The following is a 56633-nucleotide window of genomic DNA, read 5'->3' on the forward strand; positions in this document are numbered from 1 at the left end:
CGAGCGCGAGCGCCACCAGGTCCGCGGCGAGGTTGCAGACGACGTAGACCACGGCGCTGAGGAGCGCGATCGCCTCGATCGTCGGCAGGTCCCGGTTGAAGACGGACTCGAGCATGAGCTTGCCCATCCCCGGGTAGTTGAAGACGTTCTCCACGACCACCACGCCGCCGAGCAGCCACGCGACGTTGAGCGCGACGACGGTGAGCGTCGGGAGCAGCGCGCTCGGCACGGCGTGCTTCCACACCACCCGGCGCATGGTCAGGCCCTTGAGCTCAGCGGTCGTCACGAACTCGGACGCCATCACGTCGATGGTCGAGGACCGGGCGGTGCGCACGATGTAGGCCGCCATCGCCAGGGTGAGCACGATGATCGGCAGCCAGATCGTCGGCAGCAGCTCCCCCACGGTGGCGTCGCTGCCGCGCAGGACCACGGCCGGGAACAGCGGGATGCCGATCGCGAACAACAGCACGAGCACCGTCGCGACCATGAACTCGGGGACGCTCATCACGACCAGGCTGACGATCGAGACGACCCGGTCGGTCGGACGCCCGCGGCGCACGCCGGCGAGGACCCCGAGCGTGAGCGAGACCGTCACGCCGACGAGCATCGCGGGCACGGCGATGAGCATGCTGTTGCGGAACGCGGTGAAGAGCGTCGGTCCGACGGGCTCCCCGCCGACGAGGGAGGTGCCGAAGTCACCGTGCACCGCACCGACGAGCCACTGGCCGTAGCGGAGCCACACGTTCTGGTCGAGCCCGAGCGTCTGGCGGAGCTGCTTGACGGCCTCAGGGGTGGCGTTCTGCCCGAGGAGCTGCTGGGCCACGTCGCCGGGCAGGGCCTGCACGGCGAGGAACACGAACAGGGACGCCAGGACCACCGTCAGCAGGGCGATGCCGATACGCCGGAGCACGGGGAGGAGGACGTTCATCGGGCCAGTCCGATCTTCAGGTAGTCGAACTCGAAGCCGAACTCCGCGTAGTTGACGACGTCCCGGGACAGCCCGACCAGGCGGTCGCCGAACATCGGGGTCATGTCCGCCCCGTCCCGGACGACGAGCCGCTGCGCGTCCTGGTAGAGCGTCAGCCGCTTGGCGTCGTCCATCTCGGCACGGGCGTCGTCGAGCAGGGCGTCGAACGTCGGGTTCGACCACGCGCTCTCGTTGTACGACGAGCCGGAGCGGAAGATCTGGTTGAGCAGCTGGTCGATCGGCCGCCCGGTGAAGAAGTAGCTCACCATGAGGGGCTTCTGCATCCAGATCTGCGTGTAGTAGGAGTCCGCCGACGCGTTCTTGACGGTCAGGTCGATGCCGGCGGCCTTGACCTGGTCGCGGTAGGCGACGGCCAGGGGCGTGAAGACCGACTCGTAGGCCGACGTGTGGATGGCAGCCTGGAACCGCTCGTGGCCGGCCCGCTTGAGCAGGCTCCTGGCCTTGTCCGGGTCGACCTCGCGCGGTTCGTCGAGGAACGCGGCAAGCTGCGGCGGGACCGGGTTGTCCCAGCCGGGCGCCCCCGTGCCCTGGACGGCGGTGTCGACGATCTTCCTCGGGTCGTACGCCAGCTTCATGGCTTGTCGCACCAGCGGGTCGGAGAACTCGTCGCTCGTCGCGAGCATCGGCATCGTGTACCACTGCGCGTTCACGACCCGGGCGACGGTGGCACGCTGGGATGCGGCGACGACCCGGGCGGTCGCGAAGTCGAGGTTCGTCTGCGAGATCAGGTCGATCTGGCCCGCGAGCAGGGCGTTCACCCGCGCGGTGGTGTCCTGGATCGAGAAGAAGTCGATGCCGTCGAGGGCCGGGCGGCCGGCGAAGTGGTCGTCGAACGCCTCGATGCTGCCGGCACCCGCCGGTGTGAAGGACGAGAGCTGGAATGGTCCCGTGCCGATGCCGGTGCGACCGATCGTCTCGATGGCCGCCGCCGGCACGATGTAGCACTGGTACGCCGTCAGGAGCGACGGGAACTCGGCGTTCGGTTTCGTCAGTTCGAAGCGCAGCGTGTACGGGTCGACCGCACGCATGGACTTCGAGTCCATCACCTCGCCGAGCACCCCGGCCTGCGGTGACGCGGTCGTCTCGTCGAGGATGTGGAGGATGCTCGCGATGGCGTCGTCCGCGGTGAAGCGGGAGCCGTCGTGGAACCGGACCCCGCGGCGCAGGTGGAACGTCCAGACGGTGCCGTCGGCGTTGCCCGACCACTCGTGGGCCAGGTCGGGGACGGTCTGGCCGGACTCGTCGAGCTTGACCAGGCGGTTGTAGAGCGCGCCGAGGTACTCGTAGGCGGAGAGGGAGCTCGCGGAGTCGAGGGTCTCGGCAGCCGAAGCGGCAGGCCGCGCGATGCGCAGGCGGCCGCCGCGACGGGCGACGCCGGTCGCCGCCTGCTCCGGGATGGTGGTGGCACCCGCGCCGGAACTGCACCCGGTGAGCGTGAGCAGGCCGAGGCCGGCGAGCCCTGCGGCGCCGGCGAGGACGGTCCGTCGGCTGGGCCCCTGGTGAGCGGCCTCGGGGCGGCCGCGGTCTGATCGGACGATGGTCTGCATTCGGGGTGACCCCTCCTGTAATCGTTCCGGTGAACGATAGGGGGCATCCCAGCCGACCGCCAGTCCGACGGTTCGGAACCAGCACGCTCGTCACACGACCGTCACACGCGGGAGGCCCGCTCGGGCCAAGATGGGAGGCGACACCGACGAGGAGTGACATGGCCACCTTCACCCGCGGGTTCGGCGGACGCCGCCGCGACGCCGACGACAGCAAGATCCCGCCCGGGCAGACCCTGGTGCACGACTGGCCCGTGCTCTCCGCCGGCGCCACACCCGAGATCGAGCCCTCCGAGTGGAGCTTCTCGATCCGCACCGAGTCCGGCCTGCACTCGTGGACGTGGGACGAGGTCCGAGCACTCGGGCTGGAGGACATCACCGTCGACATCCACTGCGTCACGCACTGGACGAAGCTCGGCATGGCCTGGCGCGGGGTACCCCTCGACAAGCTGTTCGCCGACATCGAGACGTCGCTCGACTTCTGCATGGTGCACAGCTTCGGCGGCTACACCACGAACGTGCCGCTCGACGAGCTGCTCGAGGGGCAGGCATGGATCGCGTTCGAGGCGGACGGCGAACCCCTCACCCCCGAGCACGGCGGCCCCGCACGGCTGCTCGTCCCGCACCTGTACTTCTGGAAGAGCGCGAAGTGGGTCCGCGGCATCGTGATGCACGCCGAGGACGAGCCCGGGTTCTGGGAGAACGCCGGCTACAACATGCACGGCGACCCGTGGAAGGAAGAGCGGTACTGGTGAGCCTCTCCACCGCCGACGGTACCCCCGGCCTGGAGGCCCGTCCCCCGTCCGCCCGGCCGGACCGGCCCGGTGCCGCACCGGCCGGGCCCGGTGTCGCCCCCGTCCGCCCGCTCCGGCGTCCCGCCTGGCACGCCGCCACGGTGGCGTCGGTGTCCCCGGAGACGCCGAACGCCCGACGCCTGGTGCTGGACGTGCCGACCTGGCCGGGCAACGACCCCGGGCAGCACCTGGACCTGCGGCTCACGGCGGAGGACGGCTACCAGGCCACCCGGTCCTACTCGATCGCTTCCTCCGGCGACGACCCGCGGGTCACGCTCGCGGTGGACCGGGTCGAGGACGGCGAGGTGTCCCCGTTCCTGGTCGACGCCGTCGAGGTCGGGGACGCGCTCGAGGTGCACGGGCCCCTCGGCGGGTGGTTCGTCTGGCGTCCGGGCCCCGCGGCGTCCGAGCCGCGCCCGGTGCAGCTGATCGCCGGTGGGTCGGGCATCGTGCCGCTCCTGCCGATGGTCACCGCGCACGCAACCGCCGGCGATCCGTCACCGTTCCGGATGCTCTACGCCGTCCGGACCCCGGAGGACGTCTTCTTCCGGCAGGAACTGGAAGCAGCGGTGACCGCGGCCGAGCACGCACCGTTCGTCCTCGACATCGTCTACAGCCGCCGGGTGCCGGACGGCGTGACGACCCCGGCCGGACGACTGACCCGGGAGCGGTTGGCGGCGGCGGTCCTGCCGCCCGAGGCCGGGGCCCTGGTGTACGTGTGCGGCTCGACACCCTTCGTCGAACAGGTGCTGCGGTGGCTCGGTGAACTCGGCCACGACACCACCGAGGTGCGTGCGGAACGGTTCGGAGGCTCGTGATGACGCTCGTCGACGGCAACGCCCTGGCCGGGGACCTCGCCGAGGTGCTCGGGGGCGACGCGACGTCCGCCCGGTTGCGCTGTTCGGGCTGCGGGACCACGGGCCTCCTGGCGGTGACCCGGGTCCATCGGACGGCGATGGGGAGTGTCGCCCGCTGCCGTGGGTGCGACACGGTGCTCGTGACCGTCGTCGACACCGGCGCGTCGCTGTGGGTCGGCATGCCGGGCACGAGAGCCGTCGCGACAGCCTGAGCCCGCCGCGCAAGTCGACAGGCCGATGGGCGGCGGATCGTGCGGGAAGCCGCACGACCCGCCAGCGGGACCCTCCCGCTGGCCCTGCTGCTCCGAAGAGATCTCCGGGCCCGCGTCCGGACCACCCATCCGGGGGCCACGACGAGGCGACGGTGCCTCCACGCCGGCGGGCGCGGGGACCCGAACCCTGCGCCCGCTGACGTGCTCGTCGCCACTGACGTGCTCGTCGCCCACCGACGACAGAACCCCCCGACCGATCGGCCGAGGGGTTCTGGTTCTGCGTTCCGAGCGGATGACGAGATTCGAACTCGCGACCCTCACCTTGGCAAGGTGATGCGCTACCACTGCGCCACATCCGCACGCTGCCCACCGGGGTGACCAACAGCGACCACTGTACCCGACGACCGGCGTGATCCGGGCCTCCTGTCCGGATGTCGGGCGCGCCGGACGTCGCCAGCGACGACCGGACTAGGGTCTGCTCCGTGACGACGACGTTCCGACGCAACTCCCCGTCCGCCCTCGGCATCGACGCGACCGGGCTCGACCGCCTGGTCTCCGCGCTGGAGGGCGCGGACGGCGTCGAGCCGCACAGCCTCATGGTCCTCCGGCACGGCGAGGTCGCGGCTGAGGGCTGGTGGGCCCCGTTCGCCGCCGACCGGGCGCACCTGCTCTACTCGCTGAGCAAGAGCTTCACCGCCGCAGCCGTCGGCATCGCCGTGCGCGCGGGGCTGATCGACCTGGACGACACGGTCGTCAGCCACTTCCCCGAGCTCGACGCCGAGGTGACCGACGAGCGCACCCGGCGGATGCGGGTCCGGCACCTGCTGGCGATGGCGAGCGGACACCGCACCGAGACCATCGACCGGGCGGAGGCGATCGACCCGACGAACACCGTCCGCGGGTTCCTGCTCCTCCCGCCCGACGAGGAGCCCGGCAGCGTCTTCGCCTACAACCAGCCGTGCACGTACACCCTCGGCGAGATCGTCCGGCGGATCAGCGGGACATCGCTCCTCGAGTACCTGCGTCCGAGGCTGTTCGCGCCGCTCGGCATCGACGACTTCGCGTGGCGGCGAGACGACTCCGGCGCGGAACTCGGGTACAGCGGCGGCTACACGACCACCGACGCGGTCGCCGCACTCGGCCAGCTGTACCTGCAGCGCGGGGTGTGGGACGGGCAGCGTCTGCTCGACGAGGACTGGGTCGACCAGGCCACCAGCGTCCGGGTCGCCAACCCCGACGAGGAGAACCCGGACTGGTCGGCGGGCTACGGGTTCCAGTTCTGGATGGCGCGGCACGGCTTCCGCGGCGACGGCGCCTACGGCCAGTTCTGCGTCGTCCTGCCCGAACACGACGTCGTGGTGGTGATGACCGGCCAGAGCCCCGACATGCAGGCCGTCCTCGACGCGGTGTGGGAACACCTGTTGCCGGCGATCGACCGGCAGGGGGCCGAGACTGCCGACGCGGCCCTGCGCGAGCGACTCGCCCGGCTCGCACTCCCCCCGCTCGCCGGTGACGCGCTCGGCGTGCTCGGCGCGCTGCCCGAGGGCGCCTTCTCCGCCGCGTCCGGGTCGACGGGCGTCGGAGCCGGACTGGAGGCCCTGCACCTGACCCAGGACGCCGAGCGCGGGTGGGTACTCACCCTCCGCGACGCCTCCGGCGAGGTCACGGCCCCGGTCCGCGACGGCACGTGGGCGGTCTCCGGTTCGACGGCGACCAGCGGCGGACGCTCCGGTGACGTCGTGTCGATCGACGTCCGGTTCGTGGAGACACCGCACCTGCTGCACGTCCGGTGCGACCTGGCTGCGGGCACCGCCGCGGCGAGGTGGGAGACGGAGCCGCTCCACGACGGCATCGTGACGCTGCGCCGCCCGATCGACTGAGCGGACCTCCGGACGAAGTCCTGTGTGCGCGGATCCGGAGTTGCCTCCGACCGTCCGGTCCCTACGGTCGGACTGGTGGAACACGGAACGGACAGCGGCGAGGCGGACGTCACCACGAGCCTCCAGGCCGCGCAGGACACGATCATCGACCAGTTGTCGGAGTGGGTGCGGATCCCGTCCGTCGCCTCGCAACCGGAGCGGGCGCTCGACGTCGAGCGCTCCGCGCGGTGGCTCGCCGGCGCGATGCGCGAGGTGGGACTCCGGACCGAGGTGCTGCGGGCCGGACCGTCGCCCGCGGTGTACGGCGAGTGGCTGGTCGACCCGTCGCTGCCGACCGTCCTGGTCTACAGCCACCACGACGTCCGGCACGCGAAGCCCGAGGAGTGGATGGAGACGGCGCCGTTCGCACCCGTGCTCCGCGACGGCCGACTGTACGGCCGCGGCGCGTCGGATGCGAAGGGGCAGGTCATCGCACACCTCTGGGCGCTGCGGGCACACCTGGGGACCCGGGACGACGGCCAGCCGGCGGTGAACCTCAAGTACCTCGTCGAGGGCGAGGAAGAGCTCGGGTCGTCGCACTTCGCCGCGCTGCTCGAGAGCGACCCGGAGCGGTTCGCTTGCGACGTCGTCGTCTTCTCGGACACGCTGCAGTGGAAGAGCGGCAACCCGGCGGTCGTCACCTCGATGCGCGGCATGACCGGAGCCACCCTGACCGTTACCGGCCCGGCTCGAGACGTGCACAGTGGGGCGGTGTCCGGTCCGGCGCCCAACCCGGTGCACGCGCTCGTCTCGGTGCTCGCGGCGATGCACGACGACGAGGGTCGCATCGCCATCCCGGGGTTCCTCGACGACGTCGACGAGCTCACCGAGGAGCGGCAGCAGGAGCTGCGTGACCTGGACTTCGACACCGACGTGTGGCTCGAGCGGACCGAGACCCGGAGCGTCGTCGGCGAGCCCGGACACACGATCGAGGAGCGACTCTGGGCGCGCCCGTCGATCGAGGTCCTGACGCTGCTCGCCGGCGACCCCACCGGGTTCCCCCGGGCCGTCATCCCCAGCGAGGCCACCGCGGAGATCAGCATCCGGACGGTCCCCGGTCAGCACGTCGCCCGTGTCGCCGAGCAGTTGCGGGCCTTCGTCGCTGAGCAGATGCCGGACGGGGTGACCTACGAACTCGACATCCCGGAGGAGTCCGGCCAGGACCCCTACGTCACACCGTCCGGTCCGGCCGCCGAGGCCCTGGTCCGAGCGATGGAACGGGGGCACGGCACCGAGACCGCGGGACGGATGGGGAATGCCGGCGGCGGACCCGCGGAACTGCTCGGACGGGTGCTCGACGCTCCGGTGCTGTTCATCGGGACGGGGCTGCCGGAGGACCACTGGCACTCGAGTGACGAGAGCATCGAGGTGCAGATGCTGCTGGACGGGGCGGCCTCGATCGCGTTCCTGCTCGAGGAACTCGCCGACGCGTTGCGGTGACGGGCCGCGTGCCGCCGTGGTGACGGGCCGCGTGCCGCCGCTGTCGGTGCCGCTCCGCCTGCTCAGCGTGTCGCGCCGGTGACCACCGCATGCGCGAACGACCACTGCGCGTCCCGGACCCCGGAGCACATGTAGGCGCCGATGGACGGGTCGCAGGGCTGGTCGCGGGTGGCCTCCCAGTAGGACAGCACCTCGATGCCGTTCGCCACAGACCAGGCCGCCAGGTCCTGGGCATCCGTGCGGGTGAAGACCTCGCCGGTGTCGTTCAGACCGACCATCGGGGTGATGCCGATCATCGACAGTCGGGCCGGAGCGCTGAGCGCGGCGTAGGCGGGGATCGTGGCGAGCTGGCTCGCGGTCGCCAGGGCGGCGGACTCCGCGGCCGCACCCATCGGCTGGGCCCCCTGTCCGTAGTCCATCGCCATGAGGTTCACGGCGACCGGACGGACACCGGCGACGGCGAGCCCCCGGACGGCGGCGACGCCCTCGCCGAGGAGTCCGGTCGGCATCACCGGCAGGGTGAGCGAGACGTCGAGGTGGCGTCCCTTCGCGGCCTGCGCGGCGACGACCCCGGCGATCGCCGTCGCACGGCGCTGGTTGGCCGCCGTGTCGCCGAGCGCCGTGCCCTCGATGTCGAGGTCGATCCGGTCGACGCCGAACCGGTCGACGACCTGCTGGTAGGCGGCCTGCAGCTTCACCGGGTCGGTGCACCGCAGGGCGAGCTCGCTGTTCACCGCGCCGCCGAACGACACCACGACCTGGCCGCCGCTCGCCTGGAACGCGGCGATGTTCGCATGGAAGTCCTGCGGGCCGCCGATCCGGTAGGCGTCGAAGCCGGCCCAGGCCGGCGTGCAGGCGCTGCCGCCGTTGTCCGACACGACGAACGCCAGCGTGAAGGCACGCATGCCGGTCTGCGCCGCGAAGGCCCGCAGGTCGGCGGTCGGCCACAGCCCGAGGTCGACGTACGGGGCGATCAGGGTCCGACCGGCACGGGGCTGTGTCAGGGGTGCCGGGACCGCGATCGGCGCAGGCGCGGGGGTGCTCGTGGCCGGCGTGCCGGACGGGCCGCCGCTCACCGTGCAGGCGACGTCCGTGCCGGTGGGCAGGTCGAGCACGGTGCACCCGGTCGGGACGACACCGGCGCCGCCTGCGGTCTTCGAGGTGAGCCCGAACGACGTTGCAGCTCCGGCGTCGAGCGAGCGGGCGTAGGACGGGGCGGACGCGATGAAGCCGCCGGTCGTGGCACTCGCGGTGGCGTCCCAGATCGTGTCGACGGTGGCGGCGTAGGTGAACCGGATCCGCCACGGAGCCAGACGCAGAGCGGTCCGGTTCGTCACGCTGACCGAGGACTGGCTGCCGGTCGTCCAGGTGGCGTTGTCCAGCCAACCGACCGCGACCGTGCCGTCCCGCCCGGTGGCCGGCTTCGGCGTGGGAGCGGGCGTCGGTGCTGACGCCGGCGTGGGCGTCGGTGTCGGTGTCGGCGTTGCCGGGGGCTTGCCCGGCGTCGCCACTCCACCGTTGACCGAGCACGGCAGGGCCGCTCCGATGACCGTGCACGAGGTCGGCACCGTCGTCGCCTTCGCGACCTTCCGCGAGTCGATCCGGAAGGACGCCGTCGCACCCTTGGCGATGTCCGGTCGTGCCGTCACCCCGGCGACCGTGAGCGACCCCTTCGCGCTCGAGACCTTGCGGACGTCGCGGAACGTCCGCGCGTCGGACGCGTACGCGAACTCGATCGTCCATCCACGCCAGGTGGCACCGGACCCGTTCGTGACACCGACCGTGGAACGGAAGCCGGTGGCCGTCACGGCGCTGTTCTTCCACGACACGGACACCTTCGGACTCGCCGCTGCGAGGGCCGGCACCGCGGTGACCGTCGTCGCGCTCACCGTGGTCGCGAGCATCACCAGGAGCACCGCCGCGGGCAGGAACCGTCGCATCGGGGTCGGACGCCGCATGGTGCCACTCCTCGGGTCGGGAACCGCCCACCGCCCCTCGGGCCGGGCGTCACGTTCCGTCGGCCCCTATCGGCAGTGCACCCGGATCCGTCGGTGCCAGCCGCAGAGTTCTCCGGACGGGAGCGGCCGTGCGGGACCATCGCCGTCTCGCCTCTCGCCTCTCGCCCCTCGCCCCGCGTTCCGAGCCGACGCGGTCGCACGAGGTGTCCCGACGGCGGGAACGACGAAAGCCCCCGGCATTCCTGCCGGGGGCTTCTTCGTGGTGGGCGATACTGGGATCGAACCAGTGACCTCTTCCGTGTCAGGGAAGCGCGCTACCGCTGCGCCAATCGCCCAGATGAGTTCCGCCGGAGCGGACTGGAGGTGGGGACGGGATTCGAACCCGCGTGGACGGCTTTGCAGGCCGCTGCCTCGCCTCTCGGCCACCCCACCATCAAGGTCCACGTCTGGCGTAGTACCCGATCGGTGGGATACCTCTTCTGGAGAGTTGCTGCCTTCCGGAGAAGACAGGCACCTCGAGCGGATGACGAGATTCGAACTCGCGACCCTCACCTTGGCAAGGTGATGCGCTACCACTGCGCCACATCCGCATGGTCTGACCTGAGTCACACCGGTGTTGTCCGACCCGCTCTCGCGGCGACTCGTAAACTGTACCCAGTTCACGCTGTTTCTCCAAAACCGGTTCCGTTCACCGGGCGTGTCCCCCGAGTTCATGCGGATCGGCGGGGTCTCCACGGGCCTCCAGTGCGCCCGCCCGGCCGGCGACGCGCGCGACGAATGGCCGGTGTTCCGACCACGGTCCGACATCCGCTACTATCGATCCGCACGCAAGTGCGAGGGGCGATTGGCGCAGTTGGTAGCGCGCTTCGTTCACACCGAAGAGGTCATCAGTTCGAGTCTGGTATCGCCCACGTGCCCGTTCCGGGCAAGCAGAACACCCGAAGAGCCCGACGCCACCGCGTCGGGCTCTTCGCATCCCACGAGCCGTCCGACCACACGACCCGTACAGCCACACGACCCGTCCGACCACCAGGGGCAGCATGACCGACGTCGACCTCGAGTTCGCCCGGGTCCGCCAGGTGCTCGACCGTCCGACGCTCCGACTCATGTCCCGTCCGACGAGTGCCGCGGTCGTCTCGGTGTTCCGCACGGTGTTCGACCGCGACGTGCAGTACGTCCCGGCCGACCGGATGCACCTGCAGGTCGAGGAACACGTCGCCCGACTGCAGGCGACCGGTGCGCGGGTGCCGGCGGGCGACTCGCCCAGCGGGGACCTGCCGGCGGGCGAGGCACCGCGTCCCAACGGTCGGTCGCTCTGCCGCGAGTGGGTGGCGGCACAGTGGCTCGTCCGCTCGAACTCCCCCGACGGTGACGAGCAGTACAGCCTGACGAGTCACGCCCTCGAAGCCCTGAGCCTCATCGACGCGCTGTCGTCCGAGCGCGCGCTCATCAGCGAGAGCCGCCTGGCGATGATCGTCGACGCCGTGCACCGTTGGGCCGCCCGTGCCGAACCCGACCGGGACACCCAGGTCCGCCGGCTCGACGCCCAGATCGCGGAGCTGCAGGCCGAGCGGGACCGCCTGGCCCGCGGTGACGAGGTCGTCACGGTCGATGAGGACCGGATGCGCGACGGCTACACGAACCTGACCGACCTGATCCGCCAGCTCCCGAGCGACTTCAAGCGGGTCGAGGAAGCGGTGGCGACCATGCACCGCGAGATCGTCGAGGACTTCCGACAAGAGGTGCGTCCGATCGGCGAGATCCTGGACGACTACCTGGCCCGGACCGACAACCTCATGGAGTCCACGCCCGAGGGCCGGGCGTTCCAGGGAGCCTTCGAGCTCCTGCGCGACGACGCGTTGCTCCTCCGGCTCCGGGACGACATCACCACGATCCTGGAACACCCGTTCGCGAGCTCGCTCAGCGCGACCGAGCGCCGGACCTTCCGGGGCACGGTCGGCATCCTCCGTCAGGGCATCGAGGACGTCCTCGCCCAGCGCCGGATGCTCACCGCCACGCTGCGCGACCAGATCGTCGCGCACGACGTGGTGCGGGACCGCGAACTCGACGCCGTGCTGCGTTCGGTGAACCGCGGACTCGCGGCCTGGATGGACACCGGCTCGGCGCGCGACCGGGTCCCGCTCGGCCTGCTGCCCCCGTCCGCCGCGGTCGGGACGCTCCGCGAGAAGTTCTACGACCCGGACGCCGAGTCCGCACCACCGCCGCTCGAGGAACCCGACGACGACGTGTTCGAGGACATCGACGTCGAGTCGCTCCGCCGCCACGGCGGTCCGCTGCTCGCCGAGCTGCGCGACGTCCTGGCGCACGCCGCGACCGGCTCGAGCGTGGACGCCTTCCACACGCTGCCCGCCGAGCAGCGACGCCCCGTCGAGCTCTTCGGACTCGCCCACCTGCTCACCGGACACCAGGACTTCGAGGTGGGCACGGCCTCCGCGCCGCACCACACCGTCCGCCCCGACGGCGAGCCGGTCACCTTCCACATGCCCACCGCAGCGCTCGTCCCCGCGGGCGATGCTCCGGGCCCCGACGACGAACCCGGCCAGGAGGCACCGTGAGCGACACGACGCCAGCACCCGTCCACGACGAGGTCGCGTTCGAGGACGCCTCCGGCGTGGACGCCGACGGAGCCGTCGACTTCGCCGGCGAATTCTCCGGCGAATTCTCCGGCGACGCACTCGCGGAGCGTGACGAGAGCACGTTCGCGCTGTTCGAGGGCGACGAGGGCCGCCTCGACGAACCGCAGCGCCGCGCCCTGGTCGCCCTGCTGCGGCACCCCTACGTCAGTGCCCGCACGCACGTGGACGAGTGGCGTGCGGTCCTGGACGCCGAGCACCAGCTCCGGTCCCGACTGAACGACCTGTTCCTCGAACTCCACGTCGACCGGGACCGCGAGGTCGCCTTCAAGCGCCAGGCCCGCTCCGAGAGCACCCGCCGCGGCTTCCCGACCCTGCTCCGCGACGCCCCGTACACCCGCGAGGAGACGATCGTCCTCGTCTACCTGCGGATGCGACTGCGTGCCGACGCCCGTCCCGGCCCCGACCAGGTCGTGGTGGACCGGACCGAGATCCTCGGGCACGTGTCCGGCTTCCGACCGGCGACCGCGACCGACCGCACCCGTGACGAGGCCCGCGTGGCGAAGGCGGTCGAGCGACTGGTGACGGCCCGGGTGCTGCTGAAGACCTCCGACCCGGACCGCTTCCGGATCGCGAGCGTCGTCGAGGTCCTCCTGCCCCTCGAACGACTGGTCGAGCTCGACACGTGGTTGACGAGCACCACGCTGCGGAACGCGACCACCGACGGTGGTGCGGCGTCCGACGAGGGTGATCCGACCCTCCTGACCGATGACGACACGGACACCGACACCGACACCGACGAGACCGAGGAGGACCGCGCGTGAGCACCGTCGACATCGACACCACGGGCATCCCCGCCCTGTTCGACACCGTCGCGCAGTGGCGCGCCGAGTCCATGCAGGTCGTCAACTGGGGCGGTTTCCAGGGCCACCGCCAGGTGGAGCTCTCCGGGACGGCGACCCTGATCTCGGGTGCCTCGGGGACCGGCAAGTCGACGCTGATGGACGCGTACCTCGCGGTGATGATGCCGTCCGACGTGCCGTTCAACGGCGCCTCGAACGACGCGACGACCGGCCGGGCGCGCAGCGCGGACCAGCGCAACCTGCTCACCTACCTGCGCGGCAAGGTCGACACCCGGCGTGACCCGGAGACCGGTGCGCTCAAGGACGTCACGCTCCGCGGCGACGAGCAGACCACCTGGGGCGCCGTCGCGGTCACGTTCCGGAACGACGACGAGCGGCGGTTCACGGTCCTCCGCGCCTACATCGTGCCCCGCCGTGCCCGTGGTGTGGCGGACATCCAGATGACCATGGCGACCGTCGACGACGTGTTCGACCTGCGCCGACTCGAGGACTTCGTGCCCTCCCGGTTCGCGCACCTGGAACTCACCGGCCGGATCCCGGGGCTCGTGATCCGTGACACCTACCAGGAGCTCGCGTACACGCTGCAGACCCGGCTGGGCATCGGCGACTCCGGCGGCGGGAACCGCGCCATGCGCCTGCTCGCCCGCATCCAGGCCGGTCAGCACATGCCGACCGTCGACGCCCTGTACAAGTCGCTCGTGCTCGAGACCCCCGGCACCTACGAGGCGGCGGACCGCGCGCTCGCCCACTTCGCCGCCCTCGACGAGGCGTACGAGGCGATGGACACCGAGGAACGCAAGGTCCGCATCCTCTCCCCCATCAGCGAGCTGCACGACGAGATCGAACGGTCCCGGGCGGCAGCGGCGGCGCTCGACGGCATCGCGACCGGCGCGGACGTCTCGCCCTTCGCGCACTGGACGGCGTCCCGCAAGCGGGAGCTGCTCGACCTCGAGGTCGAGCGGAACACCCGCGAGCGGACCGCCACCCGCGCCGAGGTCGAGGCCGCCTCGGCCCGGCACGCCGCGGTGGAGGTCGAGCTCCGCGACGCGGAGGCCCGACTGCGCGACTCCGGCGGCAACGCGCTGGCGCAGCTCGAGGACCGCATCGACCGCGGCACCCGGGAGCGCGCCGCCGTCGCCCGCGCCCGCGAGGTCTTCGACGAGCGCACCGCGCCCCTCGGCGAACCGTTGTCCACCGAGGCCGAGTTCACCGAGGCCCAGCGCGCCAGCCACGAGTTCCTCGGCACCTACCCCGCTCGGCGCGACGACCTCGACAGCCGCCGCGACGCCCTGACCCGCGAGGAGTACCCGCTCCTCGACCGCGAGCGGACCCTGCGTCAGGAGCGTCGGTCGCTCGAGCACCGCCAGGGCGCCATGCCGCTGCCGATGCACGAAGCCCGCGTCGCGATGGCCCGCGCCGCCGGCATCGACCCCGCGGAGGTGCCGTTCGTCGCCGAACTCCTCGACGTCCTGCCAGCCGAGGAGCAGTGGCGCACTGCGATCGAGTCCGTGCTGGCCCCGGTCGCCCGCACCCTGCTCGTCGACGAGGACCGCCTGGACGACTTCAGCGCCGCGATCGACGCGCTGCGTCTGCCCGTCCGGGTGCAGTTCGAGGGCGTCCCGATGGGTCCGCACATCGACCTGCCCGGCGACAGCTCGATGGTCTCCGGCAAACTCGCGATCAAGCCGTCGCCGTTCAGCACCTGGGTCCGCGAGCGCATCGAGTCCGACCGGATCGACGCCCGCTGCGTCGAGGACGCCGCCGACCTCGGCGGGGGTGGCCGACGTGTCACCGTCGCCGGGCAGCTCCGCGACGGCCGCCGCGGCGCACACGGCGACCGCCGCCAGGCGAACGTCATCGGCTTCACGAACGAGTCCCGGGTCCGCTCCGTCGAGACGGAGCTCGCCGAGATCGCCGCCGACCTCACCGCCCTGGAGGCCCGCCGCACCGACATCGCGCAGGACCTGGCCGCCCTCGACACGCTCCGCACCGCGCACCGACACCGCGTGGACGTCACGTGGGACGCCGTCGACGTGGCCGGCGCCGACGCGTCGCTCACCCGACTGGAGGACGAACGCCAGGCGCTCCTGGCCGCCGACGACGGACTGCGGACTCTCCGCGCGTCCGTCGCCCGGCTCCGCGCGGCACTCGACGACGCCGCCGACCGTCGCGCCGCCGCACGGCTCAGCGTCAAGCGTCTGGAGGAACGACACGCGGTGCTCGTCGACGGCCAGGACGCCGCCAGCGAGATCCTCGAGCGGTTCACCGACGCGCCCGAGCGGCTGCCGGACGAGCAGCAGGAACGTCTGCTCGCCGAGGCCTTCGACGAGGTCGGGGCACCCGAGGGCGTCGACGGTTTCGACGACGCGACCAAACGCCTCCGGCGGCGACTCGAGGAGCGCCTGTCGCAGGCCCTCGACGGTGCCGCGACCGCCTCGGTGGCACTCACCACGACGTTCGAGCGCTACCAGGACGCCTGGCCGGACCCGAACCTCGGCACCGGGGTGGCGTCGTACCCCGACTACCGCGCGATCCTCGACCAGATCGTCGCCACGGGCCTCCATGCGCGACGCAGCGAATGGCGTCGACGGCTGTCCCAGTGGAGCGGCGAGGACCTCGTGCCGCTCTCCGGCGCGTTCGACCGCGCGGTCGTGGAGATCGAGGAGCGCCTCGAACCGGTCAACGAGATCCTGCGCGACCTGCCGTTCGGCGCGAACCGCGACCGACTGAAGATCGTCATCCGCCGCGTCACGCGCGAGGACGTCACCCAGTTCCGCAGGGAGCTCCGCGCCCTGTCCGCCTCGGTCGACACCGAGTTGACCGACGACGTCCTCGAGACACGGTTCCGACGCCTGCGCCGGTTCATGGCCGTCATCCGACCCGACCCGGAGTCCCCGCGCGGGCGCACCACGCAGCGGGACGCCGTCCTGGACGTCCGTCGGCACATGGAGATCACGGCCGTCCGCTACGACACGGCGGGTGACGACCTCGGCGTGTACTCGTCCCTCGGTGACAAGTCCGGTGGCGAGACGCAGGAGCTCGTGGCGTTCATCGTCGGTGCGGCGCTCCGCTACCAGCTCGGCGACGAGACCCGGCCCCGACCACGGTTCGCGCCGGTGTTCCTCGACGAGGCGTTCATCAAGGCAGACTCCGAGTTCGCCGGCCGTGCGGTGACCGCGTGGCTGCGACTCGGCTTCCAGCTCGTGGTCAGCGCGCCGCTCGACAAGGTCACGGCCCTGGAACCGTCGATGGAGCGGCTGCTGTCGATGCGGAAGCACCCGGACACCGGGTACTCGTCCGTCACCCAGATCCGACGGGACTGAGCACGGTCCAGGCTCGCTGCCGGTGGTCCGGCGGTAGGGTCGTGGCGTGTTCGGACGTCGCGCTCCCCGCCCTGCTGCTCCCGACGACTCCGCCGGGGCGGTGCCGCCGGACGTCCCGGTCCTCGGCATCGGTGCCGTCGTCCGGGTGGTCCCGTCGGACCGCGGCGACCAGTGGGCGGACGACCCGATCGGGTTGATCGTCGCTCCGGGAGGCGCGCAGCTCGCCGGGTACGCCGGTGCCGGGGTCCGCGTGGCCTGGGTCGTCGAGTTCGACGAGCCCGCCTACACGACGGACGGCCGCGGCCCGTTCGAGCGCGCGACCGTCCAGAGTCGTCAGTTGGTGCCGATCCCGATGGAACCGGAGACCGTGGACGCCGGAGCGTCCTGACCGGTCAGTACTCTTCGGAGCCGGACTTCATCATGGCGGCGACGGCCAGGCAGGTGCCGAACCCACCGAGGACGCCGATGCCGATGATGATGCCTGCGATGAGCTCGAGCATGGGGGTGACTCCTCGTGATCTGGTGCCGGTCTGGCGGGGCCGGTCTGCTGCGCTCCAGGCTACCGGACCGTGCCCGTCGGACGTGCGGTGCCGCGCGTCAGCTAGCGGATGCCGCGCATGAGTCGCAGCACCGGCCGGGCGATCACCAGCAGGACGACACCGACCACGACGGCGACCAAACCGAGGACCGTGAAGTACGGCGCCTCGTGCTCCGGGTCGTAGTACCGGGAGAGCACGCCGGTCAGCGCGGTGCCGAGCGACACCGACAGGAAGAACAGCGCCACCATCTGCGTCTGGAACTTCGGCGGCGCGAGCTTCGTGGCGACGGACTGCCCGGTCGGTGACAACAGCAGTTCTGCGACGGTGAACACGAACAGGATGCCGACGAGGGCGAGCAGCGGCGTGCCGTTCTCACCGGTGCCGACGAAGGGCAGGAAGAGCAGGAACGCCACGCCCATGATCCCCGTCCCCAGGCCGAACTTCGTCGGCGTGGACGGTTGGCGGTCGCCCAGGCGGGTCCAGAGTGCGGCGAAGAGTCCCGACAGCACGATGATCATGACCGGGTTGATCGACTGCGCCCACGACACGGGCATCGTGAAGCCGAACAGGTCACGGTCCAGGCGCTGGTCCGCGTAGACCGTCACGACGGTGAACTGCTGCTGGTACAGCGACCAGAACACCGCGCTGCCGATGAACAGCGGGATGAACGCGAACACCCGGGAGTGCTCGTCGGGGGTCAGGCCACTGGACAGGATCACGACGAAGTAGGCGATGGTCGCGACGACCACCACGACCACCACGACCACCGGCAGCGTCGACACGGTCAGCAGTCCGGTGAGCACGGCCACCGCGATGACGACCAGTCCGGCGACCGCCACGACGACGGCCAGCGGGTAGCGCGACCGCGGCAGCGGGTTCGTCACGTGCTGCACGGCGTCGGGCAGGTTCCGTCGGCGGATCGCGTACTGCACGAGTCCCGCGCCCATCCCGACCGCGGCGAGCCCGAAGCCGTAGTGGAAACCGAGCGTCGACTGCAGCAGTCCGGTGAGCAGTGGCCCGGCGAACGCGCCGAGGTTCACGCCGAGGTAGTACAGCGAGAAGCCGGCGTCGCGCCGCGGGTCGTCGCGTGTGTAGAGCGACCCGACGATCGTCGTCGCGGTGGCCTTGAGGCCGCCGGAGCCGAGCGCGATCGGCACGAGCCCGACCCCGATGCCCGCGACCCCGGGGACCAGGGCGAGCGCGATGTGACCGAGCATCACGACGACGGCGCTGCGGAAGAGCGTCCGGTCGGCGCCGATCAGACGGTCGGCGACCCACGCGCCGAGGATCGTGAAGAGGTACACCGAGCCGCCGTAGGCGCCCATGATGCCGTTCGCCACCCCCTGGTCGATGCCCAGGCCACCCCGCGTGAGCGAGTAGTACATGTAGAGCAGGACGATGCCCTGCATGCCGTAGAACGAGAAGCGCTCCCAGAGCTCGACGGCGAACGGAGTGGACAGCTCGAACGGCTGCCCGAAGAAGGTGCGTCCGCTGCCGCGCCGGTCCGGCTTCGTGGTGCTCGACATGCCGGCCAGTGTGCCCCCGGAACGAGGGACGCGCCGATTCCCCACCAGGGTCCCCACGGGTGTCTCGGGCGGGTCTTGGAGGGTTCCCACCAACGACGAGGTGCGGCCGGCCGAACCGGTTGTGGCCCTGGCACGGCTGTCATGCCATCCGCAACACGGGTGCCTACGCTGGCTTGGTCGGACCGCCCTGCAGTGACGCGGTCCGTCCACCGTGCAGTTCAGGAGGCACCCGATGGTCGACACCGCACCAGTCCGCAGCAACACCGAGCGCCGTCCGAGCAGCGCCGGTCCGACCGGCACGCCGGGCTCGGACACGCGAGCCTCCGGCAGCGCGCCGAAGGCCGACGCCACGGGCGACCCTGCAGCCGGCACCCCGACCGGCGGCACGGACACCGACGTCCGGATCGACGTCGACCTGCTCGCCGAGCACCTGCTCGGTCGCTGGGCCGAGGACCGCCGGATCTCCCGCCGTCTGGCCCGCGACCCCGCGTTGCACAAGATCGAGGGACAGCCGATCGCCGAGCACCGCGCCCGGGTCCTCGAGCAGCTCCGCATCCTGGTCGACGCCGGGGCGATCCAGCGTCCCTACCCGCCGGAGTTCGGCGGCCAGGACAACCACGGCGGCAACCTGGCGGCGTTCGAGGAACTCACCGTCGCCGACCCGTCGCTGCAGATCAAGGCCGGCGTGCAGTGGGGCCTCTTCGCCTCGGCCGTGCACCACCTGGGCACCGAGCGGAACCACCGCGAGTTCCTGCCCGGCATCATCGCCTTCGACGTCCCCGGCTGCTTCGCGATGACCGAGACCGGCCACGGCTCGGACGTGCAGAACATCGCGACGAGTGCGACCTACGACCCGGAGACGCAGGAGTTCGTCGTGCACACACCCTTCCGCGGTGCGTGGAAGGACTACATCGGCAACGCCGCCCTGCACGGCAAGGCCGCGGTCGTGTTCGCCAAGCTCGTCACGCAGGGCATCGACCACGGGGTGCACGCCTTCTACGTCCCGCTCCGCGACGACGACGGCTTCCTGCCCGGAGTCGGCGGCGAGGACGACGGGGTCAAGGGTGGACTGAACGGCATCGACAACGGCCGGCTCTGGTTCGACCACGTCCGGATCCCCCGCACGAACCTCCTCAACCGCTACGGCGACGTCGCCGAGGACGGCACGTACTCCTCGCCCATCGAGTCCCCCGGCCGGCGCTTCTTCACCATGCTCGGCACGCTCGTGCAGGGCCGGGTGTCGCTCGACGGCGCCGCGGTCGTCGCGCAGAAGGTCGGGCTGCAGATCGCCCTGACCTACGCCATGCAGCGTCGGCAGTTCCCCACCGGTGACGGGCAGGAGGGCGTGCTCCTCGACTACGGCCGGCACCAGCGCCGTCTCATCCCGCGTCTGGCGACCGTGTTCGCGCAGTCCTTCGCCCACGAGAAGCTGCTGCAGACCTTCGACGACGTGTTCAGCGGGCGAGCGGACACCCCGGAGCGTCGCGAGGACCTCGAGACCCAGGCAGCGGCGTTCAAGTCCATGTCCACCTGGTCGGCACTCGACACGCTGCAGGAGTGCCGCGAGGCGACCGGCGGCGCCGGGTTCCTCGCCGAGAACCGCATCACGGGCCTCCGCGCCGATCTCGACGTCTACGTGACGTTCGAGGGCGACAACACCGTCCTGCTGCAGCTCGTCGGCAAGCGCCTGCTCACCGACTTCCGCAAGGCCGCACCGCGCGACGCCGCCTCGACCGCGAAGTTCGTCGCGACCCAGGTCGGGTCGAAGCTCGCCGATGCCACGGGCCTCCGCCGGCTGGGCCAGACCGTGTCCGACCGCGGTTCGCTCGCGGCCTCGGTGGCCGACCTGCAGGACAGCGGGACGCAGCGCGCGCTGCTGGCCGGGCGCGTCGAGACGATGGTCACCGAGATCGGGATGCGCCTCCGGACCGCCGGCAAAGACCGCGCCCGCGCGGCCGTGCTGTTGAACCGGTCGCAGCACGAGCTCATCGAGGCGTCGAAGGCGCACGCCGAGCTCATGCAGTGGGACGCCTTCACGGACGCGATCGCCGACGTTCCGCCGGGAGACACCCGGACCGTGCTGGTCTGGCTGCGCGACCTGTTCGCCCTCGGGTTGATCGAGCAGCACCTCGACTGGCACCTGCTGCACGGTCGGCTCTCGGCGCAGCGTGCCCGAGCGGTCTCGGCGTACGTCGACCGGCTCGTGGCGCGGATCCGTCCGGTCGTCCCGCAGCTCATCGAGTCCTTCGGGTACGAGCCGGCGCACGTCCGCTCCCCCATCGCTGCCGGTACTGAGCAGGCACGACAGGACGAGGCCCGGGCCTGGTACGTCGCCGAGCGTGCTGCGGGTCGGCTCCCCGAGCAGGAGAAGAAGCCCCGGCCGTAGGCGCGGCGCGCGCGGCGCCGAACGCCCGGCGGCGGGGACCCGCACAACAGGAAACCTCCCGAACCGCGGGATACCGCGGTTCGGGCGGGATGCGGTTGGGCGCAGCCGAACGGCGCTGCGGCAGCAGGCAGCGGCGGCGCGGCAGCAGGCCGCAGCGCGTCAGTCGGCAGCGGGCGGCCGCGGGGCGCCGAGTGCGGCGCGCAGGCGTGCTTCGGCGTCGTCGTCGGCGCCTGCGGCAGCGGCGACGTTCGCCTCGGCCACGGCACGGACGACCTCTTCGCGCTGGATCTTCACGCCACGAGGGGCGTCGATCCCGATGCGGACGCCGTCACCGCGGGAGTCGAGCACCGTGATGACGATGTCGTCACCGATGAGGATCCGCTCGCCGACCTTCCGCGTGAGTACCAGCACCGCACCAGCCTAGCGACTCCCCCGCCGCCAGCCCGGCAGCGACGAGCACCAGGCGGCGGCGAGCATCGGTCAGAGCGTCCGGACCGGGACCCCGAGCAAGCGGACGGTCTCCGGGGTGCTCGTCTCCTCGGCGCCGATCGCCAGGATGCCGGCGATCGGGACGCCGACCTCGACCACGGCGCTGAGCATCGTGACGGCGTCCTCGTGCTTCCGCCCGACGTCGACGACGACCCACACCTGGTCCGGTGCGAGTGACGTGGTGGTCGCCACGTCGGTCCACGCCGCGACCGCGAGCAGTGCGACGCCGTCGCGCACGGCGTCGGCGCGGGCGAGGATGCCGCTCCGCCGGTCCGAGGCCGCCGTGGCACGCAGGCCGTGCCGACTCGCGAACACCCCGGCGGCGGCGTCGACGTCGGTGGCGCGGCCGACGAGCAGGACGAGGTCACCGTCCGCCGAGCGGACCGCGGGTGCGGGTGCGGGTGCCGGAGCGGAGGGGACACCGGTGGTCGAGGGGGCGCGCAGGTCGGCCCACGGGTCGGTGTCCGGGCCTCCCGGCAGGCTGGTCACGGACGGCACCGCACCGTCGGTCGCGGACGGGAGGCCCGGCTCGACCGCGGCCGGTCGGGTGGCGGCCCGGCGCGGCGGGGCCAGTCCGTCCGCGGCGAAACCGTCGAGGACCGACGCGAAGGCGTCCGCCCGGACGGTGGCGGTGCCGTCGGAGTCGGCGATGCGGGACTCGGCTGCCTCGGCGTCGGCGAGGAGCGCCGCGATGCCCGCTCGCTTGGCCGGGGAGGAGGCGATCGCGACGCGGGCGGTCGGCGGGTCGAGCGGGTCGGGGACCTCGATGACGGCCTCGACGTGGGCCTTCCGGAACAGCCCGGCCACCCCGCCGGTGGTGACGCGTTCGGCGGAGACGATGCGCGCGCCGGGGCCGAACTCGGCGAGGACGCCGGCGCGGACCTCGTCGAGCGTCGCGCCGCTACGCTGCGATCGGATCGGCGGCACGGACCACCCCCACGGTCTCGATGGTGGAGCCCGCGGCGGTCGCCTCCTGGTACGACAGCACCGGCAGCCCGTTCGCCTGCGCCGACACCATGCGGTGCACGGCCGGGCGGAGCTGAGGGGCACAGACCAGGACGGCGGACAGGCCCTGGTCCTCGACGGCGCGGACCGAGTCCCGGACGGAGCCCAGGACCTGTTCGATCCGGTGCGCGTCGAGGAGGATCTGGCTGCCCTGCTCGGACGGCCGGAGCCCCTCGAGCATCGCCTGTTCGAGCACCGGGTCGATCATGATGACACGGAGCACCGTGCCGTCGAGGTGTCGGGCGGCCAGTGCCGGACCGAGCGAGGCGCGAGCCGACTCGACCAGGCCCTCGGGGTCGGTGGAGACCTTCGCGCGGAGGGTCAGCGCCTCGCAGATCCGGCCGAGGTCGTTGATCGGCACCCGCTCGGCGAGCAGCCCCTGCAGGACCCGCTGCAGTTCGGCCATCGAGAGCATCCCGGGCACGAGCTCCTCGACGGCGGCGGGGTTGACCTGCTTGACGCCCTCGGCCAGGACCTTGACGTCCTCGCGGGTGAGCAGCCGGGCAGCGTTGTCGCCGATCACGGCCTGCAGGTGGGTCACCAGCACGGACACGCGGTCGATGACGGTCGCGCCGGTCATCTCGGCGGCGTGCCGGAGTTCCGCGGGGACCCACTTGCCGGCGAGGCCGAACACCGGCTCGACGGTGGGGTCACCGGGCAGGCCGTCGAGCTGTTCGCCGAGGGCCAGGACGCTCCGCGCGGGGGCGGTGCCGCGACCGGCCTCGACCCCGGCGATCCGGATGGCGTAGGTGGCGGGCGGGAGGTCGATGCTGTCCCGGGTCCGGACCGGCGGGACGACGATCCCCATGTCGATGGCGATCTTGCGGCGGAGTGCACGGACCCGGCCGAGCAGGTCGTCGGAGGCGCCGGAGACCATGTCGACGAGGTCGGGGGCGAGCAGGATCTCGAGGGCGTGCACGCGCATCTGCTCGAGGAGGTCCTCGGGGGTGTCGCTCGCCGGGGCGGCGGCCGCGAGCGCCTGCTGCTCGGCGGCCGTGGCGGCGGCACGCTTCGCGTTCTGGCCGATCCGCCACCCGGTGAAGAGCAGGCTCGCGCCGATGAGCAGGAACGGCAGGATCGGCATGCCGGGGATGAACCCCATCGCGATCGCGGCAGCGCCAGCGATCATCAGGGCGGTCCGGGACTGTGACAGCTGGTCGGAGGCCGACGTGCCGATGTCGGACTCGGCGCCGGAGCGGGTGACGATCATGCCGGTCGACACGGCCATCAGGAGCGCGGGGATCTGCGACACGAGGCCGTCACCGATGGTGAGGATGCCGTAGTGCGAGAGCGCGTCCGTGATCGACATGCCGTTCTGCAGCATGCCGATCGCGATGCCGCCGACGAGGTTGATGACGAGGATCAGGATGCCGGCGATCGCGTCGCCCTTGACGAACTTCGACGCGCCGTCCATCGCGCCGTAGAAGTCGGCCTCGGCGGACACCGCCGCGCGGCGCTCCTTGGCCTGTTCGTCCGTGATGAGTCCGGCGTTGAGGTCGGCGTCGATGGCCATCTGCTTGCCGGGCATCGCGTCGAGGGTGAAGCGCGCACCGACCTCGGCGACGCGCTCGGCGCCCTTCGTCACGACGACGAACTGGATCACCACGAGGATGAGGAAGATCACCGCGCCGATGATGACCGAGCCGGCCACGGCGACGTGCCCGAACGCCTGGATGACGTCGCCTGCGAAGCCCTGCGCGAGCACGAGGCGGGTCGAGGCGACGTTGAGCCCGAGCCGGAACAGCGTCGCGACGAGCAGCAGCGACGGGAACACCGAGAAGTCGAGCGGCTTCTTCACGAACAGCGTGGTGAGCAGGATCACCAGCGCCAGCAGGATGTTGCAGATGATGAGGACGTCCAGCAGGAACGGTGGCACCGGCAGGATCAACAGCAGGATGATGCCGACGATGAGCACCGGTACGGCGAACTTCGGCAGGTCGGCGCGCTTCATGCGGGGAGGGCCTCTCCGGGAGTGGGTTCGGTGACGGGACGCGGGGTCCGGAGCTTGCGGGGTCGGACGTCGCCGCTGAGCGTGGTCGGGTCGAGCACGGTGGCGACCTCCTCCGGGGTGGTGGGGCGGGGCGGGGTGTGCGTGCCGGCGGTGGCACCGCGGGCGGCGAGCGTCATCACGAACGACAGGACGCGGGCGACGGGTGTGTAGAGGTCGACGGGGATCTCCTGCCCGAGCTCGCACGCGGCGTGCAGGGCACGGGTGAGCGGGATGTCCTGGACCATCGGCACCCGTTCCGCGGTGGCCTTCAGGCGGATTGCGTCGGCGACGGGTCCGGCGCCCTTCGCCACGACCCGGGGTGCGGACTTGCCGGCCTCGTACTTGATCGCGACGGCGTAGTGCGTCGGATTGGTCATCACGACGTCGGCGGTGCCGATCGCGGCGATCATCCGGTTCCGGCTGGCGGCGAGTTGGCGGGAGCGACGTTGCGACTTCACGAGCGGGTCACCCTCGGCCTGCTTGTTCTCGTCCTTGACCTCGCGCTTGGTCATCATCGTCCGCTTGCGGTTCCGGCGGATGACGACGAACACGTCGAGCGCGGCGAGGACGAGCCCGGCCGCGATCGCGGCACGGAGCAGGGTGCCCGCGCCGGCTCCGGCAGCTTCGAGGACGCTCGTCAGCGGCAGCGAGCCGCTCGACATGAGCACGGGGACGAGTCCCTGCACGGCGAACCACAGCACGAGACCGACGACCGCCGTCTTCAGCAGTGCCTTCACCCCGTTCCAGAGCGCCTGCGTACCGAACACCCGCTTCACGCCGGCGACGGGATCGAAGTGGTCCGGCTCCGGGGTGAGCTTCTTGATGTGCACCCCACCCTGGGCGACCGCGACGGCGAGCACCGCGACGGCGACGACGGCGAGCATCGGGCCGATCGTGCTGCCGATCGAGGCGAGGGCGTCGTCGAGGACGTGCCGCATGGTGCCGATGCTCGGGTCAGCGATGACGAGGGTCACGGCGTGCAGCTGCTGCTGCCCGGCCGCCGAGGCGTGCCCGATCGTGGACGGGACCATCAGCGCGGCGACGGCGATGCCGATCCAGGCGCTGAGGTCCTGCGACCGGCCGAGCTGCCCCTTGCGGTGCACCTCGCGCATCCGCTTGTCGGATGCCTGTTCGGAGCGTTCTCCACTGTCCGACATGCCGTCACCCCCTGCCCGTGATCGCCTGGACGGCGTCACCCGTGAGGGACGACACGACGCTCGGCAGGGCCATGAAGAGCGCGCCGGCGAACAGGACGGTGAGGCCGATCTTGATCGGGAAGCCCATCTGGAACGCGTTCAGGGCGGGGGCGACGCGGGTGAGCAGGCCCAGGCCGACGTCGGCGAGGAACAGCACGACGACGAGCGGGCCGGCGATCTGCAGTGCCGCGAGGAACATCTGCCCGAACGCCGCGACGAGCATCGGCGCGATCCCGTCGATCGGGAAGCGGCCGTCCACGAGCGGCACGCCGTCGAAGGACCGGACCAGCCCGCCGATGATCAGCTGGTAGCCGCCAGAGGCGAACAGCAGCGCGAGCGAGGCCATCTGGAACAGCCGGGTGAACTGGGCGCCGTTCACCTGCGACTGCGGGTCGTACGCCTGCGCGAGCGTGAACCCGCCGAACAGGTCGACGAGCGCGCCCGCGGACTGCACGGCCGCGAACACCAGGTACACCATGAAGCCGAGCACCAGTCCGACGAGCAGCTGGGTGACGAGGGCGACGAGGAAGGCGGCCGTGTCGAGCTGCTCGTACCCGGCGGTGACCTTCGGGGCGACGCCGATCGCGAGGCCCAGGCCGAGGATCACCTTTACGACGCCGGGGAACGCCTTGTACGAGAACGGCGGGGCGACCACGAAGAACGCGACGAGCCGGACGCCGGCGAGCATCGTGCCCTCGAGCCGGGCGGCGTCGAAGACCAGGTCCATCAGCCGCTCCCGAGCAGCTTCGGGATCATGTCGAACGCCACGTGCGTGAAGGCGATCATCTCGGAGATCATCCAGTTGCCGCAGACGACCAGGGCGATCGCCACGGCCAGGGCCTTCGGCACGAACGAGAGCGTGACCTCCTGGATCTGGGTCACGGACTGGAACAGCGAGATCGCGAAGCCGACGACGAGCGAGGTGATGAGCACGGGCGCCGCGAGCTTGCCGGCGACCAGGAGCGCCTGGAGGGTGAGGTCGATGACCGCCTGCTGGTTCACGAGAGCCCCCCGGGCACGGTGTCGGGTCCGGACCACGTCGCGCTAGACAACGTGGTAGCTCTCGATGAGCGAGGTGATGATGAGTCCCCAGCCGTCGACCAGGACGAACAGCAGGATCTTGAAGGGCAGCGAGATCATCACCGGCGGGAGCATCATCATGCCCATCGACATCAGGGCTGCGGAGACGACGAGGTCGATCACCAGGAACGGGATGAAGATGACGAACCCGATGATGAACGCGCTGCGGAGCTCCGAGATGATGAACGCCGGGATGACCGTCGTCATCGGCACGGCGGACATGTCCTTCGGGTTCGCCTGACCGGCGGCGCGGGTGATGAGGGCGACGTCCTCGTCGCGGGTCTGGTGCAGCATGAACGTCCGGAGCGGCTTGGTGCCGATCTCGACGGCCTGCTGGAAGTCGAGGTGCCCGGCCAGGTACGGCTGCACGGCGTCGTCGTTGACGTGCCCGATGACGGGTGCCATCACGAACAGCGACAGGAACAGGGCGAGTCCGGCGATCACCTGGTTCGGCGGGATCGACTGCAAGCCGAGCGCGTTCCGGGTCATGGCGAGGACGACGAAGATCTTGGTGAACGAGGTCATCATCAGCAGCAGCGCCGGTGCGACGCTGAGCAGCGTGATCCCGATCAGGGTGACCACGGCGGAGGACGGCGTGCCGTCGGGGCCGTTGACGTCGACGCTGAAGCCGCCGGTGGACGGCGTCGGCGGGGCGGTCGGGGCCGCGGGGGCGGTCGGCTGGACCACACCGGCCGCGTGGGCGCCGGTCGTGGTGAGCATGAGGAAGCCGGCCACCATCGTCAGTCCGAGGAGGACGAACAGCAGCACCCTGCCCGTGCGGGCCGCGCTCACCCGGTCCGCCGGGAGCGGAGCGCCGACGCCGCCTGGCGCCAGGTGTCCGCGGAGAGGACCGAGCCCTGCAGCTGCGTGGCCGTCGGGACGAGGGCGTTGGTGCGCGGCGCGGCGCGTCGGCCGCGCGGCCGCAGCGGCAGTGGATCGGTGGGCGTCCCGGCGGACGCGGTGTCGGACTGGAGGCTGGGTGCGGCCTGGTCCTGCCGGTCCAGTTCCGCACGGAACGCGTCCGCCGTCGGCAGTGCGACCGGGCCCGTCACGATCGTGAGTTCCGGCGCGGGTGCCCGGCCGCTCGTGAGGAGGGTCACGCCGTGCTCGGCCACGCCGAGGACGAGCCGCTCCCCGTCGACGTCGACCACGACCACGCTCGCCTTGCCGCCGATGCCCTGACGGGCGACGACCTCGAGTGACGCCGAACGACGCCCCCGGGTACGTCCCGCGCCGAACTGCCCCTTCTGCATGCGGCGGTGCAGCACCCACATGAGGGCGAGCACGACACCGAGGGAGAGCGCGACGCGGAGTGCGATGACGAGCGTGTCCACCGGGTCAGACCGTCTCGGCGACGTCGAGGATCTTGGTGATGCGGACGGCGTAGTCCTGGTCGACGACGACGACCTCGCCGTGCGCGATGAGCCGTCCGTTGAGGAGCACGTCGGCGGGGGCACCGGCGGAGCGGTCGAGTTCGACGACGGCACCGGGCTCCATGCCGAGCACGTCCCGCACCGACATCCGGGTGCGGCCGATCTCGACGGTGAGGGTCATCTCGACGCTGTTGATGCGGCCGAGGTTGCCGGCGGACAGGACCGGCGCGGCCGCGATCGGCTCGGCGACGATGCCGTTCTCGCGGATCCGGATCGCGACCCAGCCCATCGGCTGCCCGGCGCCGGTCAGGGCGAACACCACGGCCTCCGGGTCGGCGACCAGGGCGACGGCGGAGTCGCGGCGGCCCTCACCGAGCACGCCGGCACCGAACGGGGCGACCGCTGCCTCGAGGGACGGGCGGAGGACGTCGGCGACGGACACGAGGCCGGCGTCGACGCCGCCCGCTGCCGTGATGGCGGCGAGGTCGAGCAGCACCACGGCGAGGTCCGCGGAGACGCCACCGACGAAGGAGGCGACCACGGCGTCGGCGGCACGTGCCTGCAGGTCGGCGGACGGGCCTCCCGGCTGGGCGACCGCAACGAGCGGGACGGCGGTGGGCAATGCGCTGGCGAGCGCCTCGGCGGCGGTCGTGTGCAGGGTGGAGGTGACGGCGGTCATGCGGACGGCTCCGATGGGGTGGTGGTGACGACGACGCCCGCGAGCCGCGAGCCGTTCGCGCCGACGGCGGCGGTGCCGACGGGTTCACCGTCGACGGAGATGGTGAGTGGGCGGTGCTGCGGGTGCGGCAGCGGCAGGACGTCGCCGACGGCGAGGCCGAGGACCTGTGCCGGCAGGACGGTGGCCGGGGCGAAGCGGAGCGAGACGCCGACCGGCACCGACGCGAGCTGCGCGTCGAGCAGTGCCTTCGCGTCGGCGGTCGAGACGTCGGCCGGGCGGTCGACGAGCTGGGGCAGGACGGCCTCGGCGGGCAGGGCTAGCGTGCCGGCGGCGATGCGCTCCCCCACCCGGATCTCGAACGACACGACGATCATCAGGTCGGACTTCTGGGCGGCCTGGGCGAACTGGCTGTTGAACTGGAAGGCCCCGGCGGTGACGGGCTGGTCGAGCAGCCCGCCGAGGGAGTAGCGGAGGTCGTCGAGGGCGTCCTCGACCAGGCGGCGCACGAGGGCCTGCTCGATCGGGGTGAACGTCCGCTCGGGTGTCGGCAGCGGCTTCGAGGCGCCGAGCGAGTGTGACACCCAGGCCAGGGCGGCGTCGAGCGGGACCTGCAGGACCCCCTTGGCGGTGACTCCCTCGATGGGCAGCAAGACCATCCCGGTGAGTGCGGGCAACGACGCCGCGTACTCGTCGTAGGTCATCATCGCGACCTGCTCGCAGGTGACCTGGCTGAGGACACGGACCTTCGCGGTCAGCTGCGTGCCCCACTGCCGCGCGAAGGTCTCGAAGGCGAGCTCGAGGACCCGGGCGTGCTCGCGAGCGAGCGTCGACGGGCGCGCGAAGTCGTACACCTCGGGCGCGGTCAGGGTCTCGGTCACGAGTCGTACTCTCGGCTGCCCGGGGGCGGCCGTCAGCTCTGGCCCCTCTTCTGGGGCGACGGTCGCGCCTACCCGGAGCGCGCTCCGTCCTGCGCCTTCGCGAGGCTCGGCATGAGGGCGCTGACGTCCTGGTCGGCGTTCGACAGGACCACGATGTCGACGCGGCGGTTCAACGCGAGGTCCCCGTCCGTGCTGCCCTTCGCGAGCGGCCGGCTGGACCCGAAGCCGACGGACTGGATCCGGGCGGCCGGCATCCCGCCCCGTTCGACGAGGTCACGGAGCACCCCGGTCGCGCGGGCGGCGCTGAGCTCCCAGTTCGTCGCGTACGGAGCGGTGGAGTTCCGGCTGTCGGCGTGTCCCTCGACGCTGACGTCGTGGTCGGCGCCGCGGAGGACCGGGGCGATGGCGTCCATGATCCGCTTCGCCTGGTCCGACAGGTCGGCGCTGTTCGTCCCGAAGTACGTCTCGCTGCCGATCAGCCGGACGGTGAGTCCGCGGGCGTCGACCGTGAACTGCACGTTGGAACTCTGGCCGGCCTCGTCGAGGTTGCCCTTGATCGCGGCCTCGATGGCTCTGAGGTCGTCGAGCTCCTCCTGCGCGGCCTTCACGTCCGCCTTGGCCGCGGTCTGCGGCACGACGGTGGACGCCGGGTCGACGTTGGTGTCCTTCGCCCCCGAGGCCGCGGTGGAGTGGTCCGCGTGCGCCTTGTCGGTCGAGTAGCCGGAGCCGTCCTCGACCTGGTCCTTCGTCACGACGGTGCCGGAGGCGGTGTCGACCTTCTGCGACTTCACTTCGCCGAACCCGGTGGCGAGCGAGTTCTTCAGCGCCATGTACTTCTCCTGGTCGACGGTCGACATGGCGAACAGCACGAGGAACATGCACATCAGGACCGTGATCATGTCCATGTACGAGGCCATCCAGCGCTCGTCGGGGTGTTCGGCCTCGTCGTGGCCGCGCTTCTTCCGACCGCGCCCCCGGGGGTTGGCGCTCATGCTCAGGCCGCCAGCTGCTGGTCGTCGGCGCCGGCCTTGACCTTGGCGCTCTTGCCCGATGCACCACGGGCGCTCGGCGGCACCATCGCGGTGAGGCGCTCACCGAGGAGCCGTGGCTGGCTGCCGGCCTGCACGGCCAGGAGGCCCTCCATCAGCAGTGTCTGCCGGTCCGACTCGAGCTGGGCGAGCTTCCGGAGCTTCCCGCCGATCGGCAGCCAGAGGAAGTTGGCGGTGAGCAGACCCCACAGCGTCGCGACGAAGGCACTGGCGATGAGCGGGCCGAGTTCGTCCGGCTTGCCGAGGTTCGCCAGGACGTGGGTCAGGGAGACGACGGTGCCGATGATGCCGACTGTCGGGGCGAAGCCGCCGAGCCCCATGAAGAACGCACTCGCGCTCCGCATCGGCGCGGCGTTCGACTCGATCTCGTCCTCGAGCAGGATCCGCAGCTCGTCGCCGTCGGTGCCGTCGGCGATGTTCTGCAGCGCCTTCTTCATGAACGGGTCGTCGTGCTTGTCGGCCTCCTGCTCGAGCGCGAGCAGGCCGTTCGAACGGGCGGTCTCGGCCAGTCCGACGACGTCGTCGATGACGGCCTGCGGCGGGGTGACCTTGCCGGTGAACGCCTTCGGCGCGGACCTGAACGCCGAGAGGGCGTCCTTCAGCGTGGTGCTCGCGATGCCGCAGCCGATGGTGGCGCCGAAGACCAGGAGCATCGGCGCGGGGAGGAACAGACCGCCGAGTTCGACGTGCTCCATCTCGACCATGCCGAAGAGTGCGCCGAAGGCCAGGAGGATGCCGATGATGGTCGCGATGTCCACGTCAGCGACCTCCGTCCTGGGCGCGGAGCGGAGCGACCGGGGCGAGGGTCGGCTGCGGGCCGGTGCCGTCGCGGCCGACGGGCCGGTCGGTGCCGTACGCCATGCTGACGATGCGTGCTCGGTACCCGGCGATGCGGTCGATGACCTCGGCCAGCGACTCGCGGACGATGTACTTCGCCCCGTCGACCATGATGAGCGTCGTGTCCGGCGTCTCCTGGATGCGCTCCACGAGATCGGGGTTCACAGCGAAACCGCTGCCGTTCAGTCGCGTGACGACGATCATGGCCCGTCCTGGTTCTCGATCGACCCGCCGCCGTCCGTGGGGCAGGTGTTCGACCGCCCGTCCGTGGGTGGTCAGTGCGCACTATCGGCGGACTCGGTCGGTCCGTAAGGAGGGGGACGGATCGTCAGCCGCGCTGGTCGAGCCGGAGCAGTCGGGTCTCCTCGGCGTCGTACTCGGCGCGGACCTGCCGCAGGACCAGGTCGTCGATCTCACCCTGGTCGCGCAACCGCAGGACCGTCGCCGCCTTCAACCGGACGAGTGCGAGCTCGAGTTCGACCGCAGCGCCGCGCTGGACCAGCAGCGGGTGCTCCTCGTCGTCGCTCTCCTCGGCCTTGACGAGCGCCAGGTGACCCTCGTAGTCCTCGCGGATGCGGTCGACGATCTCCGCTTCGGCACCGGTCTTCCGGGCCAGCCGCGGCAGCGCGTCGAGAGCTTCCTCCAACGCCGTGCGCTCAGCGGATCGGCGCTCCTCGAGGACCTCGCCGCTGCCGTCGAAGGACGCCCAGCGCACGACGGCCGGCAGCACGAGCGACTGCCCGACGATGGTGACCACCACGACACCGGCGGTGACGAACACGATGAGGTCGCGGTCCGGGAACGCGCCACCGCTCTCGACCAGCCGCGGGACGGCCACGGCGGCGGCGAGCGAGACGGCACCGCGGAACCCGGTCAACCCACTGACCAGCCGGTCGCGGTGTCCTTCGCGGGGCGAACCTCCCGTCCGCAGCGTGACGAGCCGCACCGTCCCCCAGGTGAGGTTGAGGAACGCGAAGCGCAGGACGACCACGGTGACCGAGACGATCCCGATCAGGCCGAGGCCCCGGGCGATCTCCTGCCCGGCGAGCTCCCGGACCGCGATCGTCGCCTCGATCCCGACCAGCACGAACAGGGCGCCGTTGAGCAGGAACGTGCTGAAGGACCAAAACGACCGCACCTGCTGGCGCGTCTCGGCCCGGTCGAGCTTCGGCGCGACCTGGCTGACGACGAGCCCTGCCACCACGACCGCGAGGACGCCGGAGGCACCCACCGCCTCGGCAGCGAGGAAGGCGGCGAACGGCACCAGCAGCGTCAGCAGGTTCTCGAGCACGACCGCGTGGATCCGACGGAGGACGAGCATCCCGAGCCACGACGTCACGAGTCCGGCCGCGATCCCACCGAGGTAGGACAGGAGGAGCATGCCGGACACGTTCCAGACGGTGAGCTCCTGCTCCCCCGCCGTGACCGCGACCGCGATGCCGTAGATGACGAGCGTCGTCCCGTCGTTCACCAGGGACTCCGCGCGCAGGACGGTCGTGTTCCGACGTGGCAGCGACCGGGTCAGCGCACCGACCGCGGTGGCGTCCGTCGGTGCGACCGCGGCACCGAGCACCCACGCGGGGCCCCAGGGCATCCCGAGCAGGTGCAGGATCGTCGCCACACCGCCGGCGGTGAGCACGACCAGGAGCGTGCCCATCAGGACGATGCCGCGCAGGTTGTTCCGGATCTCGCGGAGCGAGATCGTCAGGCTCTCCCAGTAGAGCAGTGCCGGCAGGAACAGGAAGAGCACCACGTCGGCGGGTAGCTCCAGCTTCCCGAACGCGGGGATGAAGGCGATCGCGGCCCCGAAGGCGAGCAGGAGGACCGGGGGCGCGACGCGCAGCCGGTCCGAGACGGCGGTCGCGACGGCGATCGCCACCACGAGCACGACGACGAGTTCGGGCGCGATGAGTTCCATGGGGAGTCCAGCCTGACAGGGTGCGGGTGGACGTGTACGCGGTCGTCCGCTCAGCGTCCCCGCTCGGCCCGGGCCGTGAGCACCAGGAAGGTGACGTGCCCGAGCAGGGCGATGCCGAAGAACACGAGCGCGACCGCGTAGACGCGGTCGAGCGTGCCGTCCCCGGTCAGCAGGAGCACGATGCACCCGACCACGGCCGCGGACAACACCCCGACCTGCACCGTCGACCACGTCTTCCGCCATCGCGGCTGCTGTCCCTGACCGTCCACTCCCCCATCATCGGCCACGACGTACGCTGCGCTGATGGAACACACCGTCCTCGTCACCGGATCCACCGACGGACTCGGGCGGCTCTCCGCCGAGTCCCTGCTCGCTGACGGCCACCACGTGGTCGTGCACGCACGGAACGGCAGCCGCGCCGAGACCCTGTCCGACCTCGTCGACCGTGGCGCGACCCTGGTCACGGCGGACCTCGCCGACGCGCGTGCGGTCTGGCGCCTTGCCGGCGAGCTCGGCGGCTCCGGACTCACCGCGGTCATCCACAACGCCGGGGTCCTCTCGGGGCCGGACGTCCTGCCCGTCAACGTCGTCGCGCCGTACCTGCTCACCGCGCTGCTGCCGGACGTCCGACGGCATGTCGTCCTCTCGAGTGGCATGCACCGCGGCGGCTCGGCGTCGCTCGACCGGATCGACTGGCACACGTCGACCGGCTCGTCGTACTCGGACAGCAAGCTCTTCGTGACCGCGATCGCCGCTGCGCTCCCCCGCCTGCGGCCGGGCGTCGTCGCACACGCCGTCGACCCGGGTTGGGTGCCGACGAAGATGGGCGGCGCGGGGGCACCCGACGACCTGGAGGCCGGCCACCGCACACAGGACTGGCTCGCCGTCACCGACGACCCCGACGCGGAGACCCCCGGCTACTGGTACCACGGGGAGCGGGCGACACCGCAGGCCGCCGTGCGCGACCCCGCGTTCCAGGACGCGCTGCTCGCCGCACTGGCGGACGTGACGGGCGAACGGATCCGACGGTCCGGTGCACCTGACTGACGGGAGGCCCGTGGCGGCGTCGCCACGGGCCTCCCGTCAGTCAGGCCCCCGGCGGCTGCCGGCCGATCCCGAGCGGGCGGTTCAGCCGATCTCGGCGGAGAAGTCCACCGGGTCGCCCGCGAGGGAGGCCTTGACCATGCGGGTCCAGTCGTCGACCAGCACCTCGGTGGCGTCCCGCTCGACCCCGTCGAGGGCCGCACGGACGACGTCCGCGGGGTCGGTCATCGGGCCGTCGTAGCCGGCCATCATGTCGGTGTCGGCGGCGCCGAGGTGGAGGCCCTGCACGGTGACTCCTCGGCCGGCGAGCTCGAGCCGGACGGCGTTGGTCATGTTCCACTCGGCCGCCTTCGCGATGGCGTACCCACCCGCGCCCGGCGCCGAGAACCAGGAGAGCGCGGAGAGGACGTTGACGATCGCACCCCCGCCGTTCCGCTCGATGACGGGCGCGAACGCCCGGACCATGTCGAGCGTTCCCCAGAGGTGGGTGTCGACGGCTCGGCGGGCGTCCGCCAGGTCGTCGGTGAGCAGCGAGCCGGACGACGAGACGCCGGCGTTGTCGATCAGCAGCGTGACGTCGCCGGCTGCTGCGGCGGCGGCCGCGACCGAGGCCGGGTCGGTGATGTCGAGGGCGAGCACCTCGACCCCGGGGACGTCGACGAGGTCGGGACGCCGGGCGGTGGCGTAGACCTTCGACGCGCCACGTTCGAGGAGCTGTTCGACGAAGTGTCGTCCGATGCCGCGGTTCGAACCGGTGACGAGGGCGACGGATCCGGTGATGTCCATGGTGGTTTCCTTCCGCCGAACGGGTCCGTCCCGCTGCGGCTCGGTTACGGTAAGACCTCACATCAGTGTCAGGGGCAAGCCCCGAACGGAGACGACATGCGCATCGGCGACCTCGCTGCCCGGACCGGGGTGAGCGTCCGCTCGCTCCGCTACTACGAGGAGCAGGGGATGCTCACCGCCACCCGGACCGGCACCGGGCAACGGACCTACGGGACGGAGGCCGTGGACCGGGTCCGCCTGGTGCAGCAGCTCTTCGCCGCCGGACTCCCGAGCCGCACCATCGTCCGGCTCCTGCCCTGCGTCGACGCCGGTGAAGCCACGGCCGAGTCCTTCGCCCTGCTCGTGCAGGAACGCGACCGGATCACCGCACAGCTGGCCGAGCTGACGGCGACCCGGGACCGGCTCGACGAGGTCATCCACATCTCCGAGCACCCGAGTCCCGAGCACTGCCCGGCACTCCGGACCGACGTGTTCGCGGTCGACGAGGGCGCCGCCGCCTGACAGTCTCTCAGGTGTCTCGACGGTGGGGAGCCCTGCGGTCCGGCATGATGACGGAACCGGGACCTCTCCCGGACTGACCCCGAGGGATGCATGTCGGACGACGGACGAGCGCACGCGGACCAATCGACGAGCCCGCCACCGCTCATCCGGCACGGCAGGCTGCGTCGTCGCGGTCCGTTCGGGTTCGTGCTGCGCGGCATCGCCGTCGTCGCCGCGGTCGCCGTGGTGGGGTCCGGATCGATCGCCGCCATCGCCACCTGGCAGGTCCTGCAGAGCGCCCAGCCCTCGGTCTCCCTCGTGATGCCCGGCACCACTGCGAAGAAGGCGCCCGCGCTGACGGCCCAGTCGGGCGAGGTCAACATGCTGCTCGTCGCGACCGACACCCGCGACGGACAGGGTGCCGGGTTCGACGACCCGGCGAACCAGCAGGCCAGCAACGGCGTCGGCAACAACGACACCAACATCCTCGTGCACATCTCGGCCGACCACTCGAACATGTCGGTCATCAGCTTCCCGCGCGACCTCGTCGTCCCGATCCCCGCGTGCACGAACGACGACGGTGCCGTCACCCCGGCCTCGTCCGCCGCGATGCTCAACACGGCGCTCTCCCGCGGCGGCGAGCAGCACGGCCTGGCCTGCGTCGCGAGCACCATCGGCAAGCTCACCGGCCTGCAGATCGCCTACGCGGGCAAGATCACCTTCGACGGGGTCGTCCGGATGGCCGACGCGGTCGGCGGTGTCACGGTCTGCCTCGCCACGCCGATCAAGGACGACGACGTCACCCCGGCGCTCGACCTGCAGCCCGGCAACCGCGAGCTCCGAGGGGCCGAGGCCGCTGCGTTCCTCCGGTCGCGACACGGCGTCGGCGACGCGAGCGACCTCGGCCGGATCAGCAACCAGCAGACGTTCATGTCCGCCCTGGCCCGCCAGACCGTCTCCGCCGGCACGCTCACCAACCCGGCGAAGGTCCTGCGGCTCGCGGACACCGCCTTCAAGAACATGGTCCTGTCGGATTCGCTCGACGACGCGGCGACCCTGGCGCGCCTCGCCCTCGCGGTCAACACCGTCGGACTCTCGAACATGGTGTTCGTCCAGTTCCCGGTCGTCGACGACCCCCAGGACCCGGCTCGGGTCCTGGTGTCCGAGGGGCCCGCGGCGACCCTGACGGCTGCGCTGCAGGCCGACGAACCGGTGCGGCTCGCCCCGAACAGCCTCGGCCGTTCCGCCGTGCGCGATCCCGACGCGCCCACCGCGAAGCCGTCGGCTCCCACCAGCCCATCAGCCACCACCACCCCGCCCGCCTCCGGGAACACGACGACGCCTCCGGCGACGCCCCGGGCGAGCGCGTCCGCGGCCGAGCTGCCGGACTCGGTGTCCGGCCAGACCGCCGACACGGTGACCTGCGCGGCGAAGTCGGAGTACTAGGCCTGGCTCCGTTCAGGCACGACCGGCGAAGGTCTGCCGGCCGACCACCGTCACGACCAGCGCCAGGGCCCCGAGGACGGCCATGGACACCGCGAGGACCAGCCCGCCCGAGACCGCGATGAGCAGCGCGCCGACCAGACCGGCGGCGGAGATCGCGAGGTTGAAGGCCACCGGCAGGAACGCGTTCGCCAGGTCCGACTCCGTGCCGCCCGCGATCGTCAGTGCGCTCTGCAACTGTGGCGCCGCTCCGCCGAAGGTCAGCCCCCACAGCACGGCCGCACCGAGGACGACCGGGGCTGATCCGTGCCCGACGACGAGCAGCACCGCAGCGACGACGAAGCCGCCGAGGCTGGCCCACGGCAGCGGGAGTCCGACCAACTCGGGCGCGATGCGCGCGCGTCGCGACATCAGGAAGTCCCGTACCTCGTTCTCGTTCGGCATGGGCCCACGGTACGGCGGACGGTGCCGGAGAGCGCAGTACCCCGGCGGTCGTGACCTCGTGGCGTCCGGAACCTGCCGAACCCGGCGGGCCTCCCGGAGGGCCCCGGTGCGTCGACTGTCCGGAGCAGTCGGTATCGTCGGAGGGTGCAGAAGTCGGAACACCCAGGTCACGCCGTCGGTCGATGCCACGAGCGGGGCGACGCGTGACCGGTCCGTCCCCGGCGGACACCGCCGCCGCCGGCACGATCGAGCGGGAAGCCGAACGCCGTCGGACCGTCGCCGTGATCGCCCACCCGGACGCCGGCAAGTCCACGCTCACCGAGTCGCTGACCCTGGCGGCCTCCGCGATCGACGAGGCCGGTGCGGTCAAGGGCAAGGCCACCCGGCGCGCGACCGTGTCCGACTGGATGGAGATCGAGCGGAGCCGCGGGATCTCGATCAGCTCTGCCGTCGTCCAACTCGACGCCGGCGGCACGCTCATCAACGTCGTCGACACCCCCGGCCACGCCGACTTCTCCGAGGACACCTACCGCGCGCTCGCGGCCGTCGACTGCGCGGTCATGCTGATCGACGCCGCGAAGGGCATGGAGGCGCAGACGATCCGTCTGTTCGAGGTCTGCCGCACCCGCGACATCCCCGTCATCGCCGTCGTCAACAAGTGGGACCGCCCCGGCCGTGAAGCCCTCGACCTGCTCGACGAGCTCGAGGAGCGCACCGGACGTGCCCCGACGCCGGTCACCTGGCCGGTCGGCGAGGCCGGTGACCTGCAGGGACTGGTCGACACCACGACCGGGACCCTGACCACGTACGAGTCCACCGGCGGTGGGCACCTACCGGTCGCGACCGAGCGCTCGGCGGACGAGGCCGCCGAACTGTTCGGCAGCGCGTGGGCGACCGCGCTGGAAGAGGTCGAGCTCACCCGCGAGGTCCGTGGCCTGCCCGACCAGGACGACTTCCACGCGCGCGTGAGCATGCCGGTGTTCTTCGGCGTCGCCACCAAGCACCTCGGCACGGTCGACCTGCTGCGCTTCCTGCGCGACACCGCCCCTGCCGCGCTCCCCCGTCGCACCGAGGACGGCGCGCCCCGTCCGGTCACCGAGCCCTTCGCAGCCCAGGTGTTCAAGGTGCAGGCGAACATGGACCCTGCCCACCACGACCAGGTCGCCTTCGTCCGCATCTGCTCGGGCCGGTTCGACCGCGGCATGATGCTGACCCACGCGCAGTCCGGCCGACGGTTCAACACCAAGCACGCGCTCAGCGTGTTCGGTCGGGAGCGCGACACCGTCGACGTCGCCTGGCCCGGCGACGTGGTCGGTCTGGTGAACGCGACGATGCTGCACCCCGGGGACACCCTGTACAGCGACGAGGCCGTCGAGTTCGAGCCGCTCCCCCGGTTCGCGCCGGAGATGTTCGCCACCGTCGCGCCCACCGACCCGAGCACCGCGAAGAAGTTCCGCAAGGGCATGCAACAGCTCGCCGGGGAGGGCGTCGTGCAGCTGCTCGAGTCCGAGCGTCGGACCGCGCAGGCGCCGATGGTCGGCGTCATCGGGTCGCTGCAGCTCGAGGTCCTGACGTCGCGCCTGTCGGCGGAGTTCGGCACCGCCGTCCGCGTCGAACCGCTGCCGTGGACGATGGTGCGCACCGTCACGGACTCCGACCTCGCGTTGCTCGAGCGGCGGCGCGACCTGGAGATCGTCACCACCGACCGCGACCGCTACGGGCTGTTCCGCGACCAGTGGCACCTCAACTCCGTGATGCGCGAGCTCAAGGGCCTGGAGCTGCCGGCACCGGTGTGAACCTCCCGCTGAGTCGCGACGGTGAACATCCGCCGACCTCGCCGTCGGGTCGCCAGCGCGCTGGCGCCACTGCACTCAGGGGCGGACGAACAGACCGGCTTCCGCGTCGTCGGTGGTGCGGCGCTGCATCACGAAGTGCTGCTTCTTCCCGGTGGCCGTGTAGGGCAACTCGTCGACGAAGGCGTAGAGGCGCGGCCGCTTGAAGTCGGCGAGGTCGGTGCTCGTCCTGCAGTGCGCGTCGAGAGCCGAAGCCGCGGAAGTGGGATCGGTCAGCTGTCCGCTGCGACGGACGACGTACGCGACGACGACCTGGCCCCACTCGGGGTCCGCCTTCCCGACCACGATCGAGTCCGCGACCCCGGCGTGACCGGCGAGGACCTCTTCGACCTGCACGGGGTGCACGTTCTCGCCGCCGGAGATGAGCATGTCGTCCTTCCGGCCGACGATCGTGACGACTTCGTCCTCGTTCCAGGTGGCGAGGTCACCCGGGTAGAACCACCCGTCCTGGAACTTCGCCTGCTCTGCGTCCGGGTTGTGCACGTAGGCGTACCCGGACTTGATCGACCGGATCGCGATCTCGCCGATCTCCTTGCCGTCCTTGGCCACCTGGTCCCGCGGGTCGGCGAGCCGTCCGGCGAGGGCCTGCACGACGGCGACGTCGTCGTCGATGTTCGCGCGTCCGGCGGCACCCGCGTTGGCGGTCAACTCGTAGCCACGGAGGAACGTGTTCCAGAAGGTCTCGGTCGTGCCGTACCCGTTCGAGATGTTCGGGGTGAGCACCCGCTGGTACCGCAGCGCCGCCTGCCGTTCGAAGGGTGCCCCCATCGTCACGATGCCGGTGAGGCTCGACAGGTCACGGGGTCGCGCCTCCTGCTCGTCCGCGAGGCGCTCCAGGTTCGTCGGAGCTCCGACGACGAACGTCAGGCTCGACTCCTCGATCAGGTCGAGGACGCGCACCGGGTCGAACTGCCGCAGGGTGACGGCTTCCGCCCCGACGTAGAACACCGGGTTCGGTCCCGCGCAGTACACGCCGCCCCGGTGGAACCAGGGCGACATGTTCAGCGTCCGGTCCCGGGGTGACAGCGGCAGGTGCATGATCACGTCGTGCGCACTCAGGGTCTCGTTGAGGCTCGACAGGGGCACGGCCTTCGGGCGGCCCGTGGTGCCCGAGGTGTAGAGGCGGGTGGTCTCGTCCCAGACGGTGCCGGCTTCGGGAGCTCGGAACGACGGTGCCGACGTGTCGAGCAACTCCGCGAAGGTGATCGAGCCCGGCAACGGCTCGACGTCAGGGGCCGGCTCTCCGACCGAGACCAGCACGGCCGGTCGATGGGAGGCCAGTGCGAGCGCGGTCGCGACGTCGGCGGAAGCAGCGGCTTCGTAGACGAAGACCACGGGCTCGGCGTCGTCGAGGATGTGTGCGGTCTCCCCGGGTGCAAGACGGAAGTTCATCGGCGAGCCCACGGCACGCAAGCCCTGGGTCGCGACGTAGAGGAACGCGAACTCCGGCCGGTTCATCAGCTGGTAGCAGACGACGTCGCCGGCTTGCACACCGTGGCGTGCGAGGCCACCGACCAGGTGTCCGGTGACCGCGCCGAGCTGGGCGTACGTCCACGACCGCCCGGTCTCCGGGTCGCTCAGAGCGGGCTTGCCGCCGAACCGGTGCACGTTGCGCTCCACGGCGGAGGCATAGGTGAAGTTCCGCTCGAAGACCGCCCGCAGCCGGGTCGGGTCGTACGCACGTCGGACGTCGGAACCATCTGCACTCATGTGACGATCAAAGCCGCATGAACTTCCGCACCGGAACCATTCCGCCAGGAGCGAACCCGGACCCCGCAGTGCGGACAGACGTCCACCGCCGGATCACTCCCGGACTGGGCAGGGCTCGTCGAGCTCGGCCGACGCCGACGGGTCCCAGATCGTGGTCTCCGCGCCGACTCCCGAGTCGCATGATGGTGGAGTGAACCGCACCGACCGCCTCTACGCCCTCGTCGAGGAGTTGCGCGCTGTCGCTCCCCGGCCCCGCAGCGCGCGTTGGCTCGCCGAGCGGTTCGGGGTGTCGGTGCGGACCGTCGAGCGCGACCTCTCGGCGTTGCAGCAGTCGGGCCTCCCGATCTGGGCCGAGCCCGGCCGGACCGGGGGCTACGTCATCGACGCGACCGCGACGCTCGGGCCGACCGGGTTCACACCGGACGAAGCGCTCGCGGTGCTGGTCGGGCTCGGGACGCTGCAGCGTGGGCCCTTCCGACAGGCCGCCGCGACCGCCGTCCGGAAGGTCCTCGCGGTGATGCCGGAAGACGACGCTCGACGGGCCAGGGCCCTGGCGTCACGGGTGCACCTGCTCGAACCCGCCGACGACGCACCGGTGCTGCCGGCCTTCGCCGCCGCACTCCGGGCAGACCGGGTGGTCCGGCTGCGGTACCGGGACCGCTCGGGGTCGGAGTCCGTCCGGGAGGTCGAACCGCTGGGGTCGATCGGCAAAGCCGGCGACTGGTACCTGATCGCCTGGTGCCGCCTGCGGGACGGTGTCCGCGCCTTCCGCGGCGACCGGGTGCTGTCGATCGAACTGACCGACGAGCGTCCGCAGGCGCGGACGCTCCGCCGCGAGGACCTGGACATCCCGTACGGTCGCCTCCGATCCGTCACCGAGCACGTCGACTGACCGGAGGCGACCGGATCCGGGAAACACCGACAGGACGGTGTCGCGGGTGTCGGCGAGGCTGGCCGGACCAGATCACCACTGCTCCAGGAGGCCCCCGTGTCGTTCACATCCATCCGCATCGTCACCGAGGACGTCGACCGTCTCGCCGCGTTCTACGAGCGTGTCACCGGCCGCCCGGCGAAACGACCCACGCCGGTCTTCGCGCAGTTCAGCGGCTCCGGCGCGGTCCTGGCCATCGCGAGCACGGCGACGGTCGCGATGCTCGGGGACGCCGTGTCCGCGCAGACGAACCGGTCGGTGTTCATCGAGTTCGAGGTCGCGGACGTCGACGGCGAGTTCGAGCGCCTGCAGCCTGAGCCCGACGACGTCGTCCTGGCACCGACGACGATGCCGTGGGGCAACCGGTCGGCGCTCGTCCGCGACCCCGACGGCAACGTCGTGAACCTGTTCAGCAGGCCGGCGTCCTGAGCGACTGCCGCTCGACAGCGGCAGGGACGTCGCGGCTCGTCCGGCGGCCGTCCGGTCCCTCCCCAGCCCGGCACCCGACGGGAGGCGCGGTGCGGGCCGGCGCCGCGCCTCCCGTCCGGCGGGTGCGCAGCGGTCAACCGTGCGACGCGGGAAGGCGGACGGTGACGCGACCGGAGGACGGACCGCCACACGGCTCCGCGTCGTGCGGACTGTCCCAGCGCAGCGCCACCGACTGCTCGGTGAGCACGTGGCCGGCACGGTCGTACACGGCGACCGCACCGCGCTCCGGCGTGTCCATGCCCAGGTACAGCGTCCGGCTGTCGCCGCCGGCGACGGGTGTCGGTGTGTGCCCCGGGTCCGCCTCCGGGGGAAAGGGCGGCGGATCGTCGGCTGCGGGTGGCTCGCATCCGGCACCGCCGCACGCGGTCACGGTGGCGACGTCGGTGGTGTCGCCGAGGAGCGTCACCTCGACGCCGTTCGCCCAGCCGATCGCCGTGCAGGCGGTCGGACCGACGCTGCACCCGGCGACGCCGAGGGCGGCGACGAGCGCCACCGCCCCGCCGATGGCCGCCGCTCGCCCCGTCCCCATGCGTCGATCCTGCACCGGGCGGTCCCGACCGCGGGACACGGTTCGGTCACGTCGTCCTGGGCGTCGGCTTCGGGATGCGGAGGAGCGCGACCTGCCGAGGGGTCGGACCGATCGGACACCGGCTGTTCACACGGGAGTCGGGCGGCGCCGCATCCACTCGGCGATGAGGGCGGTTCCCGTGGCGAAGGCCGGGAGGCCCGGGCGGTTCAGGAAGGCGTGCGCACTGCCCGGCAGCACATGGCGTTCCACGTCGGCGCCCGCGGCCGCGAGCTCGGCCGCGAAGCGATCGCCCGAGGTCCGCATCGTGTCACGCTCGGCGTTCACGACGAGCGTCGGCGGGAAACCGGTCAGGTCGTGCCCGCCGGGGAACGCGTACCGGTGTGCCAGCGCGTGCCGAGTGCCGACGTGGTTGCGGTTCGCGACGTCGAGCGCCCACGGCGCGTGCGTGATCCGACGATGGCCGCGCGAGCGGTGCGCTGAGTCGCTCTCCCGGGGGTGCGCGGCGTGGAAGAACCCGTACGCGAAGACAGCTCCGACCGGAGGGGCGCTGTCGTCCACCGCGTGCAGGGCGGCGGCGGCAGCCAGACATGCCCCGGCGCTCGCGCCGCCGAGGACGATGCCCTCCGGGGACTCGGCCGACACGGCCCGTGCCGCGGTGAGGACGTCCTCGAGTGGCAGTCGGAAGCGCTCCGGTTGCCGCGCCGGGCCCCCCGGTCGCCGCCGCAGCGGTCCTGTGCCGGGGAACGGCGCCAGGCGGTACGCCGCGGTCACCACCCTGACGCCCTGGTCGGCGAGGACGCGGGCCACGTCGTGGGCCTCGGGTTGCGCAGGACTCCCCCGGAAGAACCCGCCGCCGTGCAGCCAGAGCAGCGTGGGACCCGCGCTGCTCTCCTCCGCCTCCGGTCGGTACCAGCGGAGCGATTCCGCACCGACGGCGTCCAACTTGCGCACGGGGATCAGGCCCCCGCACCGAGGCGAACGAGGACCGCCCCGTGCGGCCGCGGTGTCCCGCTCGCCGCGCAGCGGGTGTGCGTCTCGACGACGTCGAAGCCCGCGGCCCGCAACTCCTGCTCGAGCGCTTCGGCGGGCCACCGGTGTGCCGTCACGACCGCGTGGTCGAACGGCTCGACCGCGGGACCGACGAAGAAGCCGACGAGGAGCATGCCGCCCGGGCGGAGGACCCGGGCGAACTCCTCGAGAGGACGGCGGATGCGCTCCGGGTCGTGGTGGACGAGCGAGTACCAGGCGAGCACACCACCGTACGAGTCGGACGGGTCGTCCAGGGCGTCGATGCTGCCGGTCGTGAACCGGACGCCCGGGTAGGTACCCCGGGCGTGGTCGATGAAGGCCGGCACAGCGTCGATCCCGCGGACGTCGTGACCCGCCTCGGCGAGGAACGCGGTCCAGTGCCCTGGACCACACCCGGCGTCGAGTACCGGCCCCTCGACCGATGCCGCCCAGGCGCTGACGAGCTGCACGTCCGACGGGTGGACCGAGTCCATGGTCCCGAGGAGTTCGACGTACTCGGCTGCTCGGTCGGTGTACGCGTCCTCGACACTCGTCCCCATCGGGGCAGGCTACCGACGAAAGCCGAGGGAGCGGACCGACCCGGCGGACCTGACGCTCTTGTCGCGACCTACTTGTCGGTGCGGAGGTTCGCGCCCAGGCGTGCGATTGACACACGCCACTCGGCGAGCTCGGTCGCACCGGCGTCGTCCCACAGTTCCGCGAGTTCGCCCTCGCCAGCCGAGGCAGCGGTGACGGCCTGCGCGGCCAGTCGGACGAGCCCCGCATCGGGCTGGCCGGCACGGGCGACGAACTGCCCGATGGTCGCGGTGTAGGCGTCGTCCTGCGTCGGCCGTCCGAGACCGTGCGCGACGACCTCGGCGGCGGCGATCGCGAGTTCCGCGACGTCGCTGTCCATCCCGGGTCCGGCCTCCGTCGCCGCGGTGAGTGCCGACTCCACGACGGCCCACCCCCGCTCGTCGTCCAGATCGCCGACGAAGTCCGCCGCTGCGTCGTTGCCGACCGGTTCTGCGCTCCAGGTCCCCATGCGGCAACCCTGGACGGCGTGGACGGTGGAGGGGCCGGACCGCCGACTCAGACGATGACGACCTTCGCGTGGACGAGGATGTCGTGCAGGTCGGGACGCAGCGCCTCCTGTGAGGAGGTCTTCACCTTCACGATGAGCGCCGCTCCCGGCTTCGCGAACGCGCGTGCCACCGTGGCTGACCACGATCCGTCTGTGTTGTGGCCCGCGATCGACAGGAACTGCGCCGTCCCGTCGGTCATGGTCGGTAGGAGCTGCTCCTCGAGCTGCTCGGCCGGCAGCCCGGCAGCCGTGAACAGCTGCTCCGTGGCCGCGCGGTCCCCGATCGACGGGTCGAGGTCGGTGATCCGCTGCTGCGTGATGGTCGCGACCGCCCCGTCCGACTTCGTGTACTCCCGCGTCCCCGTGGCGGAGTCCTCGCCGGTCTGCTTCCAGTCGCCGAGCGCGGAGATCTCGAGGCTGAACGCCGGCAGCTCGGTCGTCGAGAGCGCAGTGCCGTCCTCGAACGTCAGGTCGGTCGGTCCTGCGGCGTCGGCGGTCGGTGTCGGCGATGCGTCCGGTGTCGACGACGCGCTCGGCGATGATGCCTGCGACGTCGGACGCTGGCTGGCCGGCGCAGTGCTGCCGGGTCCTGCGCACCCGGACAACGCGATGACTGCGATGACCGTTGCCGCGCCCACGCTGCTGATCCTGGACGTGATGGACATGCGTTCCCCCTTGCCTCCGCCGTGCGCCCCGTGCACCGGCGAGTCCGCGTCCGAGCCTAGGGGTCAGCGCCGTGGTGCGCGCATCGGGCACTCGTCGCCGCCCGGCGGTTCACCGGGCGTCGAACCGGGCCTGGTTCGGTGACACGTCGTCCCGGTGCGCTTCGGACCAGCGCTCGAGTTGCCGCACGGTCTGGTGCGGGGACGGTCCGAGGTCCGTGAACCCGATCATGACTGACGGCGTGGATCCCGCCCGGAGCGCAGCACGTCCCCGGTGAGGGCGCGGAACCACCGGTGCCCTACGTCGGCGGTGAACTGACGGTGCCACGCGAGGACGATCGGTACCGGCGGGAGAGCGACCGGCAGCCGGAACGACCCCACTCCGTCGTCCAGCCGTGCTGCCACGGAGGCCGGCACGACGGCGACGGCGTCGGTCGACCGGACGACCTCGATCGCCGCGCCGGTCGCCGCCAGGGACGACACGACCGTCCGCGACCGGCCGACCGACTCCAGGTGATCGTCGACGCGGTCCCGCAACCGGCCTCGCCGCGACACCACCACGTGCGGCACCGCGACCCACTGCTCGAGGTCGATCGGTGCCGAGAGCATCGGATGACCGGCACGGGCCACTCCGACGAGCTCGTCCATGCCGACGGCCTCGTGGTCGATCGACGGTGACACCGGCGCCGCTGATCCGATCTCCAGGTCGACCACCCCACGTCCGAGTTCAGTGTTCCCGCCGGACGCCTCACCGAGGAACCGCACCCGGACACCGGGCGCGACCGTCGCCACCCGCTGCACGAGCACGGGCGCCAGTGCCGTCGTCAGGGCGTCGTGCGCCTGGATCGTGAACACACGCTGCAGCACGTCGAGGTGCAACTCCCGTTCCGGTGTCAACACGGCGGCACTCCGCAGGACCAGGGCCCGCACCTCGTCCCGCAGCGCGATCGCACGCGGGGTCGGCCGCATGACGCGACCCGCACGGACGAGGATCTGGTCCCCGGTCGCCTGGCGGATGCGACCGAGGGTGCGGCTCATCGCGGGGGCGGACAGGTGCAGTCGGTCTGCGGCACCGGTGACGCTCTCCTCGTCGAGCAACGCATCCAACGCAGTCAGGAGGTTCAGGTCGAGTTGCACGAAACGCAATCTACTCGTGCACGGATTGTATTTGTGCGCATCACCGCCCGCTCCTACCGTTGCCACCACAGCGACGAGGATCGCCGCGGCGAAGGAGAAGAACCCCATGGACGACACGATCAGCTCTGCGCAGACGGTCGACGACCTCGCGCTGCTCGCCGGCCTCACGGCCGCGGTCACCGAAGCAGGGGCCGTGTTGCTCGACCGCTTCTCGACCGAGGACCGCGTCGACGACCTCGACACGCTCCTCGCGGCGATCGGCGACAACGACGTTGCTTCGGTCGCGGTGCTCCGCCCGGCACTCGAGCGGCTCCGCCCGGAGGCCCGGTGGGACGACGACGAAGAAGGTCGCGGCTCCCTGGGCGCCGGAGAGTGGTGGGTCACGGACGCCGCCGAGGGCAACGTGAACCACATCCACGGCCGGGTCGACTGGGGAGTCACCGCGACACTCGTCCGCGACGACGTCCCCGTCGTCACCGCGGTGTTCCTGCCCGCCCTCGGCCAGACCTTCACCGCGGTCCGAGGCGCAGGGGCGTCCCTGAACGGTTCACCCCTCACGGTGTCCGCGAAGTCCGACCTGGCCGCCGCACTCGTCGGCACCGGGCAGGCCGCGCCCGGGGAGGCAGCCGACGTCCGCCGCCGCATGAGCGCGTCGATCGACCGGATGCTCGGCGCCGCACTGCTCGTGTCCGCCACCGTCCCCGCGACCCTGCAGCTCGTGCAGGTCGCCGCCGGGCACACCGACGCGTTCTGGCAGTACGGCCAGGTCCGGTCCGGTCTCGTCGCCGGCGCACTGCTCGTGCAGGAGGCCCACGGCGCCGTCAACGACACCACCGGCGCGCCGTGGACCCTCGCCAGCGACGACTTCATCGCCACCACCCCCGGCCTGGCATCGGGCATCGCCGCGGTTCTCCGCTGACGCCGGTCGCCCCGCAGCTTCCCCAGGACAAGGAGTCCGCATGACCATGAACACCACCACGACCACGACCACGATCACGACGAGCACCATCGCCGTCCTCGGCGCCGGGCGCGTCGGCACGACCCTCGCAGCCGGGCTGGCCGCCGCTGGCCACCGGGTCACGCTCGGGGTCCGCGACCCGGGCACCGCCGCGGCCCGGAGCGACGCCAGCGTCTCGGCCGTCGCGACCGCGATCGCGAACAGCGATCTCGTCATCAACGCGACCCCGGGCGACGGTTCGCTCGAACGTCTCACCGGCCACCGTGAGGCACTCGCCGGCAAGGTGCTCCTGGACGTCTCGAACGCCACCGTCCGGAGCGCCGACGGCCTCCCCGGTGGGCTCCTCCACCGGGACACGAGTCTCGGTGAGCTCCTGCAGGCAGCACTCCCGGCGACGAAGGTCGTCAAGGGCCTGAACACGATGCTGTTCTCCGTCATGACGAGCCCCGGTGCGCTCCGGAACCCACCCACTGCGTTCCTCTCCGGCGACGACCCCGACGCGAAGGACCTGGTGCGGGCCGTCCTGAGCAGCCTCGGATGGCAGGACGACTGGGTGGTCGACCTCGGAGACATCAGCACAGCTCGGGGCACCGAGGCGGTGGCGCTCCTGGTGCCGAGTCTGCTCGGGTCGGTCGGCTTCGTGCCCTTCGCGATCGCCGTCGCCCGCTGACCGTCCGGTCAGCACGCCGACACCGAGGACCCCCGGTCTCCCCTCACATGGGAGACCGGGGGTCCTCGTCGATCATCAGCGCTTCAGGTTCGTCAGCTCCTGCAGCACCTCGTCCGAGGTGGTGATGATGCGGGCGTTCGCCTGGAAGCCGCGCTGCGCGACGATCAGGTTGGTGAACTCCTGCGACAGGTCCACGTTCGACATCTCGAGCGTGCCGGCAGCCAGCGAGCCGACGCCCGCGGATCCCGGGACGCCGACGGTGGCGGCCCCGGAGTTCGCGGTCGCGCGGTAGCCCGACGCACCGGTCTTCTCGAGGCCGGCCGGGTTGGCGAAGGTCGCGAGGGCGATGCGGCCGACGGCGAGCGAGGCACCGTTCGAGAACGTGCCCATCACGGTGCCGTCCTTCGAGATCGAGTAGCTCTTCAGCGACCCGGCCTCATGCCCGTTCTGCGACGAGATCGACGCGGTGTTGAGCGCGGCGAAGCCCGTCAGCTGCGTCATGTCGACCGCGACGCCGCCGACCTGCAGGGTCGCGCCGCGTGTGATCTTGCCGTCGGCGCCGAACGTGACGGTGCCGGTGGCCGAGGCGCCCTGCCCGTTCGAGGCGGCGACGGTCCAACCGGTGTCGGTCTTCGTGTACGCGAGCGACAGGGTGTGCTTCGTGCCGTACTGGTCGTAAACGGTGGCGTCCCGGTTGAGGACCTCGCCGGTCTTGGTGTCGGACGGCAGGTTGCCGGTGACGCCAGCGGTGCTGGTCGCGGTGGCGGGGGCGGCGGCCTGCAGCGGCAGCGTGATGTCGCTCATCCGGCCGCCGTCGTCGACGACGCCGTTGGTGGCCGAGTAGCCCTGGACGATCTTGCCGTCCGCGCTGACCAGGCGCCCGTCGGCGTCGAAGTCGAACGCGCCGGCGCGGCTGTACACGGTGTCGTTGCCCAGGCGGGTGACGAAGAAGCCGTCGCCGGAGATCATCAGGTCGGTGGCCTTGCCGGTCGCCTGTGCGGAGCCCTGGGCGAAGTTGGTGGAGACGCCGGCGACCTGCACGCCGAGGCCGATCTGTGCGGGGTTCGTGCCGCCGATGCCGGTCTGGGGGCCGCCGGCACCCTGGGTCATCTGCGACAGGGTGTCCTGGAACACGGTGGTCGACGATTTGAAGCCGACCGTGTTCACGTTGGCGATGTTGTTGCCCGTGACGTCGAGCATTTCCTGGTGGGAGCGGAGGCCGGAGATCCCGGAGTAGAGCGAGCGGAGCATGGTGCGTCCCTTCGTGGACGAGGAGTGTGGGAAGTGGATGGGGTCAGGAACCGGAGGCGGTGGTGATACCGGAGATCACGTCGAGATCGACCTCCTTCCCGTTCACGGTCACGGTCGGCACGCTCTTCGCGTAGGAGACCGCGGTGGCGGTCCCGGTGACGGCCGCGCCGGAGGCGGCGTCGGTGTAGCTGACCTGCTTCCCGACGAGGTTCGCGGCGGCCATGCGCATCTGCAGCGAGAAGTCCTCGTTGGCCGTCGTGGTCTGGTTGGTGACCTGCTCCATCATCGCGAGCTGCGTCTGCTGGCTGATCATCTGGTTCGTGTCCATCGGCGACGACGGGTCCTGGTTGCGGAGCTGCGTCACGAGGAGCTTCATGAAGACCTCGGAGTCCATCGTCTGCGACCGCGACGAGGTGGGGTTGGCGGCGACTGCTGCGGCGGCCGTGGCGGTGTCCACGGAGCCGGTGATCCCGTCGAGTGGCATGGTTCTCGTTCCTTGTCGTGGTGGCCGGTCAGGCGAGGACGTCGAGTCCCGCGGTGCGGACGGTGGTCGGGGCGGACGGGAGGGCCGTGGCGGGGCCGGTGCGGGCCTCCCGTCCGGTGAGACGAGCAGTGTCACGGCCGGCGCCGTCGCGTCCGTCGCCGTCGCGCCCGGCGGTGTCGGCGGCTGAGCGGTCGCGACCGTCGGCAGCGGCGTCCGCCGGGTGGTTCTGCGCCGACAGGTCGAGCGTGGTGCCACCACCGGAGTCACGACGGAGGTCCGGCAGGATCTGCCGCACCGCGTCGCGCCCCGCGTCCGAGGCCGCGAACAACTCGACGTGCATGCCGTGGCCGGTGACGTGGGCTCGGACGGTGACGGGGCCGAGGGCCTCCGGCGTGAGCTGCACGGTCAGGACGTGCTCACCGGGTCCGGCCTGCGCGAGCGTGAACAGCGGACGCGCCAGCTGCTGCGCCAGCGGTTGCGGCGCGGCAGCGGCGGTGGTCGGGGCGACCGACGCTGCGGTGGTCCCGACGGTCGCGGGAGCCGCGGTCGAGGGGACGGCCAGCACGGCGGGTACGTCGACCGTGCCGGTGCCGGCCGGGAGGCTCGCCCCGCCCTGGTCCGCGGCGGCCGCGGTGGCCGGATTGCCAACTGCGGTGGCCGGGTTGCCGGCAGCAGCGGCGGTCGCGGTCGCGGTGACGGTCGCGGTCGGAGTAGCCGCGCCCGAGGTCGGGGCGACCGGGTACGGAGCGGCCGTGGGTGAAGCCATCGCGGCGGCGGGCACCGGGATGGAGACGGAGGACAGGGCGCCGGTGGGCGACGCCGCGGTGGTGCTCGGCGCGACGGTGTCCGCCGACGCTGCGACTGCCGGCGCCCCGACCGCGGCGGTGGCCGAGGTGTCGTTCGCCGACGAGGACGCGGACGCGGACGCGGACGACGACGGCACCGCTGTCGGGACCTGAGGAGCCGTGTCCACCGGTGCGGCGACGAGCGGCGCAGACGGCAGGACGGGTCCGGGGACCGGCACCGCGACGGTCGGCGCGTTGCCAGTGGCGTCGGCGGGGTCCGCCGTCGCCACTCCGCCGTCGCCGTCGCCGTCGCCGGGAGTGTCGAGCATCGCGGAGGTGTCGGCGACGGCACCGGCGACGTCGGTCCCGACGACCCCGGCGCCGGCCACACCGGCGCTGGCCGCACTGGCGCGGACGAGCACGGCGGCGGCGACGACCGGAACGGCCATGGCGAGGCTGCCCGCTGCGGGCTGCCCGGTCGAGTCGGAGCCGGTCCGCGCGGCCTCGATCGGCAGGGCAGCGGTGCTGGTCGTCGGCGTCACGGGCCCGGTCGCGGGCGTCGCGGTGACCGGCGTGGCGACGGTCGCGGGCGTGGCCGACGACGTCGTTGACGACGACGTCGGGACGCTCGTGCTCGGCTCCCCCGCCGGGTCCTGCCGTCCGCGATCGCGCTCCCCCGCACCGGAGACAGCGGACAGAGCCGCCCCGAAGTCAGTGCTCGAACGGGCCTCCGCCGCACGCGGCCGGACGACGGCCGGCACCGGCGTCAGCGGTGCACCCGTCACGAGCGCGCTCACGCGGCGCTCCCGGCGAAGAGCGACTGCAGCGCGGCCATCTGCATGTCGGTGGCGTTCGTGGCGCTGCTCGCACCGGCGGTCCGGGCGACCTGCGCGGCGGAGGTGGCCGCAGCCTCCTGGCCGGACGGCACGATGCGGCGGATGGTGGCGATGTCGGAGTCCTTGTACCAGTTGTCGACGATCCGGACGTCCTTGCCCGGGCGGGGGGCGTGCAGCACCTTGCCGTCGCCGACGTAGATGACGATGTGCTGCTCGCCCTTGGGGATGATGAGGTCGCCGGGCTGCGCCTGCGCCAGGGACGGCACCGCGACGCCCATGTCCGCCTGGTCCGGGACGACCCGGGGCATGGTGACGCCGAGGTCCTTGAAGACGGTCTGCACCAGACCGGAGCAGTCCATCCCGGCGCGCGTCTCGCCACCGAACACGTACGGGACGCCGAGGTACTTCTCCGCCGCGGCGACGACGGCGTCGCCGGTGGCACCGCTGCCGGTCGCCAGGGTGCCGTGGCCGGCATCGACGGAGGTGGCGGGTGCGGCGGTGGCTACGGAGGGGGCGGTCGTGGCGGCTGCGCCGGTGGTCGTGGCGGACCGCGCGCCGGCGCCGGTCTCGGTGGCCAGCGCGTCGGCGAAGGTGGACCCGGCGGCGGAGGACGCAGCGGCCGACCCGGCGGTGGACGGCGCAGCGGCGCCTCCCTGCAGCGTCTCGATCTGGCTGCGGATCTCGCTGATCCGTGAGAGCACGGCGTCGATGCTCATCGGTGTCCCCCCTCGGTGCGGCGACGAGCCGCGATCTCGTCGAGCACGTTCTGTTCGGTGCGCAGGTCCTCGGCGGCGACCCGCGTGGTGTGCTGCCCCTCGAGCTTCTCGAGCCCGAGTGCCGAGCGGCGTGCGGCGTTGTAGGTCTGCTGTGCACGGTCGACGTCGGCACGCCGGGACCGGACGACGGCGTCGAGCTCCTCGAGCATCCCGCGCGTCGCGGCACGGGCCGAGGCGACGGCGCTGAGCGTCGCCGCGTCGGTGATCGTCGACGGTTCGTCGTCGAGGGTGCGGCGGGCGGCCATCCGGGCGTCGGCAGCCTCGCGGACCCGGCCGTTCGCGTCCGCGAGGGTCGCGGCGGCACGGTCCTGTTCGGCGTGCCGCAGACGCAGGAGCCCGGCGAGCGGGAAGCGGCGGGCCATCAGACGAGCCCCCCGCCGTTGCCGAGGGTGCGGACGAGACCGGCGAGGCGCTCCCACGACCCGGCGGCGGTGACCTGCTCGGCCATGCCCTGCCGGAGGAACGCGTCGATGGCGTCCTGGTGGTCCACGGCGGCGTCGACCAGTGGGTTCGTGCCGCGCTGGTAAGCGCCGACGTCGAGCAGGTCCTGCGCGGCACGCCGTGCGGCCATGACCTTCCGGAGCGCGGTCGCGGTGGCGCGCTGCTCGGGCGTCGTCACCTTCGAGGCGACGCGGGAGATCGACCCGAGCGCGTCGACGGAGGGGAAGTGCCCGGTGACGGCGAGCTTCCGGTCGAGGACCACGTGGCCGTCGAGGATGCTGCGTGCGGCGTCGGCGATCGGCTCGTTGTGGTCGTCGCCGTCGACCAGGACGGTGTAGATCCCGGTGACGCTGCCGACCCGGTCGGTGCCGGCGCGCTCGAGCAGGCCGGCGAGCACGGAGAACGTCGACGGCGGGTAGCCCCGGGTGGCCGGCGGTTCGCCGACGGACAGGCCGATCTCCCGCTGCGCCATCGCGACGCGGGTCAACGAGTCCATCATCAGCACGACGTCCTGGCCCGCATCGCGGAAGGACTCCGCGATGCGGGTCGCGACGAACGCGGCACGCAGGCGCATCAGGGCGGGTTCGTCGGACGTCGACACGACGACGATCGAGCGGGCGAGTCCCGCAGGGCCCAGGTCGTCCTCCAGGAACTCCCGGACCTCGCGGCCCCGTTCGCCGACCAGGGCGATCACGTTCACGGCAGCGTCGCTCCCCCGGGCGATCATCGACAGCAGCGAGGACTTGCCGACACCGGAGCCCGCGAACAGGCCCATGCGCTGGCCCCGTCCGACGGTGGTCAGCGTGTCGAGCACGCGGACGCCGAGCTGCATCGGGGTGTCGATGCGGGTGCGCGCCATGGCGTTCGGGGTGTCGTGGTCGAGCGGGACCCAGACGTCGGCCGCGAGCGGCCCGCGGTCGTCGATCGGACGGCCGAGACCGTCGATGACCCGGCCGAACAGACCGACGCCGGTCGGCACGAGCACGGGCCGACCGGTCGAGCGTGCCGGGGTGCCCGCGGTGATCCCGTTCAGGCGGCCGAGGGGCATGCAGCGCACCCCGGACGAGTCCGTGGCGACGACCTCGACCGCGGTCTGTGCCGCGCCCTCGCCGCCGACCGTGATGACCTCACCGACGTGGGCGTCGAGTCCGGCGATCGTCAGGCCGAGGCCGACGGCGCTCGTCACGGTGCCGACCCGCTGGGGCTGCGCAGCACGGATCGCGTCGTCGAGGCCCCGCGGGCGGAGCAGCGTGTGCTCGAGGACACCGGCAGCGCTCACCGGACGCCCCCGAGGGCAGCGCGAGCACGGTCGAGGGCAGCGTCGATGCGGGCGTCGAGCAGTCCGTCGGGCAGGTCGACCACGGCGTCGCCGTCCCGGAGGGACGCATCCGCCACCACGGGGACCGGCATCGTCAGGTCCGCGACGGCCGCCGCGTCCGCCGGGCTGAGCCGCACCGCCGTCACCACGGGCGCGCTCGCAGCGGCCAGGGCGCGTCGGAGCGTCTCCTCGGCGGCGGCCGGACGTCCGGACACCCCGTCCACGTCGTCTGCCCGGGAGGCCCGCACCGCGTACCCGACGACGGCCTCGGCCAGGTCGACGGCCGCGCTGGCGACCGACTGCTCGGCGTCGGCGAGGACCGGCACGACCCGGGCCTGGAGCGCCGCGGCGGCACGGTCGAGCACCGCGAGCCGGTCGACGACGAACGCCTCGAGGTCGGACAGCCGCGCGGCGTGCTCGGCGTCCATCCGGGCACGGGCTGCGTCGGTCTCGACCTGGGCGGCACGGAGCCCGGCGGCGTACCCGGCAGCGTGGCCGCGGACGTCCGCGCTCGCGGCACGACGGGCCAGGGCGGCGTCGGTGATCACCGGGAACGCGACCGGGGCGAAGGCGTCAGTCAACGAGCTCGTCCTCCTCGGCGCGGTGGACCGTGATGACGCCCTGGGCCTCGAGCTCGCGGACGGAGCGGACGACCTCGGCGCGGGCCTCCTCGACCTGCGACACCCGGACCGGGCCCATCGACTGCAGTTCGTCGTCGAGCAGTTCGCGGTTGCGCTCGGAGACGTTCGCGCGGATGGTCTCGACGACCGGCGTGGACGCACCCTTCATGGCGGTCGCCAGGATCTTCGAGTCGATGCCGCGGAGCACCTGCTGGATGTCGCGCGACTCGAGCTTCACGATGTCCTCGAAGGTGAGCATCCGGGAACGGATGTCCTCGGCGAGTTCCGGGTCACGGGCCTCCAGACCGTCGAGCACGGCCTTCTCGGTGGCGACGTCCGACCGGTTGATGATCTCGACCAGCGGCGCGATGCCGCCGACGACCTCGACGCTCTCGCGCGGCGAGACGACGGCTCCGGCGCGCGAGCGCAGGACCCCGGCGACGATGCCGACGGATTCGGGCGTGGCGGTGCCCATCGTGGCGAACGCCTGCGCGACGTCGGTGCGGACCCGCTCGTCGAACCCGGCGAGGACGGCGCTCGCCTGGGCGGGCTTCAGGTGCGCGAGCACGAGGGCGATGGTCTGGGGCAGCTCGCCCTCGAGCAGGGCGATGACCTGGCCGGGCTCGGCGTCGTCGAGGAACTCGAACGACTGACCGGCCAGGTTCGACGCCAACCGGTCCATCACACCGGCGGCGCGCTCGGCGCCGAAGGACGCCTCGAGCAGGCCCAGCGCGGTCTCCTTCCCGCCGCGACGGCTCGTGCGGCCGGTGCGGGTGAGCCGGTGGAACTCGCCCAGGGTGCGGTCGACGACCTCGTCGTCGACGCGGCGCATCCGGACGATCTCCTGTGAGATCTCCTCGGCCTCCAGCTCGGTGAACTGCTTCATGACCTCGGCGGCCCGCTCGGTGTCCATCTGCATGAGGATGAGCGCGACCTTCTGCGCCCCGGTCAGCGGCCGGTCGGTGCCGGGTGCGGGGACGACGGCGCTCACACCGACGCCCGGTCGTCGAGCAGGCCGCGGAGGAGCTCTGCCGTGCGCTTCGGGTCGCGCTCGGCGAGGGCCGCGATGTCCTGGCGGCGGCGTTCGGCGGTGATCTCGTCCGTGGTGAGGACCTCGGTCGGGGCGTCGTCGTGCGGCAGGGCCTGCAGCGCCACGGTCGGGGCGTCCCCGGCCTCGAGACCGGTGCGGACGTCGGCCGGTTCGACGGCGAGCGGCAGCGGGAACGCCTCACCAAACGCGTCGAGCTCACCGATGTCGACCTGTTCGCGCTGCTGGCGGCGGCTGCGACGGGCCAGGACCACCATCAGGGCGACGAGGGCCAGGACGATCCCGACGACGATCCCGGCGGTGCGGATCGCCGACCAGAGCGCCTCCTGCTGGTCCGCCTGCTGCTGCGCCTCGAGCGCCTTCGCGGCGTCGTCGGCGGCACTGGTGTCGAAGTCCATCATCGCGACCT

The 56633-nt window shown here is 72.0% G+C and carries 55 protein-coding genes and 5 tRNA genes (2 of these 60 running past the window's edge); 19 read left to right on the top strand and 41 right to left on the bottom strand.

Annotated elements, in window-relative coordinates:
* Both DEJ25_RS06555 and DEJ25_RS06560 read right to left on the bottom strand, forming a co-directional pair.
* On the bottom strand, nt 1-928 hold the 5' portion of the coding sequence (locus DEJ25_RS06555) for an ABC transporter permease (protein ID WP_110902345.1). The gene continues 116 nt to the left of window position 1, outside the view; only the first 928 of its 1044 coding nucleotides appear in the window; its start codon is at nt 926-928; its stop codon lies beyond the left edge, outside the window.
* Nucleotides 925-2535: an ABC transporter substrate-binding protein gene (locus tag DEJ25_RS06560; RefSeq protein ID WP_111044168.1), complete on the bottom strand. Its 1611-nt coding sequence runs from the start codon at nt 2533-2535 to the stop codon at nt 925-927. The genes DEJ25_RS06555 and DEJ25_RS06560 overlap by 4 nt, the downstream gene beginning before the upstream one ends.
* A gap of 158 nt (nt 2536-2693) precedes the next feature.
* On the opposite strand from DEJ25_RS06560, the gene DEJ25_RS06565 reads away from it, so the two are divergent.
* From DEJ25_RS06565 to DEJ25_RS06575, 3 genes are read left to right on the top strand one after another with little or no spacing between them, the layout of a single operon-like run.
* The gene (locus tag DEJ25_RS06565; protein WP_110902347.1) at nt 2694-3287 is read left to right on the top strand and encodes a molybdopterin-dependent oxidoreductase; all 594 of its coding nucleotides are present in this window, start codon (nt 2694-2696) and stop codon (nt 3285-3287) included.
* Nucleotides 3284-4144: a ferredoxin reductase gene (locus DEJ25_RS06570; RefSeq protein ID WP_309146918.1), complete on the top strand. Its 861-nt coding sequence runs from the start codon at nt 3284-3286 to the stop codon at nt 4142-4144. Before DEJ25_RS06565 ends, DEJ25_RS06570 begins: the two co-directional genes overlap by 4 nt.
* A complete protein-coding gene (locus tag DEJ25_RS06575; RefSeq protein WP_111044169.1) occupies nt 4144-4395 on the top strand; it encodes a DUF6510 family protein in 252 nt (83 codons plus the stop codon). The genes DEJ25_RS06570 and DEJ25_RS06575 overlap by 1 nt, the downstream gene beginning before the upstream one ends.
* A 287-nt stretch (nt 4396-4682) precedes the next feature.
* Here DEJ25_RS06575 and DEJ25_RS06580 read toward each other — a convergent pair.
* Nucleotides 4683-4754, bottom strand: a tRNA-Gly gene (locus tag DEJ25_RS06580).
* Between the two features lie 123 nt (nt 4755-4877).
* Between DEJ25_RS06580 and DEJ25_RS06585 the strand changes: the two genes are divergently transcribed.
* Together DEJ25_RS06585 and DEJ25_RS06590 are read left to right on the top strand one after the other, a co-directional pair.
* Nucleotides 4878-6275, top strand: coding sequence for a serine hydrolase (locus DEJ25_RS06585; protein WP_258366056.1), 1398 nt, complete (start codon nt 4878-4880; stop codon nt 6273-6275).
* Nucleotides 6276-6350: 75 nt separating this feature from the next.
* On the top strand, nt 6351-7754 hold the full coding sequence (locus DEJ25_RS06590; RefSeq protein WP_110902350.1) for a M20/M25/M40 family metallo-hydrolase: 1404 nt from the start codon (nt 6351-6353) through the stop codon (nt 7752-7754).
* Nucleotides 7755-7816: 62 nt separating this feature from the next.
* On the opposite strand, the gene DEJ25_RS06595 is transcribed toward DEJ25_RS06590, so the two are convergent.
* The 4 genes from DEJ25_RS06595 to DEJ25_RS06610 form a co-directional block, all read right to left on the bottom strand.
* Entirely contained in the window at nt 7817-9712 is a 1896-nt protein-coding gene (locus tag DEJ25_RS06595) for a cellulose binding domain-containing protein (protein WP_111044171.1), read from the bottom strand.
* A 260-nt stretch (nt 9713-9972) separates the two neighbouring features.
* Nucleotides 9973-10047, bottom strand: a tRNA-Val gene (locus DEJ25_RS06600).
* A gap of 23 nt (nt 10048-10070) precedes the next feature.
* Nucleotides 10071-10144 (bottom strand) — tRNA-Cys (locus tag DEJ25_RS06605).
* 86 nt (nt 10145-10230) lie between these two features.
* Nucleotides 10231-10302 (bottom strand) — tRNA-Gly (locus DEJ25_RS06610).
* Nucleotides 10303-10550: 248 nt separating this feature from the next.
* On the opposite strand from DEJ25_RS06610, the gene DEJ25_RS06615 reads away from it, so the two are divergent.
* The 5 genes from DEJ25_RS06615 to DEJ25_RS06635 all read left to right on the top strand — a co-directional run bounded on the left by DEJ25_RS06615 (nt 10551) and on the right by DEJ25_RS06635 (nt 16880).
* Nucleotides 10551-10623 (top strand) — tRNA-Val (locus tag DEJ25_RS06615).
* A gap of 129 nt (nt 10624-10752) precedes the next feature.
* On the top strand, nt 10753-12288 hold the full coding sequence (locus DEJ25_RS06620; protein ID WP_110902353.1) for a DUF3375 family protein: 1536 nt from the start codon (nt 10753-10755) through the stop codon (nt 12286-12288).
* Nucleotides 12285-13130, top strand: a complete 846-nt coding sequence (locus DEJ25_RS06625) for a DUF4194 domain-containing protein (protein ID WP_111044172.1) — start codon at nt 12285-12287, stop codon at nt 13128-13130. Before DEJ25_RS06620 ends, DEJ25_RS06625 begins: the two co-directional genes overlap by 4 nt.
* On the top strand, nt 13127-16492 hold the full coding sequence (locus DEJ25_RS06630) for an ATP-binding protein (protein WP_110902355.1): 3366 nt from the start codon (nt 13127-13129) through the stop codon (nt 16490-16492). The genes DEJ25_RS06625 and DEJ25_RS06630 overlap by 4 nt, the downstream gene beginning before the upstream one ends.
* A gap of 46 nt (nt 16493-16538) precedes the next feature.
* Nucleotides 16539-16880: a hypothetical protein gene (locus tag DEJ25_RS06635; protein ID WP_146236656.1), complete on the top strand. Its 342-nt coding sequence runs from the start codon at nt 16539-16541 to the stop codon at nt 16878-16880.
* A 213-nt stretch (nt 16881-17093) separates the two neighbouring features.
* On the opposite strand, the gene DEJ25_RS06640 is transcribed toward DEJ25_RS06635, so the two are convergent.
* A complete protein-coding gene (locus DEJ25_RS06640) occupies nt 17094-18557 on the bottom strand; it encodes a peptide MFS transporter (RefSeq protein WP_111044173.1) in 1464 nt (487 codons plus the stop codon).
* Nucleotides 18558-18789: 232 nt separating this feature from the next.
* On the opposite strand from DEJ25_RS06640, the gene DEJ25_RS06645 reads away from it, so the two are divergent.
* Entirely contained in the window at nt 18790-20943 is a 2154-nt protein-coding gene (locus DEJ25_RS06645) for an acyl-CoA dehydrogenase (protein WP_111044174.1), read from the top strand.
* Between the two features lie 159 nt (nt 20944-21102).
* Here the strand turns inward: DEJ25_RS06645 and csrA are convergent, their stop codons facing one another.
* The 15 genes from csrA to DEJ25_RS06720 all read right to left on the bottom strand — a co-directional run bounded on the left by csrA (nt 21103) and on the right by DEJ25_RS06720 (nt 33706).
* The gene (gene csrA, locus DEJ25_RS06650) at nt 21103-21354 is read right to left on the bottom strand and encodes a carbon storage regulator CsrA (RefSeq protein WP_111044175.1); all 252 of its coding nucleotides are present in this window, start codon (nt 21352-21354) and stop codon (nt 21103-21105) included.
* 69 nt (nt 21355-21423) lie between these two features.
* On the bottom strand, nt 21424-22359 hold the full coding sequence (locus DEJ25_RS06655) for a hypothetical protein (protein ID WP_111044176.1): 936 nt from the start codon (nt 22357-22359) through the stop codon (nt 21424-21426).
* Nucleotides 22334-24388 (bottom strand): flagellar biosynthesis protein FlhA, encoded by a 2055-nt coding sequence (locus DEJ25_RS06660; protein ID WP_111044177.1) that lies wholly within the window; start codon nt 24386-24388, stop codon nt 22334-22336. Before DEJ25_RS06660 ends, DEJ25_RS06655 begins: the two co-directional genes overlap by 26 nt.
* Nucleotides 24385-25584, bottom strand: a complete 1200-nt coding sequence (locus tag DEJ25_RS06665; protein WP_111044178.1) for a flagellar biosynthesis protein FlhB — start codon at nt 25582-25584, stop codon at nt 24385-24387. The genes DEJ25_RS06660 and DEJ25_RS06665 overlap by 4 nt, the downstream gene beginning before the upstream one ends.
* Nucleotides 25585-25588: 4 nt before the next feature.
* Complete coding sequence (locus tag DEJ25_RS06670) at nt 25589-26350, bottom strand: flagellar biosynthetic protein FliR (protein ID WP_110902363.1); 762 nt, start codon at nt 26348-26350, stop codon at nt 25589-25591.
* Nucleotides 26350-26625 carry a flagellar biosynthetic protein FliQ gene (locus DEJ25_RS06675; RefSeq protein WP_110902510.1) on the bottom strand — a complete coding sequence of 92 codons (276 nt, stop codon included), beginning with the start codon at nt 26623-26625 and terminating at the stop codon, nt 26350-26352. Before DEJ25_RS06675 ends, DEJ25_RS06670 begins: the two co-directional genes overlap by 1 nt.
* A 42-nt stretch (nt 26626-26667) precedes the next feature.
* A complete protein-coding gene (gene fliP, locus DEJ25_RS06680) occupies nt 26668-27441 on the bottom strand; it encodes a flagellar type III secretion system pore protein FliP (RefSeq protein WP_258366098.1) in 774 nt (257 codons plus the stop codon).
* 50 nt (nt 27442-27491) lie between these two features.
* Nucleotides 27492-28037 (bottom strand): flagellar biosynthetic protein FliO, encoded by a 546-nt coding sequence (locus DEJ25_RS06685; protein WP_110902365.1) that lies wholly within the window; start codon nt 28035-28037, stop codon nt 27492-27494.
* A gap of 4 nt (nt 28038-28041) precedes the next feature.
* Nucleotides 28042-28755 carry a flagellar motor switch protein FliN gene (fliN, locus tag DEJ25_RS06690; RefSeq protein WP_111044179.1) on the bottom strand — a complete coding sequence of 238 codons (714 nt, stop codon included), beginning with the start codon at nt 28753-28755 and terminating at the stop codon, nt 28042-28044.
* Nucleotides 28752-29633, bottom strand: coding sequence for a flagellar motor switch protein FliM (locus tag DEJ25_RS06695; RefSeq protein ID WP_111044180.1), 882 nt, complete (start codon nt 29631-29633; stop codon nt 28752-28754). The genes fliN and DEJ25_RS06695 overlap by 4 nt, the downstream gene beginning before the upstream one ends.
* A 68-nt stretch (nt 29634-29701) precedes the next feature.
* Nucleotides 29702-30625, bottom strand: coding sequence for a flagellar motor protein MotB (locus DEJ25_RS06700; RefSeq protein ID WP_111044181.1), 924 nt, complete (start codon nt 30623-30625; stop codon nt 29702-29704).
* 2 nt (nt 30626-30627) lie between these two features.
* Nucleotides 30628-31440, bottom strand: coding sequence for a motility protein A (locus DEJ25_RS06705; protein WP_110902369.1), 813 nt, complete (start codon nt 31438-31440; stop codon nt 30628-30630).
* 1 nt (nt 31441) lies between these two features.
* Nucleotides 31442-31723 carry a flagellar FlbD family protein gene (locus tag DEJ25_RS06710; protein WP_110902370.1) on the bottom strand — a complete coding sequence of 94 codons (282 nt, stop codon included), beginning with the start codon at nt 31721-31723 and terminating at the stop codon, nt 31442-31444.
* Nucleotides 31724-31847: 124 nt separating this feature from the next.
* Complete coding sequence (locus DEJ25_RS06715; RefSeq protein ID WP_111044182.1) at nt 31848-33437, bottom strand: Na+/H+ antiporter; 1590 nt, start codon at nt 33435-33437, stop codon at nt 31848-31850.
* A 50-nt stretch (nt 33438-33487) separates the two neighbouring features.
* Nucleotides 33488-33706: a hypothetical protein gene (locus DEJ25_RS06720; protein WP_110902372.1), complete on the bottom strand. Its 219-nt coding sequence runs from the start codon at nt 33704-33706 to the stop codon at nt 33488-33490.
* Between the two features lie 34 nt (nt 33707-33740).
* Between DEJ25_RS06720 and DEJ25_RS06725 the strand changes: the two genes are divergently transcribed.
* On the top strand, nt 33741-34484 hold the full coding sequence (locus tag DEJ25_RS06725) for an SDR family NAD(P)-dependent oxidoreductase (RefSeq protein ID WP_111044183.1): 744 nt from the start codon (nt 33741-33743) through the stop codon (nt 34482-34484).
* A gap of 81 nt (nt 34485-34565) precedes the next feature.
* Here DEJ25_RS06725 and DEJ25_RS06730 read toward each other — a convergent pair whose 3' ends face one another.
* Nucleotides 34566-35267: an SDR family oxidoreductase gene (locus DEJ25_RS06730; RefSeq protein ID WP_111044184.1), complete on the bottom strand. Its 702-nt coding sequence runs from the start codon at nt 35265-35267 to the stop codon at nt 34566-34568.
* A gap of 96 nt (nt 35268-35363) precedes the next feature.
* Between DEJ25_RS06730 and DEJ25_RS06735 the strand changes: the two genes are divergently transcribed.
* Together DEJ25_RS06735 and DEJ25_RS06740 are read left to right on the top strand one after the other, a co-directional pair.
* On the top strand, nt 35364-35768 hold the full coding sequence (locus DEJ25_RS06735) for a MerR family transcriptional regulator (RefSeq protein WP_111044185.1): 405 nt from the start codon (nt 35364-35366) through the stop codon (nt 35766-35768).
* 90 nt (nt 35769-35858) lie between these two features.
* The gene (locus DEJ25_RS06740) at nt 35859-37193 is read left to right on the top strand and encodes an LCP family protein (protein ID WP_111044186.1); all 1335 of its coding nucleotides are present in this window, start codon (nt 35859-35861) and stop codon (nt 37191-37193) included.
* Between the two features lie 12 nt (nt 37194-37205).
* Here the strand turns inward: DEJ25_RS06740 and DEJ25_RS06745 are convergent, their stop codons facing one another.
* Nucleotides 37206-37634: an MFS transporter gene (locus tag DEJ25_RS06745; protein WP_111044187.1), complete on the bottom strand. Its 429-nt coding sequence runs from the start codon at nt 37632-37634 to the stop codon at nt 37206-37208.
* Nucleotides 37635-37837: 203 nt separating this feature from the next.
* Between DEJ25_RS06745 and DEJ25_RS06750 the strand changes: the two genes are divergently transcribed.
* The gene (locus DEJ25_RS06750; protein ID WP_258366438.1) at nt 37838-39430 is read left to right on the top strand and encodes a peptide chain release factor 3; all 1593 of its coding nucleotides are present in this window, start codon (nt 37838-37840) and stop codon (nt 39428-39430) included.
* A 75-nt stretch (nt 39431-39505) separates the two neighbouring features.
* On the opposite strand, the gene DEJ25_RS06755 is transcribed toward DEJ25_RS06750, so the two are convergent.
* The gene (locus tag DEJ25_RS06755) at nt 39506-41197 is read right to left on the bottom strand and encodes a class I adenylate-forming enzyme family protein (RefSeq protein ID WP_110902379.1); all 1692 of its coding nucleotides are present in this window, start codon (nt 41195-41197) and stop codon (nt 39506-39508) included.
* Between the two features lie 190 nt (nt 41198-41387).
* Between DEJ25_RS06755 and DEJ25_RS06760 the strand changes: the two genes are divergently transcribed.
* Together DEJ25_RS06760 and DEJ25_RS06765 are read left to right on the top strand one after the other, a co-directional pair.
* Entirely contained in the window at nt 41388-42089 is a 702-nt protein-coding gene (locus tag DEJ25_RS06760; protein WP_111044189.1) for a YafY family protein, read from the top strand.
* A 96-nt stretch (nt 42090-42185) separates the two neighbouring features.
* Complete coding sequence (locus DEJ25_RS06765) at nt 42186-42557, top strand: VOC family protein (RefSeq protein WP_111044190.1); 372 nt, start codon at nt 42186-42188, stop codon at nt 42555-42557.
* A gap of 133 nt (nt 42558-42690) precedes the next feature.
* Here DEJ25_RS06765 and DEJ25_RS06770 read toward each other — a convergent pair whose 3' ends face one another.
* From DEJ25_RS06770 to DEJ25_RS06795, 6 genes are all read right to left on the bottom strand, one after another.
* Complete coding sequence (locus DEJ25_RS06770; protein ID WP_111044191.1) at nt 42691-43146, bottom strand: hypothetical protein; 456 nt, start codon at nt 43144-43146, stop codon at nt 42691-42693.
* Between the two features lie 126 nt (nt 43147-43272).
* Nucleotides 43273-44097 (bottom strand): alpha/beta hydrolase, encoded by an 825-nt coding sequence (locus DEJ25_RS06775; protein WP_181427363.1) that lies wholly within the window; start codon nt 44095-44097, stop codon nt 43273-43275.
* 5 nt (nt 44098-44102) lie between these two features.
* The gene (locus DEJ25_RS06780; protein WP_110902383.1) at nt 44103-44714 is read right to left on the bottom strand and encodes a class I SAM-dependent methyltransferase; all 612 of its coding nucleotides are present in this window, start codon (nt 44712-44714) and stop codon (nt 44103-44105) included.
* 68 nt (nt 44715-44782) lie between these two features.
* Nucleotides 44783-45199 carry a DUF4259 domain-containing protein gene (locus DEJ25_RS06785; protein ID WP_111044193.1) on the bottom strand — a complete coding sequence of 139 codons (417 nt, stop codon included), beginning with the start codon at nt 45197-45199 and terminating at the stop codon, nt 44783-44785.
* A gap of 47 nt (nt 45200-45246) precedes the next feature.
* Entirely contained in the window at nt 45247-45903 is a 657-nt protein-coding gene (locus DEJ25_RS06790) for a hypothetical protein (RefSeq protein WP_146240627.1), read from the bottom strand.
* Nucleotides 45904-46128: 225 nt separating this feature from the next.
* Entirely contained in the window at nt 46129-47037 is a 909-nt protein-coding gene (locus tag DEJ25_RS06795) for a LysR family transcriptional regulator (protein ID WP_111044195.1), read from the bottom strand.
* A gap of 106 nt (nt 47038-47143) precedes the next feature.
* On the opposite strand from DEJ25_RS06795, the gene DEJ25_RS06800 reads away from it, so the two are divergent.
* Nucleotides 47144-47956 carry an inositol monophosphatase family protein gene (locus DEJ25_RS06800; RefSeq protein ID WP_111044196.1) on the top strand — a complete coding sequence of 271 codons (813 nt, stop codon included), beginning with the start codon at nt 47144-47146 and terminating at the stop codon, nt 47954-47956.
* A 40-nt stretch (nt 47957-47996) separates the two neighbouring features.
* Entirely contained in the window at nt 47997-48665 is a 669-nt protein-coding gene (locus tag DEJ25_RS06805; RefSeq protein WP_220033181.1) for an NADPH-dependent F420 reductase, read from the top strand.
* A gap of 75 nt (nt 48666-48740) precedes the next feature.
* Here the strand turns inward: DEJ25_RS06805 and DEJ25_RS06810 are convergent, their stop codons facing one another.
* The 9 genes in view from DEJ25_RS06810 to fliF are tightly spaced (at most 43 nt apart) and all read right to left on the bottom strand, a layout consistent with a single transcriptional unit that may run on beyond the window.
* Nucleotides 48741-49916 (bottom strand): flagellar hook protein FlgE, encoded by a 1176-nt coding sequence (locus DEJ25_RS06810; RefSeq protein ID WP_111044197.1) that lies wholly within the window; start codon nt 49914-49916, stop codon nt 48741-48743.
* Between the two features lie 43 nt (nt 49917-49959).
* Nucleotides 49960-50400 carry a flagellar hook assembly protein FlgD gene (locus DEJ25_RS06815; protein ID WP_110902389.1) on the bottom strand — a complete coding sequence of 147 codons (441 nt, stop codon included), beginning with the start codon at nt 50398-50400 and terminating at the stop codon, nt 49960-49962.
* A 28-nt stretch (nt 50401-50428) separates the two neighbouring features.
* The gene (locus DEJ25_RS06820; RefSeq protein ID WP_146240628.1) at nt 50429-51982 is read right to left on the bottom strand and encodes a flagellar hook-length control protein FliK; all 1554 of its coding nucleotides are present in this window, start codon (nt 51980-51982) and stop codon (nt 50429-50431) included.
* Entirely contained in the window at nt 51979-52737 is a 759-nt protein-coding gene (locus DEJ25_RS17135) for a C40 family peptidase (RefSeq protein WP_111044199.1), read from the bottom strand. The genes DEJ25_RS06820 and DEJ25_RS17135 overlap by 4 nt, the downstream gene beginning before the upstream one ends.
* The gene (locus tag DEJ25_RS06830) at nt 52734-53159 is read right to left on the bottom strand and encodes a flagellar FliJ family protein (protein WP_111044200.1); all 426 of its coding nucleotides are present in this window, start codon (nt 53157-53159) and stop codon (nt 52734-52736) included. The genes DEJ25_RS17135 and DEJ25_RS06830 overlap by 4 nt, the downstream gene beginning before the upstream one ends.
* Entirely contained in the window at nt 53159-54517 is a 1359-nt protein-coding gene (locus DEJ25_RS06835) for a FliI/YscN family ATPase (RefSeq protein ID WP_258366439.1), read from the bottom strand. The genes DEJ25_RS06830 and DEJ25_RS06835 overlap by 1 nt, the downstream gene beginning before the upstream one ends.
* Entirely contained in the window at nt 54514-55137 is a 624-nt protein-coding gene (locus DEJ25_RS06840) for a hypothetical protein (RefSeq protein ID WP_111044201.1), read from the bottom strand. Before DEJ25_RS06840 ends, DEJ25_RS06835 begins: the two co-directional genes overlap by 4 nt.
* Nucleotides 55130-56167 carry a flagellar motor switch protein FliG gene (gene fliG / locus DEJ25_RS06845; protein ID WP_111044202.1) on the bottom strand — a complete coding sequence of 346 codons (1038 nt, stop codon included), beginning with the start codon at nt 56165-56167 and terminating at the stop codon, nt 55130-55132. Before fliG ends, DEJ25_RS06840 begins: the two co-directional genes overlap by 8 nt.
* Nucleotides 56164-56633: the final stretch of a flagellar basal-body MS-ring/collar protein FliF gene (gene fliF / locus DEJ25_RS06850; RefSeq protein WP_111044203.1), read on the bottom strand. It continues 1207 nt past the right edge of the window; the window shows 470 of its 1677 coding nt (coding positions 1208-1677); the start codon falls outside the window, past its right edge — the gene reads right to left on this strand; its stop codon occupies nt 56164-56166. The genes fliG and fliF overlap by 4 nt, the downstream gene beginning before the upstream one ends.

Source organism: Curtobacterium sp. MCPF17_011 (assembly GCF_003234145.1).
In the GTDB taxonomy this organism is placed as follows: Bacteria; Actinomycetota; Actinomycetes; order Actinomycetales; family Microbacteriaceae; genus Curtobacterium.

Excerpts from the sequence above, each read along its gene's own strand:
- DEJ25_RS06560 (WP_111044168.1), bottom strand. The coding sequence starts at position 2,535 with ATGCAGACCATCGTCCGATCAGACCGCGGCCGCCCCGAGGCCGCTCAC.
- DEJ25_RS06565 (WP_110902347.1), top strand. The coding sequence starts at position 2,694 with ATGGCCACCTTCACCCGCGGGTTCGGCGGACGCCGCCGCGACGCCGAC.
- DEJ25_RS06575 (WP_111044169.1), top strand. The coding sequence starts at position 4,144 with ATGACGCTCGTCGACGGCAACGCCCTGGCCGGGGACCTCGCCGAGGTG.
- DEJ25_RS06595 (WP_111044171.1), bottom strand. The coding sequence starts at position 9,712 with ATGCGGCGTCCGACCCCGATGCGACGGTTCCTGCCCGCGGCGGTGCTC.
- DEJ25_RS06620 (WP_110902353.1), top strand. The coding sequence starts at position 10,753 with ATGACCGACGTCGACCTCGAGTTCGCCCGGGTCCGCCAGGTGCTCGAC.
- DEJ25_RS06640 (WP_111044173.1), bottom strand. The coding sequence starts at position 18,557 with ATGTCGAGCACCACGAAGCCGGACCGGCGCGGCAGCGGACGCACCTTC.
- DEJ25_RS06645 (WP_111044174.1), top strand. The coding sequence starts at position 18,790 with ATGGTCGACACCGCACCAGTCCGCAGCAACACCGAGCGCCGTCCGAGC.
- DEJ25_RS06660 (WP_111044177.1), bottom strand. The coding sequence starts at position 24,388 with ATGAAGCGCGCCGACCTGCCGAAGTTCGCCGTACCGGTGCTCATCGTC.
- DEJ25_RS06665 (WP_111044178.1), bottom strand. The coding sequence starts at position 25,584 with ATGTCGGACAGTGGAGAACGCTCCGAACAGGCATCCGACAAGCGGATG.
- DEJ25_RS06670 (WP_110902363.1), bottom strand. The coding sequence starts at position 26,350 with ATGGACCTGGTCTTCGACGCCGCCCGGCTCGAGGGCACGATGCTCGCC.
- fliP (WP_258366098.1), bottom strand. The coding sequence starts at position 27,441 with ATGGTGGCCGGCTTCCTCATGCTCACCACGACCGGCGCCCACGCGGCC.
- fliN (WP_111044179.1), bottom strand. The coding sequence starts at position 28,755 with ATGACCGCCGTCACCTCCACCCTGCACACGACCGCCGCCGAGGCGCTC.
- DEJ25_RS06700 (WP_111044181.1), bottom strand. The coding sequence starts at position 30,625 with ATGAGCGCCAACCCCCGGGGGCGCGGTCGGAAGAAGCGCGGCCACGAC.
- DEJ25_RS06710 (WP_110902370.1), bottom strand. The coding sequence starts at position 31,723 with ATGATCGTCGTCACGCGACTGAACGGCAGCGGTTTCGCTGTGAACCCC.
- DEJ25_RS06715 (WP_111044182.1), bottom strand. The coding sequence starts at position 33,437 with ATGGAACTCATCGCGCCCGAACTCGTCGTCGTGCTCGTGGTGGCGATC.
- DEJ25_RS06725 (WP_111044183.1), top strand. The coding sequence starts at position 33,741 with ATGGAACACACCGTCCTCGTCACCGGATCCACCGACGGACTCGGGCGG.
- DEJ25_RS06730 (WP_111044184.1), bottom strand. The coding sequence starts at position 35,267 with ATGGACATCACCGGATCCGTCGCCCTCGTCACCGGTTCGAACCGCGGC.
- DEJ25_RS06735 (WP_111044185.1), top strand. The coding sequence starts at position 35,364 with ATGCGCATCGGCGACCTCGCTGCCCGGACCGGGGTGAGCGTCCGCTCG.
- DEJ25_RS06740 (WP_111044186.1), top strand. The coding sequence starts at position 35,859 with ATGTCGGACGACGGACGAGCGCACGCGGACCAATCGACGAGCCCGCCA.
- DEJ25_RS06745 (WP_111044187.1), bottom strand. The coding sequence starts at position 37,634 with ATGCCGAACGAGAACGAGGTACGGGACTTCCTGATGTCGCGACGCGCG.
- DEJ25_RS06755 (WP_110902379.1), bottom strand. The coding sequence starts at position 41,197 with ATGAGTGCAGATGGTTCCGACGTCCGACGTGCGTACGACCCGACCCGG.
- DEJ25_RS06770 (WP_111044191.1), bottom strand. The coding sequence starts at position 43,146 with ATGGGGACGGGGCGAGCGGCGGCCATCGGCGGGGCGGTGGCGCTCGTC.
- DEJ25_RS06780 (WP_110902383.1), bottom strand. The coding sequence starts at position 44,714 with ATGGGGACGAGTGTCGAGGACGCGTACACCGACCGAGCAGCCGAGTAC.
- DEJ25_RS06785 (WP_111044193.1), bottom strand. The coding sequence starts at position 45,199 with ATGGGGACCTGGAGCGCAGAACCGGTCGGCAACGACGCAGCGGCGGAC.
- DEJ25_RS06790 (WP_146240627.1), bottom strand. The coding sequence starts at position 45,903 with ATGTCCATCACGTCCAGGATCAGCAGCGTGGGCGCGGCAACGGTCATC.
- DEJ25_RS06800 (WP_111044196.1), top strand. The coding sequence starts at position 47,144 with ATGGACGACACGATCAGCTCTGCGCAGACGGTCGACGACCTCGCGCTG.
- DEJ25_RS06805 (WP_220033181.1), top strand. The coding sequence starts at position 47,997 with ATGACCATGAACACCACCACGACCACGACCACGATCACGACGAGCACC.
- DEJ25_RS06810 (WP_111044197.1), bottom strand. The coding sequence starts at position 49,916 with ATGCTCCGCTCGCTCTACTCCGGGATCTCCGGCCTCCGCTCCCACCAG.
- DEJ25_RS06815 (WP_110902389.1), bottom strand. The coding sequence starts at position 50,400 with ATGCCACTCGACGGGATCACCGGCTCCGTGGACACCGCCACGGCCGCC.
- DEJ25_RS17135 (WP_111044199.1), bottom strand. The coding sequence starts at position 52,737 with ATGAGCATCGACGCCGTGCTCTCACGGATCAGCGAGATCCGCAGCCAG.
- DEJ25_RS06830 (WP_111044200.1), bottom strand. The coding sequence starts at position 53,159 with ATGGCCCGCCGCTTCCCGCTCGCCGGGCTCCTGCGTCTGCGGCACGCC.